This is a genomic window from Thiohalobacter sp. (assembly GCF_027000115.1).
Taxonomy (GTDB): Bacteria; Pseudomonadota; Gammaproteobacteria; order Thiohalobacterales; family Thiohalobacteraceae; genus JALTON01.
This window is the reverse complement of the sequence record NZ_JALTON010000013.1, coordinates 1-56,702: the sequence shown is the minus strand read 5'-3', so window position 1 is coordinate 56,702 and position 56,702 is coordinate 1. Positions and strand designations below refer to the sequence as shown.

Annotated in this window: 53 protein-coding genes (1 of these 53 running past the window's edge); 32 read left to right on the top strand and 21 right to left on the bottom strand. The window is 66.4% G+C overall.

Going from position 1 to position 56,702, the window contains the following annotated elements:
* On the bottom strand, window positions 1–1,139 hold the 5' portion of the coding sequence (gene oadA, locus MVF76_RS01635) for a sodium-extruding oxaloacetate decarboxylase subunit alpha (RefSeq protein ID WP_297527013.1). 685 nt of this gene lie to the left of the window's left edge; 1,139 of the gene's 1,824 nt are visible here — the first part of the coding sequence; its start codon is at window positions 1,137–1,139; its stop codon lies beyond the left edge, outside the window.
* A 24-nt stretch (window positions 1,140–1,163) separates the two neighbouring features.
* Window positions 1,164–2,582, bottom strand: coding sequence for an acetyl-CoA carboxylase biotin carboxylase subunit (locus MVF76_RS01630; RefSeq protein ID WP_297527012.1), 1,419 nt, complete (start codon window positions 2,580–2,582; stop codon window positions 1,164–1,166).
* A gap of 190 nt (window positions 2,583–2,772) precedes the next feature.
* On the opposite strand from MVF76_RS01630, the gene MVF76_RS01625 reads away from it, so the two are divergent.
* The 19 genes from MVF76_RS01625 (at window position 2,773) to MVF76_RS01535 (ending at window position 20,608) form a co-directional block, all read left to right on the top strand.
* Entirely contained in the window at window positions 2,773–3,303 is a 531-nt protein-coding gene (locus tag MVF76_RS01625; protein ID WP_297527010.1) for a YceD family protein, read from the top strand.
* Window positions 3,304–3,309: 6 nt separating this feature from the next.
* The gene (gene rpmF / locus MVF76_RS01620; protein ID WP_297527008.1) at window positions 3,310–3,489 is read left to right on the top strand and encodes a 50S ribosomal protein L32; all 180 of its coding nucleotides are present in this window, start codon (window positions 3,310–3,312) and stop codon (window positions 3,487–3,489) included.
* Window positions 3,490–3,599: 110 nt separating this feature from the next.
* On the top strand, window positions 3,600–4,637 hold the full coding sequence (plsX, locus tag MVF76_RS01615; protein ID WP_297527006.1) for a phosphate acyltransferase PlsX: 1,038 nt from the start codon (window positions 3,600–3,602) through the stop codon (window positions 4,635–4,637).
* Window positions 4,634–5,602, top strand: coding sequence for a beta-ketoacyl-ACP synthase III (locus MVF76_RS01610; protein WP_297527004.1), 969 nt, complete (start codon window positions 4,634–4,636; stop codon window positions 5,600–5,602). The genes plsX and MVF76_RS01610 overlap by 4 nt, the downstream gene beginning before the upstream one ends.
* A 183-nt stretch (window positions 5,603–5,785) precedes the next feature.
* On the top strand, window positions 5,786–6,718 hold the full coding sequence (fabD, locus tag MVF76_RS01605; RefSeq protein ID WP_297527002.1) for an ACP S-malonyltransferase: 933 nt from the start codon (window positions 5,786–5,788) through the stop codon (window positions 6,716–6,718).
* Between the two features lie 34 nt (window positions 6,719–6,752).
* On the top strand, window positions 6,753–7,496 hold the full coding sequence (gene fabG, locus MVF76_RS01600) for a 3-oxoacyl-ACP reductase FabG (RefSeq protein ID WP_297527000.1): 744 nt from the start codon (window positions 6,753–6,755) through the stop codon (window positions 7,494–7,496).
* A gap of 184 nt (window positions 7,497–7,680) precedes the next feature.
* The gene (gene acpP / locus MVF76_RS01595; protein ID WP_297526998.1) at window positions 7,681–7,917 is read left to right on the top strand and encodes an acyl carrier protein; all 237 of its coding nucleotides are present in this window, start codon (window positions 7,681–7,683) and stop codon (window positions 7,915–7,917) included.
* A gap of 89 nt (window positions 7,918–8,006) precedes the next feature.
* Window positions 8,007–9,248 carry a beta-ketoacyl-ACP synthase II gene (gene fabF, locus MVF76_RS01590; protein ID WP_297526996.1) on the top strand — a complete coding sequence of 414 codons (1,242 nt, stop codon included), beginning with the start codon at window positions 8,007–8,009 and terminating at the stop codon, window positions 9,246–9,248.
* A 23-nt stretch (window positions 9,249–9,271) separates the two neighbouring features.
* A complete protein-coding gene (locus MVF76_RS01585; protein WP_297526994.1) occupies window positions 9,272–10,609 on the top strand; it encodes an aminodeoxychorismate synthase component I in 1,338 nt (445 codons plus the stop codon).
* 4 nt (window positions 10,610–10,613) lie between these two features.
* Complete coding sequence (gene pabC, locus MVF76_RS01580) at window positions 10,614–11,462, top strand: aminodeoxychorismate lyase (RefSeq protein WP_297526992.1); 849 nt, start codon at window positions 10,614–10,616, stop codon at window positions 11,460–11,462.
* Window positions 11,432–12,466 (top strand): endolytic transglycosylase MltG, encoded by a 1,035-nt coding sequence (mltG, locus tag MVF76_RS01575; RefSeq protein ID WP_317622913.1) that lies wholly within the window; start codon window positions 11,432–11,434, stop codon window positions 12,464–12,466. The genes pabC and mltG overlap by 31 nt, the downstream gene beginning before the upstream one ends.
* Window positions 12,467–12,473: 7 nt before the next feature.
* Window positions 12,474–14,006, top strand: a complete 1,533-nt coding sequence (locus MVF76_RS01570) for a gamma-glutamyltransferase (RefSeq protein ID WP_297526990.1) — start codon at window positions 12,474–12,476, stop codon at window positions 14,004–14,006.
* A 1-nt stretch (window position 14,007) separates the two neighbouring features.
* Window positions 14,008–14,559, top strand: a complete 552-nt coding sequence (locus tag MVF76_RS01565; protein ID WP_297526989.1) for a pseudouridine synthase — start codon at window positions 14,008–14,010, stop codon at window positions 14,557–14,559.
* Between the two features lie 144 nt (window positions 14,560–14,703).
* Complete coding sequence (locus MVF76_RS01560; RefSeq protein WP_297526987.1) at window positions 14,704–16,806, top strand: TonB-dependent receptor; 2,103 nt, start codon at window positions 14,704–14,706, stop codon at window positions 16,804–16,806.
* 195 nt (window positions 16,807–17,001) lie between these two features.
* The gene (tmk, locus tag MVF76_RS01555; protein WP_297526986.1) at window positions 17,002–17,637 is read left to right on the top strand and encodes a dTMP kinase; all 636 of its coding nucleotides are present in this window, start codon (window positions 17,002–17,004) and stop codon (window positions 17,635–17,637) included.
* An 18-nt stretch (window positions 17,638–17,655) separates the two neighbouring features.
* A complete protein-coding gene (locus MVF76_RS01550) occupies window positions 17,656–18,633 on the top strand; it encodes a DNA polymerase III subunit delta' (protein WP_297526984.1) in 978 nt (325 codons plus the stop codon).
* 28 nt (window positions 18,634–18,661) lie between these two features.
* Window positions 18,662–19,006 carry a PilZ domain-containing protein gene (locus tag MVF76_RS01545; RefSeq protein WP_297526982.1) on the top strand — a complete coding sequence of 115 codons (345 nt, stop codon included), beginning with the start codon at window positions 18,662–18,664 and terminating at the stop codon, window positions 19,004–19,006.
* A gap of 94 nt (window positions 19,007–19,100) precedes the next feature.
* Entirely contained in the window at window positions 19,101–19,871 is a 771-nt protein-coding gene (locus MVF76_RS01540) for a TatD family hydrolase (RefSeq protein ID WP_297526980.1), read from the top strand.
* Between the two features lie 392 nt (window positions 19,872–20,263).
* Entirely contained in the window at window positions 20,264–20,608 is a 345-nt protein-coding gene (locus MVF76_RS01535) for a PilZ domain-containing protein (RefSeq protein ID WP_297526977.1), read from the top strand.
* Between the two features lies 1 nt (window position 20,609).
* On the opposite strand, the gene MVF76_RS01530 is transcribed toward MVF76_RS01535, so the two are convergent.
* The 7 genes from MVF76_RS01530 to MVF76_RS01500 form a co-directional block, all read right to left on the bottom strand.
* A complete protein-coding gene (locus tag MVF76_RS01530; protein WP_297526976.1) occupies window positions 20,610–20,936 on the bottom strand; it encodes a hypothetical protein in 327 nt (108 codons plus the stop codon).
* Between the two features lie 362 nt (window positions 20,937–21,298).
* Window positions 21,299–23,104 (bottom strand): AMP-dependent synthetase/ligase, encoded by a 1,806-nt coding sequence (locus MVF76_RS01525; protein WP_297526974.1) that lies wholly within the window; start codon window positions 23,102–23,104, stop codon window positions 21,299–21,301.
* Between the two features lie 34 nt (window positions 23,105–23,138).
* Window positions 23,139–25,181, bottom strand: coding sequence for a 3-hydroxyacyl-CoA dehydrogenase NAD-binding domain-containing protein (locus MVF76_RS01520; RefSeq protein ID WP_297526972.1), 2,043 nt, complete (start codon window positions 25,179–25,181; stop codon window positions 23,139–23,141).
* Window positions 25,178–26,497, bottom strand: coding sequence for an acetyl-CoA C-acetyltransferase (locus MVF76_RS01515; protein WP_297526970.1), 1,320 nt, complete (start codon window positions 26,495–26,497; stop codon window positions 25,178–25,180). The genes MVF76_RS01520 and MVF76_RS01515 overlap by 4 nt, the downstream gene beginning before the upstream one ends.
* Window positions 26,494–28,923 carry an acyl-CoA dehydrogenase gene (locus tag MVF76_RS01510; protein ID WP_297526968.1) on the bottom strand — a complete coding sequence of 810 codons (2,430 nt, stop codon included), beginning with the start codon at window positions 28,921–28,923 and terminating at the stop codon, window positions 26,494–26,496. The genes MVF76_RS01515 and MVF76_RS01510 overlap by 4 nt, the downstream gene beginning before the upstream one ends.
* Window positions 28,924–29,245: 322 nt before the next feature.
* Window positions 29,246–30,145, bottom strand: a complete 900-nt coding sequence (locus tag MVF76_RS01505; protein WP_297526966.1) for a YiiX/YebB-like N1pC/P60 family cysteine hydrolase — start codon at window positions 30,143–30,145, stop codon at window positions 29,246–29,248.
* A gap of 123 nt (window positions 30,146–30,268) precedes the next feature.
* Window positions 30,269–31,414, bottom strand: coding sequence for an aminotransferase class V-fold PLP-dependent enzyme (locus MVF76_RS01500; protein WP_297526964.1), 1,146 nt, complete (start codon window positions 31,412–31,414; stop codon window positions 30,269–30,271).
* Here MVF76_RS01500 and MVF76_RS01495 point away from each other — a divergent pair.
* From MVF76_RS01495 to MVF76_RS01485, 3 genes are all read left to right on the top strand, one after another.
* On the top strand, window positions 31,381–31,671 hold the full coding sequence (locus MVF76_RS01495) for a diguanylate cyclase domain-containing protein (protein WP_411293533.1): 291 nt from the start codon (window positions 31,381–31,383) through the stop codon (window positions 31,669–31,671). The two genes, MVF76_RS01500 and MVF76_RS01495, sit on opposite strands and share 34 nt — an antisense overlap.
* A 419-nt stretch (window positions 31,672–32,090) precedes the next feature.
* Window positions 32,091–32,825, top strand: a complete 735-nt coding sequence (locus MVF76_RS01490; protein WP_297526962.1) for a protein kinase domain-containing protein — start codon at window positions 32,091–32,093, stop codon at window positions 32,823–32,825.
* A 78-nt stretch (window positions 32,826–32,903) separates the two neighbouring features.
* Window positions 32,904–33,674 carry a PP2C family protein-serine/threonine phosphatase gene (locus MVF76_RS01485; RefSeq protein ID WP_297526960.1) on the top strand — a complete coding sequence of 257 codons (771 nt, stop codon included), beginning with the start codon at window positions 32,904–32,906 and terminating at the stop codon, window positions 33,672–33,674.
* A gap of 278 nt (window positions 33,675–33,952) precedes the next feature.
* On the opposite strand, the gene MVF76_RS01480 is transcribed toward MVF76_RS01485, so the two are convergent.
* Complete coding sequence (locus tag MVF76_RS01480) at window positions 33,953–34,225, bottom strand: hypothetical protein (RefSeq protein WP_297526957.1); 273 nt, start codon at window positions 34,223–34,225, stop codon at window positions 33,953–33,955.
* Window positions 34,226–34,485: 260 nt separating this feature from the next.
* Window positions 34,486–35,391, bottom strand: coding sequence for a hypothetical protein (locus tag MVF76_RS01475; protein WP_297526955.1), 906 nt, complete (start codon window positions 35,389–35,391; stop codon window positions 34,486–34,488).
* Between the two features lie 97 nt (window positions 35,392–35,488).
* Between MVF76_RS01475 and MVF76_RS01470 the strand changes: the two genes are divergently transcribed.
* Window positions 35,489–36,580 (top strand): VIT1/CCC1 transporter family protein, encoded by a 1,092-nt coding sequence (locus MVF76_RS01470; protein WP_297526953.1) that lies wholly within the window; start codon window positions 35,489–35,491, stop codon window positions 36,578–36,580.
* Between the two features lie 127 nt (window positions 36,581–36,707).
* On the opposite strand, the gene sat is transcribed toward MVF76_RS01470, so the two are convergent.
* The 4 genes from sat to MVF76_RS01455 all read right to left on the bottom strand — a co-directional run bounded on the left by sat (window position 36,708) and on the right by MVF76_RS01455 (window position 40,733).
* Entirely contained in the window at window positions 36,708–37,907 is a 1,200-nt protein-coding gene (gene sat / locus MVF76_RS01465; RefSeq protein ID WP_297526951.1) for a sulfate adenylyltransferase, read from the bottom strand.
* 244 nt (window positions 37,908–38,151) lie between these two features.
* Entirely contained in the window at window positions 38,152–39,090 is a 939-nt protein-coding gene (locus MVF76_RS01460) for a response regulator (protein ID WP_297526949.1), read from the bottom strand.
* On the bottom strand, window positions 39,063–39,647 hold the full coding sequence (locus tag MVF76_RS13020) for an Hpt domain-containing protein (RefSeq protein ID WP_411293532.1): 585 nt from the start codon (window positions 39,645–39,647) through the stop codon (window positions 39,063–39,065). Before MVF76_RS13020 ends, MVF76_RS01460 begins: the two co-directional genes overlap by 28 nt.
* A gap of 228 nt (window positions 39,648–39,875) precedes the next feature.
* Complete coding sequence (locus MVF76_RS01455; protein WP_297526947.1) at window positions 39,876–40,733, bottom strand: class I SAM-dependent methyltransferase; 858 nt, start codon at window positions 40,731–40,733, stop codon at window positions 39,876–39,878.
* 85 nt (window positions 40,734–40,818) lie between these two features.
* On the opposite strand from MVF76_RS01455, the gene MVF76_RS01450 reads away from it, so the two are divergent.
* Entirely contained in the window at window positions 40,819–42,063 is a 1,245-nt protein-coding gene (locus MVF76_RS01450; RefSeq protein ID WP_297526945.1) for an MgtC/SapB family protein, read from the top strand.
* 6 nt (window positions 42,064–42,069) lie between these two features.
* Here MVF76_RS01450 and MVF76_RS01445 read toward each other — a convergent pair whose 3' ends face one another.
* A complete protein-coding gene (locus MVF76_RS01445) occupies window positions 42,070–42,936 on the bottom strand; it encodes an OmpA family protein (RefSeq protein WP_297526943.1) in 867 nt (288 codons plus the stop codon).
* Between the two features lie 125 nt (window positions 42,937–43,061).
* Here MVF76_RS01445 and MVF76_RS01440 point away from each other — a divergent pair, with 125 nt between their 5' ends.
* The 3 genes from MVF76_RS01440 to MVF76_RS01430 all read left to right on the top strand — a co-directional run bounded on the left by MVF76_RS01440 (window position 43,062) and on the right by MVF76_RS01430 (window position 45,720).
* Window positions 43,062–43,346 (top strand): hypothetical protein, encoded by a 285-nt coding sequence (locus MVF76_RS01440; RefSeq protein WP_297526941.1) that lies wholly within the window; start codon window positions 43,062–43,064, stop codon window positions 43,344–43,346.
* 16 nt (window positions 43,347–43,362) lie between these two features.
* Complete coding sequence (locus MVF76_RS01435) at window positions 43,363–44,400, top strand: agmatine deiminase family protein (RefSeq protein WP_297526939.1); 1,038 nt, start codon at window positions 43,363–43,365, stop codon at window positions 44,398–44,400.
* A 429-nt stretch (window positions 44,401–44,829) separates the two neighbouring features.
* Complete coding sequence (locus MVF76_RS01430) at window positions 44,830–45,720, top strand: carbon-nitrogen hydrolase (RefSeq protein WP_297526937.1); 891 nt, start codon at window positions 44,830–44,832, stop codon at window positions 45,718–45,720.
* 76 nt (window positions 45,721–45,796) lie between these two features.
* On the opposite strand, the gene bioA is transcribed toward MVF76_RS01430, so the two are convergent.
* Entirely contained in the window at window positions 45,797–47,125 is a 1,329-nt protein-coding gene (gene bioA, locus MVF76_RS01425) for an adenosylmethionine--8-amino-7-oxononanoate transaminase (RefSeq protein ID WP_297526935.1), read from the bottom strand.
* An 88-nt stretch (window positions 47,126–47,213) separates the two neighbouring features.
* On the opposite strand from bioA, the gene MVF76_RS01420 reads away from it, so the two are divergent.
* From MVF76_RS01420 to MVF76_RS01410, 3 genes are read left to right on the top strand one after another with little or no spacing between them, the layout of a single operon-like run.
* A complete protein-coding gene (locus MVF76_RS01420) occupies window positions 47,214–48,317 on the top strand; it encodes a 3-deoxy-7-phosphoheptulonate synthase (protein ID WP_297526933.1) in 1,104 nt (367 codons plus the stop codon).
* Between the two features lie 40 nt (window positions 48,318–48,357).
* Entirely contained in the window at window positions 48,358–48,549 is a 192-nt protein-coding gene (locus MVF76_RS01415) for a hypothetical protein (protein WP_297526931.1), read from the top strand.
* A 44-nt stretch (window positions 48,550–48,593) separates the two neighbouring features.
* The gene (locus MVF76_RS01410; protein WP_317622912.1) at window positions 48,594–49,259 is read left to right on the top strand and encodes a rhodanese-like domain-containing protein; all 666 of its coding nucleotides are present in this window, start codon (window positions 48,594–48,596) and stop codon (window positions 49,257–49,259) included.
* 164 nt (window positions 49,260–49,423) lie between these two features.
* Here the strand turns inward: MVF76_RS01410 and MVF76_RS01405 are convergent, their stop codons facing one another.
* Together MVF76_RS01405 and MVF76_RS01400 are read right to left on the bottom strand one after the other, a co-directional pair.
* Window positions 49,424–50,770 (bottom strand): sigma-54 interaction domain-containing protein, encoded by a 1,347-nt coding sequence (locus MVF76_RS01405; RefSeq protein WP_297526929.1) that lies wholly within the window; start codon window positions 50,768–50,770, stop codon window positions 49,424–49,426.
* A 66-nt stretch (window positions 50,771–50,836) separates the two neighbouring features.
* Window positions 50,837–52,111, bottom strand: coding sequence for an NAD(P)/FAD-dependent oxidoreductase (locus MVF76_RS01400; RefSeq protein ID WP_297526927.1), 1,275 nt, complete (start codon window positions 52,109–52,111; stop codon window positions 50,837–50,839).
* Window positions 52,112–52,355: 244 nt separating this feature from the next.
* Between MVF76_RS01400 and MVF76_RS01395 the strand changes: the two genes are divergently transcribed.
* Entirely contained in the window at window positions 52,356–52,865 is a 510-nt protein-coding gene (locus MVF76_RS01395; protein WP_297526925.1) for a DsrE family protein, read from the top strand.
* A 9-nt stretch (window positions 52,866–52,874) separates the two neighbouring features.
* Here MVF76_RS01395 and MVF76_RS01390 read toward each other — a convergent pair whose 3' ends face one another.
* Both MVF76_RS01390 and MVF76_RS01385 read right to left on the bottom strand, forming a co-directional pair.
* On the bottom strand, window positions 52,875–55,166 hold the full coding sequence (locus MVF76_RS01390) for an efflux RND transporter permease subunit (RefSeq protein ID WP_297526923.1): 2,292 nt from the start codon (window positions 55,164–55,166) through the stop codon (window positions 52,875–52,877).
* 13 nt (window positions 55,167–55,179) lie between these two features.
* Entirely contained in the window at window positions 55,180–55,830 is a 651-nt protein-coding gene (locus MVF76_RS01385) for a TetR/AcrR family transcriptional regulator (protein WP_297526921.1), read from the bottom strand.
* A 247-nt stretch (window positions 55,831–56,077) separates the two neighbouring features.
* Here MVF76_RS01385 and MVF76_RS01380 point away from each other — a divergent pair, with 247 nt between their 5' ends.
* A complete protein-coding gene (locus tag MVF76_RS01380; RefSeq protein ID WP_297526919.1) occupies window positions 56,078–56,518 on the top strand; it encodes a hypothetical protein in 441 nt (146 codons plus the stop codon).
* The last annotated feature ends 184 nt before the right edge of the window (window positions 56,519–56,702 follow it).

Here is a 56,702-nt window from a genome sequence, read left to right as displayed (position 1 = left end):
ACCTCGCCCGGCGCCCGGCCATAGCGGCCCTGGAGGTAGAGCTTCACCTCGTTGGTGATGGTCTGGTAGCGCTGGCCGGTGAGCACGTTCATCACCGCCTGGGTGCCGACGATCTGCGAGGTGGGCGTGACCAGCGGCGGGTAGCCCAGGTCCTCGCGCACGCGCGGAATCTCCTCCAGTACCTCGTTCATGCGCCCCAGCTCCCCCTGCTCGCGGAGCTGGTTGTAGAGGTTGGAGATCATGCCGCCCGGTACCTGGTAGATCTGCACCCGGGTGTCGAGGCCGGTGAACTCGCTCTCGAACGGGCGATACTTGCGGCGCACCTCGCGGAAATAGAAACCGATCTCCTGCAGCCGGTGGAGGTCCAGGCCGGTGTCGTATTCGGTGCCGGCAAGGGCCGCGACCATGCTTTCGGTGGGCGGGTGGCTGGCACCGCCGGCAAAGGCCGAGATGGCGGTGTCGATGTGCCGGCAGCCGTTTTCGATGGCCTTCAGGTGGCACATCTCGGCCACGCCGGCGGTGGCGTGCATGTGCAGATGTACGGGAATGGAGACGGATCCGGTCAGGCGCGCGAACAGTTCTCCGGTGACCATCGGCGTCAGCAGGCCGGCCATGTCCTTGACTGCAATGCTGTCGCAGCCCATATCCTCCAGCTCGCGGGCCATGGCTGCGAACTGCTCGATGCCGTGCACCGGGCTGGTGGTGTAGCAGAGGGTGCCCTGGGCATGCTTGCCGGTCTGGCGGACGGCGCGGATGGCGGTCTCCAGGTTGCGGGTGTCGTTGAGGGCGTCGAAGATGCGGAACACGTCGATGCCGTCCGCTGCTGCGCGTTCGACGAAGGCCTCGACCACGTCATCGGAGTAGTGGCGGTAGCCGAGCAGGTTCTGCCCCCGCAGCAGCATCTGCAGGCGGGTGTTGGGCAGGGCCTCGCGCAGGGCGCGCAGCCGTTCCCAGGGATCTTCCTTCAGGAACCGGATGCAGGCGTCGAAGGTCGCGCCGCCCCAGACTTCCAGCGACCAGTAGCCGACCCGGTCCAGCTTGTCGCAGATCGGCAGCATGTCCTCGGTGCGCATGCGGGTGGCGATCAGCGACTGGTGGCCATCGCGCAGCACGACATCGGTGATATGGACCTGGCTCATGTCGGTCTCCGGTGAGGCATGGTGTCAGAAGCCGCAATGGGCCGCGATCGCAGCGGCCATCACGGCAGCCAGTTCGCGGGTGGGGCGGCTGGTGGTGTATTCGGTGAGTTCGGGATGATCCTCGACGAAGCCGGTATCGAAACGGCCGGCGCGGAAGTCGGGGGTCTTGAGGATCTCCAGATAGTAGGGAATCGTGGTCTTCACCCCGTACACGCCGATGTCGATCAGCGCACGGTTGGCGCGCTGGATCAGTTCCTCCCAGGTCAGGGCCCAGACCGTGAGCTTGGCGCACATGGAGTCGTAGTAGGGCGGAATGACGTAGCCGGTATAGATGGCGGCGTCGGTACGCACCCCGGGGCCGCCGGGAGCGAAGTAGCGGGTGATGCGTCCGAAGCTGGGCAGGAAATCGTTCTTCGGATCCTCGGCGTTGATGCGGAATTCCATGGCATAGCCGCGACGTTCGATGTCGGACTGGGCGAAGCGCAGCGGTTCGCCGGCGGCAATGCGGATCTGTTCCTGCACGACGTCCACGCCGGTGATGACCTCGGTGACCGGGTGTTCCACCTGCAGCCGGGTGTTCATTTCCATGAAGTAGAACTCGTCGTCGGGCGTCATCAGGAATTCCACCGTGCCCGCATTCTCGTAGCCGACTGCGCGGGCGGCCTTGACCGCGTAGTCGCCGATGAGTGCACGCTGGGCATCGTCGAGCTGCGGGGAAGGCGCGATCTCGACCAGTTTCTGGTGACGGCGCTGGATGGAGCAGTCGCGCTCGAACAGGTGGATGACATTGCCGTGGCTGTCACCGAGGATCTGCACCTCGATGTGGCGCGGCCGGTCGATGCACTTTTCGATGAAGACGTCGGCGCTGCCGAAGGCCTTGGTGGCCTCGGAAATGACGCGATCGTAGTTGCGCCGCAGTTCCTCGGGGGTGCCGCAACGGCGGATGCCGCGGCCGCCACCGCCGGAGGTGGCCTTGAGCATGACCGGGTAGCCGATCTCGTCGGCCAGCGCCAGCGCCTCGTCCAGATTGCGAAGATTGCCCTCGCTGCCGGGAACGACGGGCACACCGGCGGCCTGCATGGCGCGGCGGGCCTCGGTCTTGTCGCCCATGCGCCGGATGACCTCCGGGGAGGGACCGATGAAACGGATGCCGCGCCGCTGGCAGATCTCGGCCAGTTCGGGATTCTCGGAGAGGAAGCCGTAGCCGGGATGCAGGGCATCGCAGCCGGTGGCCAGCGCCAGGTTGACGATACGGTGGGCGTTCAGGTAGCCGGCCACGGAGTCCGGACCGATACCGTAGGCTTCGTCGGCCTTGCGGACATGCAGGGCATGACGGTCGGCGTCGGTGAAAATAGCCACGGAGCGGATGCCCATTTCGCGGCAGGCCCGCACGATGCGTACCGCGATCTCGCCGCGGTTGGCAATAAGGATCTTTCTTATCAACGGATTATCCCCGGCCTCGGTGGTGCGGGCAGGCTGCCGGCGGGTGGTGCGGGACGGCCCCCGAGCCTCGCCTGACTGTTTACGGAATAGCTTCCGGCTTGTCAACCGGATCAGGCACCTGCACAAGCCCCCGCGAAATCCCAATTCCTGTTTTGACACAAAAGGTTGGGCGGGATATGATGCGCCGCTTATGCAGCACCGATTGCCGGATCGCGTCGATCCCCACGCGCTGGCGCGCGGGGAACGGACGCTGGCCGGGGCCGTGCCGGTCGCGGCCCTGGAGCGCCTGCGGCCATTGCTGGCCGCGCGCGAGGGCGAACTGGACGTCGAGCTCCACTTTGGCCAGGACGACAGTGGTCGGGCGCTGGTGACCGGCCATGTCACCGGTGCCGTCACGCTGACCTGCGAGCGTTGTCTGGGTGAGCTGCAACAGACGCTGGATCTGCGTCTCCGGCTCGGGCTGGTGGACAGCGAGGCCCGGGTGGCCGAGGTGCCGGCAGAGTCGGAACCGCTGGTGGTGGCGCAGGGCGACCGTATCGCGCCGGCGGATCTGGTCGAGGACGAGATCCTGCTGTCGCTGCCCATGTTTCCCATGCATGCCGAGCCCTGCTCGGCGCTGGGCGAGGGCCGGCAGGCACCGGGTGCGGAAGAACAGGATCGGCAGCGCGAAAATCCCTTCGCGGTGCTGGCGCAGTTGAAGAGCAATCAGGAACAGGAGTGATCTGTCATGGCAGTTCAGCAGAACCGGAAGACCCCGTCGAAGCGCGGCATGCGGCGCTCGCACGACGCCCTCAAGTCGCGCGCGCTGTCCATCGAGCCGACCACGGGCGAGACGCACCTGCGTCACCACATCAGCCCTGACGGCTATTACCGCGGTCGCAAGGTCGTCAGCCGCGACGAGGACTGACGGCGACAACCGTGGTACGCGGCGCGCGGCACCCGCAGCGGGGTCGCGCGCCGCGTCCGTTTTGGCGCCACGACGGCGCTGACCTGACGTGATGGAGACGGCGCTCGACAATGGCTGATCGCGTAGTCATCTCAGTCGATGCCATGGGTGGCGATCTGGGGCTCCAGGCCACGGTGCCCGGCGCCCTGCGCGCGCTCGACGCCCGGCCGGAACTGGACCTGGTACTGGTCGGCGATGAAACGTTGGTCCGAGAGGCAATCGAACGATCGGGCGGCCTGGTACACCTGGAGGCGGGACGACTGCGTGTGCAGCACGCATCCCAGGTCGTCGCAATGGACGATCTGCCCTCGCGCGCGCTGCGCATGAAGAAGGATTCCTCGATGCGCGTGGCCATCAACCTGGTCAAGCAGGGCGAGGCGCAGGCCTGCGTGAGTGCCGGCAATACCGGCGCGCTCATGGCCACTGCGCGCTATGTGCTCAAGACCCTGCCGGGCATCGACCGCCCGGCCATTCTCACCGCCATCCCCTCCATAAAGGGCCATACCCGGGTGCTGGACCTCGGTGCCAATGTCGACAGCAGTGCCGAGCATCTGTTCCAGTTCGCGGTCATGGGCTCGGTACTGGCCTCCGCGGTCGACGGCCTCCAAGCGCCGCGCGTCGGCCTGCTCAACATTGGCGAGGAAGAAATCAAGGGCAACGATCAGGTCAAGGAGGCCAATCGCCTGCTCGCCGCCAGCTCGCTCAACTATATCGGTTATGTCGAGGGCGACGATGTCTTCAGTGGCGAGGTCGACGTGGTGGTCTGCGACGGTTTCGTCGGCAATGTCTCGCTCAAGACCATGGAGGGAGTGGCGAAGATGATCGCGCATTTCATGAAGGAAGAGTTCACCCGCAATCCCCTGACCCGGCTGGCCGGGCTGATCGCGCTACCGGTGTTGCGCGCCTTCCGGCGCCGGGTCGATCCGCGGCGCTACAATGGCGCCAGCCTGCTGGGGCTGCGGGGGATCGTGATCAAGAGTCATGGCGGCGCCGATGGCCTGGCCCTGGCCAATGCCATCGATGTCGCCATTGATGAAGTCCACCTGGCGGTTCCACAAAGGATAGATCATCAGCTGGAAGCGCTGCTCACTGAAAGGCAGGCCGTGTGACTTATTCGCGTATCACGGGAACGGGTGGCTATCTGCCCGAAAAGGTCCTTACCAATCACGACCTCGAACAGATGGTCGATACCAGCGACGAGTGGATCCGGAGCCGCACCGGCATCGAGAAGCGCCACATTGCCGCCGACGACCAGACCACCTGCGATCTGGCCGAGATCGCAGCGCGACGGGCAATGGAAGCCGCCGGCAAGGGTCCGGCAGACATCGACCTCATCATCGTCGCCACCACCACGCCCGACCGTATCTTTCCCAGCACCGCCTGTCTGGTGCAGCAGCGGCTGGACATCCATGGCTGCGCGGCCTTCGACGTGCAGGCCGTGTGCACCGGTTTCGTGTACGCGCTCGGTGTGGCCGACAAGTTCATTCGCTCGGGTTCCACGCGTTGCGCACTGGTGATCGGCGCTGAAACGCTGTCACGCATCGTCGACTGGACCGACCGCAGCACTTGCGTATTGTTCGGCGACGGGGCCGGCGCGGTGATCCTCGAGGCGAGCGAGGAACCGGGTATCCTGTCCACCCACCTGCATGCCGATGGCAGCTACGAGAATCTGCTCACCGTGCCGGCCGGGGTTTCATCCGGCTACGACCGGCTGCGTGGTGGCGAGGCCTACATCGAGATGAAGGGCAACGAGGTGTTCAAGATGGCCGTGAACACCCTCGGTCGCATCGTCGACGAGACGCTGGCGGCGAATCGTCTGAAGCAGTCAGACATCGACTGGCTGGTGCCGCATCAGGCCAATATCCGCATCATCAACGCAACTGCCAAAAAGCTCAAGATGCCGACCGAGCGGGTGGTCATCACTGTCGATCAGCAGGGCAATACCTCGGCTGCCTCGGTGCCGCTGGCGCTGGATACCGCAGTGCGCGATGGCCGTATCCAGCGTGGGGAAACGGTGCTGATGGAGGCCTTCGGGGGTGGCTTTACCTGGGGTTCGGTGTTGATGAAGTTTTGAGCATGAGGCGTGAGGCGTGAGATGCGAGATGGAGAGAGGGTGGTGCTGGATAGCGGCAGAGGAACCCGGAACACGCCTGGTGCCATGAATGTGGTTCTGCGCCTCACCCGGGAAGGGTAGGTTGGGCAAAGCAAAGCGTGCCCAACAATCGTGCTTGCGACAACCGGCATTCGAGAGAAAACGATGAGCAAGATGGCAACAGTCTTCCCTGGACAGGGTTCACAGAGTGTGGGCATGCTGGCGGCCTTGGCCGAGGCCTGGCCGCAGGTGCAGGAGACCTTCGCCGAGGCCAGCGAGGTGCTCGGCGAGGACCTGTGGGCACTGGTGCAGCAGGGTCCGGCCGAGGCGCTGAACCGCACCGACCGTACGCAGCCGGCGATGCTGGCGGCGGGGGTGGCTGTGTGGCGGGTGTGGCAGGCGGCCGGCGGTCCGATGCCGGTGGCGATGGCCGGTCACAGCCTGGGCGAGTACAGCGCACTGGTCGCGGCCGACACCCTGCCGTTTGCCGATGCGGTAAAGGTCGTCGAGGCGCGGGCTCGCGCCATGCAGGAAGCGGTCCCCGAAGGCACGGGCGCCATGGCCGCCATCCTGGGCCTGGACGACGATCAGGTACGCGCCCTGTGCGAGGCCGAGGCGCAGGGACAGGTGCTGGAGCCGGTGAACTTCAACTCGCCCGGCCAGGTGGTCATCGCGGGCCATGCCGAGGCAGTGGCGCGCGCGACCGCGGCGGCGAAGGCTGCCGGGGCAAGGCGCGCACTGGTATTGCCGGTCAGCGTACCTTCGCACTGTACGCTGATGGCGCCGGCGGCCGAACGCCTGGCCGAGGTGCTGGCGGGCGTGAAGATCATCAAGCCCCGAATCCCGGTGCTGCACAACGTGGATGTCGCCACCCACGACGACCCGGACGGCATCCGCGAGGCGCTGAGGCTGCAGCTACACAGCCCGGTGCGCTGGGTGGAGACCATCCGCGCGCTGGCCGCCGGCGGCGCGAGCACGGTGATCGAACTGGGGCCGGGCAAGGTGCTCACCGGCCTCAACAAGCGCATCGACCGGCAGTTGCAGGCATTGGCGGTGGAGGATCCCGATTCCCTGGCCGCTGCGCTGCAGGCCGACTGAACTCACTGCATCGATCCAGCGGGAGAGCGAAGCCATGTCACTGGACAACGAAATTGCACTGGTCACCGGCGCCAGCCGCGGCATCGGCCGCGCGATTGCGCTGGAGCTGGGCGCCCGCGGGGCGACCGTGATCGGCACCGCCACCACCGAGGCCGGCGCCCAGGCCATCGATGCCGCCCTTGCCGAGGCCGGGGTCAAGGGGGCGGGCAAGGTTCTGAACGTAACGGACCCCGACAGCATCGACGCACTCACGAAGGCGATCGCCGGGGAATTCGGTGCGCCGAGTATCCTCGTCAACAACGCCGGCATCACCCGCGACAACCTGCTCATGCGCATGAAGGACGAGGAGTGGGACGCGGTTATCGACACCAACCTGAATTCGGTGTTCCGCCTGAGCAAGGCCTGCCTGCGCGCCATGATGAAGGCACGCCACGGACGCATCATCAATATCGCCTCGGTGGTCGGTGCCACCGGCAATCCGGGCCAGACCAACTATGCGGCCGCAAAGGCGGGCATGATCGGTTTCGCCAAGTCGCTGGCCCGCGAGGTCGGATCCCGCGGGATCACGGTCAACACGGTCGCGCCCGGTTTCATCGACACCGACATGACCCGTGCGCTGTCCGAGGAACAGCGTGCCGCGCTGCTGGACAACATTCCGCTCGGCCGCTTGGGTGCGGCCGAGGACATCGCGCGCGCCGTGGCCTTCCTGGCTTCGCCGGACGCGGCCTACATCACCGGCGAGACGCTGCACGTCAACGGTGGCATGCACATGGCCTGAACGGCCGCATGTGAACGGTTCGAGGTTATCGGGTTATCAGGTTGAAATGAAGGAAGATATTCAGCCGTGACGGCTATGGGAAGGCAGCCGCAATGGATGCGTCCCGCGACTGGCACGGCGCCAGCCTTTTCAATACAATACCGCCGCGGCTCCTGCGGCCGGAATCTTGGAGGATTTTTTTGTCATGAGTAATGTCGAAGAACGCGTCAAGAAGATCGTTGTCGAACAGCTCGGCGTGAAGGAAGACGAAGTCACCAACCAGGCCTCTTTCGTGGACGATCTCGGCGCCGATTCCCTGGATACCGTGGAACTGGTCATGGCCCTCGAGGAAGAATTCGAGTGCGAGATTCCGGACGAAGAGGCCGAAAAGATCACCACCGTCCAGCAGGCGATCGACTACATCAACGCAAACCTGGGCTGACAGGCCCGGGCAGCGGGAAAGACCCACGCCGCAACCACGTCAGTGGTCGCGGCATTTTCTTTGCCTGAAGCAGCAGAAGGGATACCGGCTTGTCCAAACGACGCGTCGTCATCACCGGCATGGGGATCGTCTCGCCCGTCGGTCTGAACCTCAAGGAAGCCTGGGACAACATTCTCGCGGGGCACAGCGGTATCCGGCCCATCGACCGCTTCGATGTCTCGGAGTTCAGCGTGCGTTTTGGCGGCACCATTGAAGGCTTCGACGTGACCGAGTACATGTCGAGCAAGGATGCCCGAAAGATGGATCCCTTCATCCATTACGGCATCGCCGCCGGCAAGCAGGCCATCGCCGATTCCGGCTTCGAGGTGACCGAGGCCAATGCCGGGCGCATCGGCGTGGCCATCGGCTCCGGGATCGGTGGCCTGCACACCATCGAGGAGAACCATGCCAACCTGTTGGCCAGGGGGCCGCGCAAGATCTCGCCCTTCTTCGTGCCTTCGTCGATCATCAACATGATCTCGGGCAACCTTTCCATCATGGAGGGGTTCAAGGGCCCGAACATCGCCATCGTCACTGCCTGCACCACGGGCACCCACAACATTGGCCAGGCTGCGCGCTTCATCGCTTATGGCGATGCCGACATCATGGTGGCCGGTGGCGCGGAAATGGCCAGTACGCCCCTGGGTCTGGGCGGCTTCGCGGCAGCGCGAGCACTGTCCACCCGCAACGACGATCCGCAGGGCGCCAGCCGTCCCTTCGACAAGGAGCGTGACGGCTTCGTGCTCGGAGACGGTGCCGGCGTTGTGGTGCTGGAGGAATACGAGCACGCAAAGGCCCGTGGTGCCAACATCTATGCCGAGGTGCTCGGCTACGGCATGAGCGGTGACGCCCATCACATGACCCAGCCCGCGGAGGGCGGGGAGGGCGCGTACCGCTGCATGCTGAACGCGCTTCACGACGCCGGCCTGAATCCCGAGGACGTGGACTACATCAATGCCCACGGCACCTCCACCCCGGCCGGGGACAAGGCCGAGACGGAGGCTGTGAAGGCAGCCTTCGGCGAGCATGCCCATCGGCTGGCGATGAGTTCCACCAAGTCCATGACCGGCCATCTGCTCGGCGCGGCCGGCGGCATCGAGGCCGTGTTCAGCGCGCTGGCCATCCGTGATCAGGTGGCGCCGCCGACCATCAACTACCGGACGCCGGACCCGGACTGCGATCTCGACTATGTACCCAACGAGGCGCGGCCGATGAAGATCGACGTGGCCCTGTCGAACTCCTTCGGCTTCGGCGGCACCAACGGCACCCTGGTACTGCGCCGTCCGGAGTGATCCGGCGGGGCGCCGCTGTCGGCATGGCGCATTCCCCACAGCCACTGATCGAACCCATTGCCGAGCTGGACCCCGCACGGGTCCAGGCGGCCTTTCCCGGCCGCTATCCGCATCTGCTCGACAGTGCCTCCGGCGGCCCCCAGGGGCGTTTCGATATCCTGATGGCTTGCCCCGAGGGTCGCATCGAGCAGCGCGCCGGCGACCGCAGCGACTTTCTCGCCCGACTCGATGCCGCCTGGCAGGGCGAGCGTCTGCCGGGATCGGACAGTGGGCTGCCCTTCCTCGGCGGCTGGTTCCTGTTCCTGGGGTACGAGCTGGCGGCCGAGATCGAACCGGTGCTCGACATCCCCATGCCGGCAGCCGGCGAGCTGGTCGCCTTCGCCGAGCGCTGCCCCGCGGCGCTGATACGGGACCGCGCGCAAGGACGCTGCTGGCTGGTGGCCGAGCCCGGTCGGTCCGACTGCCTGGAGGCCCTGCGTGCCGACGTCGAGGCGGCTCGTGGGCTCGAACCTCCGTGCGAACTGCCCGAGGTGCGGCTGGCAGAAGAACCGCCCGAGCGCTATCTCGAGGCCGTGGCACGCGCACTCGACTACATCCGCGACGGTGACATCTTCCAGGCCAACCTGTCGCGGCTGTGGGAGGGAGCCTGTCCGCGCGAGGCGGCGATTGCGCTGTACCGGTCCCTGCGCCGGCACAATCCCGGCCCCTTCAACGGCCTCAGCCTGCATCCCGAGCGGGCCGTCGTCAGTTCCTCGCCGGAGCGGCTGGTGCGGGTGCGTCAGGGAGAGATCAGCACCCGGCCGATTGCCGGCACCCGCCCGCGCGGCGCGGATTCCGCTGGCGATGCCCGGCTGTCTCGCGAGCTGCTGGCGCATCCCAAGGAGCGCGCCGAGCACGTCATGCTCATCGACCTGGAACGCAACGATTTGGGGCGGGTGAGCGAGTACGGCAGCGTGGCGGTCGACGAGTTGATGGTGCTGGAGCACTATGCCCATGTGCATCACATCGTCTCCAACGTGCGCGGCCGACTGCGACCGGAGGTCACGCCGGGCGGGGTGATCCGCGCCCTGTTTCCCGGCGGTACCATTACCGGCTGTCCCAAGGTGCGCTGCATGCAGATCATCGGCGAACTGGAGGGCGTGCCTCGCCGGGCCTATACCGGTTCAATGGGTTATCTCAACCGCGACGGCAGCCTGGACCTGAACATCCTGATTCGTACCCTGGAGCTGGCCGACGGACGGCTGACACTGCGCGCCGGTGCCGGCATCGTTGCCGACTCCCTGCCCGAGCGGGAACTGGAAGAGACCCGTGCCAAGGCGCGGGGTTTATTGCTCGCGCTGGGTATGAACGAGGCACAATGAAAATATGAGCGAGCGGGTGCAGACATGGATAGACGGCCGGCCCGCCGATTCCCTGCCGCTGCCGGATCGCGGCCTCGACTATGGCGATGGCCTGTTCGAGACCTGTGCCGTGGTCGACGGGCGGGTGGAACTGCTGGAGGCCCATCTGGACCGACTGGCTCGGGGCTGCGAGCGACTGGGGCTGCCCATGCCCGAGCGTGCCCTGCTGGCAGCCGAGATGCGCGCACTGGCGAGCGGGTGGGCGACCGCGGTGCTCAGGCTGCAGTTGACCCGGGGCACCGGCGGCCGCGGGTACGCGCCGCCTGAGGCCGTTCGCGTGCGTCGTCTGCTGACCCTCAGCCCCTGGCCCGAGGGACTGCTGCGGTTCGATGGTCAGGGTGCACGACTGCGCACCTGTACGCTGCGGCTGGGTCATCAGCCGCTGCTGGCCGGCATCAAGCATCTCAACCGGCTGGAACAGGTGCTGGCGGCGCGCGAGGTTCAGGCAATGGGCTGCGACGAGGGCCTGCTGCTGGATACGGAGGGTCATGTCATCGAGGGCACACGCAGTAACCTGTTCCTGATCGGGGACGACGGCACGCTGGTCACGCCCGAGCTGTCGCGGTGCGGCGTCGCGGGCGTCATGCGCGGGGCGCTCATGGGATGCTGTGCCGCGGCAGGCATTCCCTGTACAGTGCGCCCGGTGACCATCGAGGCACTTCAGGGTGCTGCCGGCCTGCTGCTCACCAACAGCCTGATCGGGCTGCGCCCGGTCGCGGAACTGGATGGGCGGCCGTTGCCCGTTTCCCCGCTGGCCGATCGGTTGCGTGAACGGCTGCATGCATGGCTGGTCGGAACGGAGAAGCGGCCGTGATCCGGCGCCCGCTCCTGATCGGACTCGCCTTGCTGCTCGTGGCCGTGGCCGCCGGCGCGCTGTGGCTGAAGCTGGACTATGACCGTTTCCTGGAGACACCGCTCGCGGTCGATTCGCCCCTGGTGTTCGAGATCGCGCGCGGCGATTCCCTGCAGGGTGTTGCCCGAGGACTGGCGGCGGAAGGTCTGCTCGAACGGCCAGGGTATCTGGTCTGGCTGGGTCGCGAATCGGGCCTCGCGGGTCGCATCCAGCCCGGCGAGTACCGCATCGAACCGGGCGTCCGGCCAGCGCAACTGCTCGAGCGCTTTACCCGCGGGGCCGTCATCCAGTATCCGGTGACCATCGTCGAGGGCTGGACCGTGCCCCAGTTGCGGGCCTATCTGCGCGGCCTGGAGTTTCTGCAGCATACCCTGGACGGTGTGCCCGATGCCGATCTGCTGGCGACCCTGGATCTGCCGCCGGGCCACCCCGAGGGCCGCTTCCTGCCCGATACCTACCACTTCCCCCGCGGCACGCCGGATCGCGCCGTGCTGCGACGTGCCTATCAGGCCATGGCCGACTACCTGGCGAAAGTCTGGGAGCGCCGTGATCCGGATCTGCCATTGAAGACGCCTTACGACGCCCTGATTCTTGCCTCCATTGTCGAAAAGGAAACAGGACTGGCCAGCGAACGGCCGCAGATTGCCGGGGTATTCATCCGTCGCTTGCAGCGAGGCATGCGGTTGCAGACGGACCCGACGGTGATCTACGGCATGGGCGCGGACTTCGACGGCAACATCCGCCGCCGGGACCTGCGCCGGGACACGCCCTACAACACCTACACCCGCAAGGGGCTCCCGCCCACGCCCATCGCCTTGCCGGGGCGTGCGGCCATCGAAGCCGTGCTGCATCCGGCGCCGGGCGATGCCCTCTATTTCGTCGCCCGCGGCGACGGTTCCCACCAGTTCTCGGCGACCCTGGCCGAGCACAACCGCGCGGTGCGCAAGTACCAGCTTGGTCGCTGATGTGACGGTGAGCGGAGTCAATGGGCGCAGGGCGGGCGCGGTCGCGGCCGGTCATCCGGCCACGGCCGAGGCCGCCGCAGAGATCCTGGCCGAAGGGGGCAATGCCTTCGACGCCGTGGTGGCCGGGCTGCTGGCGGCCTGCGCCGCCGAGCCCGTGCTGACCTCGCTGGGCGGCGGCGGCTTCCTGCTGGCGCAGCCGGCATCCGGCCCGGCCCGACTGTTCGACTTCTTCGCCCAGACCCCGCGCCGGCGGCGGGCGCGGGGCGCGCTGGATTTTCACCCCATCGAGGCCGATTTCGGCACCGCCCGCCAGGAGTTCCACATCGGCCTGGGCTCTGCAGCCGTGCCCGGCGTGGTGCGCGGCCTGTTCGAGATCCGGCGCAGCCAGTGCCGGTTGCCGATGCGGCGGCTGGTCGAGCCGGCCTGCACGCTGGCGCGCGAGGGCGTACGCATCAATGCCATGCAGGCCCATGCCTTCGGCATCGTGGCGCCCATCTACCGGGCCACGCCCGAGGCGCGCGCCGTCTTCTGCGATGCCGACGGGGAGGTGCCGGGCGAGGGCGCGCTGCTGCGGCAACCCCTGCTGGCCGAGGTATTGGAATTCCTGGCCAGCGAGGGCGACCGCGCCTTCTACGAGGGTGACATCGCCGAGCTGATCGCGCGGCTGTGCGCGGAGCATGGGCTGCTGGATCGCGAGGCGCTGGCGAGTTACCGGGTCATACTGCGGGAACCCCTGGCGGTGGACTATCGCGGCTGGCGCCTGCTCACCAATCCGCCGCCGGCCAGCGGTGGCCTGCTGGTGGCGCTGGGACTGCGGCTGGCGGAGGCGGTGACCACGGACGGCGCTCCCGACCTGGAAACCCTGGTCGAGGTCATGGCAGAAACGGAAACCTGCCGACGCGAGGGCCTGGCGACGTCTTCGGGCCTGCCCGCGCTGGACGATGTCTTGATCGCGCGCCATGCCCGCGACATCGAGGGCCGGCTGGCCGCACGTCGTGGCACCACCCATCTCAGCGTCATGGATGGCGATGGCAACTGTGCGGGACTCACGGCCAGCAACGGCGAGGGCTGCGGCCACCTGATTCCGGATACCGGCATCATGCTCAACAACATGCTGGGCGAGGCCGACCTCAATCCGCGCGGTTTCCATCAGTGGATGCCCGATACCCGGCTCACTTCCATGATGGCGCCGGGCCTGCTGGTGGCGCCGGAGGGGGAGCGGGTGGTGCTCGGCTCCGGTGGCTCCAATCGCATCCGCACCGCGCTGCTGCAGGTGATCAGCCGGCTGATTGACCAGGGCCTGCCGCTGGAAGCCGCCGTGCTGCATCCGCGGGTGCATCCCGAGGGCGGGCACCTGGACATCGAGGGCGGCTTCGCGCCCGAGGAGGTCGAGCGACTGCTTCGGCACTGGCCGGACCACCGGCTGTGGCCGGGCAGCAGCCTGTTTTTCGGGGGCGTGCACGCCGTGGCACAGCGCGGGCAGGGCTTCGAGGCCGCGGCCGATCCGCGCCGCGAGGGCGCGGTCCGGATCGTCGGCTGAGATGCTGGTGCTGTTCAACAAGCCCTACCGGGTGCTGTCCCAGTTCAGTCCCTCCGGTGACAAGCAGACGCTGGCGGACTACATCGACATCCCCGGCGTGTATCCGGCGGGGCGGCTGGACTACGACAGCGAGGGCCTGCTGCTGCTCACCGATGACGGCGCCCTGCAGCATCGCATCGCCCATCCCCGCTTCAAGGCGTGGAAGACCTACTGGGCACAGGTGGAAGGCATTCCGGACGAGAGCGCGCTGGCGGCACTGGCCCGTGGTGTCCAGCTCAGGGACGGTCGCACCCGGCCGGCGCGGGCACGGCTCATGGCTCCACCGGATATATGGCCGCGCGATCCGCCCATTCGCGAGCGCAAGGCGATTCCCACCGCCTGGATCGAGCTGGCCCTGCGCGAGGGGCGCAACCGTCAGGTGCGCAGGATGACCGCGGCGGTCGGCCATCCCACCCTGCGCCTGATCCGTTACGCCGTGGGCGACTGGACCCTCGATGGGCTGGCGCCGGGCGAGTATCGCATCGTCGAAACGCCCGCACGCAAGCGGCGCTGAACTGTGGCATTTGCCGCAGCGGCTGTGGCGACTGCCACGGCCGTTCGCCCAGCGGGCCGCGCAAGTTCCTGATCCGCTTGCACGCACACTCCGGCATGCATCTTGCTCTTCCGCAGGCAGGCTTGTTCACGGAGATCCTGTTCAATGCGTGCTTGTTCCCCTCGCGTGCCGGGGCTCGGCCTCGGCGCGTCCCTGTTGCTGGGCGCCTTCTGCGCCCAGGCCGAACCCGCCGCTTCACCGGCGACCCCCGACACCCTCTACATCGAGATACTGAAGCCCCTGCCGACGGCACCGGTGGAGGTCCATCGGATACGACGCAGCGAACCGGCATTGCCCGAGTCGGCGCCGGACGCCGCCGCGCTGCTGAGGTCGTTGCCGGGTGCGGACGTGAACCGCAACGGGCCTCTGACCGGCATTGCCCAGTACCGCGGCCTGTTCGGTGACCGTGTGGCGGTGCGTATCGACGGCATGCCGATCGCCTCGGGTGGTCCCAATGCCATGGATCCGCCACTGGGCCTGGTGCCGCAGGGGCAAGTGCAGTCCATCACCCTGTACCGGGGCATCGCCCCGGTGAGCATGGCGGCCGAATCGCTCGGCGGCCTGCTGGCCGCACGCTCCATCGACAGCCATTTCATCGATGCCGAGGCGGCGACAAGTAGCGGCCTGGTCCGCGCAGATGCAGACAGCGCAGCCAACGGTCGTGCCCTCAACCTGTTCACCGCGCTGGCCAATCGCAGCCAGCGGGTGCATGTGGGGCTGACCCGCGAGCGCGGCAAGGATCTGGTAACTCCGCTCGGCCGGCTGCGCAGCACGCAGTACGATCGCGACCAGTTGCGCCTCGGCTATGGCTGGCGAGGGGAAGGCATGGAACTGTCGCTCGATGGACGCCGCAACGAGACCGGTCCCACCGGCACGCCGGCCCTGCCGATGGACATTGTGTACGCGGATACCAACAGTGGTCGTGGCGAGATCAAACTCGACACGGCCAGCGGTCGGGTGCGCGCGGAAGTGCACGGCAACCGGGTCTGGCATCGCATGAACAACTACAGCCTCCGCCCGCCGCTGAACCCGGCCACGCTGCGGGTTGCGGATGCCGAGTCCAGTGGCCACGGCGGTTCGCTGGCCTGGCAACCGCATGGCAGCCGATGGCGGTTCGGGCTGGATGCCGACCGCGAGATCCATGACGCGGTGATCAGGGATCCTGCCAATCCTTCCTTCCGTGTCGACAATTTTCATGATGTCCGCCTGACGCGCCTCGGCCTGTACGCCGAGCGCGACGCGCAGGCCGCCGGGGCGCACTGGAATCTCGGCGTGCGCCTGACGCGCAGCCGTACCGACGCCGGCGAGGTGCGCCATTCCATGGCCATGATGAACGCGAACATCATGACCCTGCAGACCCGCTTCAACAGTGCCGATCGCAGCCGGTCGGACCTTCTGTTCGATCTGGTGCTGGGCGTGGACCGGCCCTTGCGGCCGGGCGCGACCCTGATCGTGGCGCTGGGGCACAAGATGCGCACGCCGTCCTATCAGGAGCGCTACCTGTGGCTGCCGCTGCAATCCACCGGCGGGCTGGCCGACGGCAACAACTATGTGGGGGATCCGGCGCTGGACCCGGAGCGGTCCTGGCAGCTGGAACTGGGCATCGAGCTGGAAGGGCGGGGCTGGCACTTCTCGCCGCGGCTCTTCTACCGCCGGATCGACGACTACATCCAGGCCGTGCCTGTCACCGATCCCGTCGTGATCGCCGTCAGCAGCCTGGGCGGGGACAGCACACCGCTGGCCTTTGCCAATGTCGAGGCACGGCTCTACGGCCTGGATGCCCTGGGTGGCTGGCAGTTGGCGCCCGCCTGGCGGCTGGAGGGCGACTTTACCTGGGTGCGCGGCGATCGCCGCGACATCGACGATGCCCTCTACCGCGTCAGCCCGCTGCGCCTAGGCCTGCGTCTGCTGCACCGTCGGGGTGCCTGGCAATTCCGTATCGGTGCCCGCGCCCATGCCCGCCAGGACCGGGTGTCGCGCACCCTCGGCGAGCTGCCCACGCCCGGTCATGTCACCCTGGGCGCCGGGGTGCGCTACCGGCTGGGGCAGGGTGGCGAACTCGACCTGGCGCTGGAGAACCTCACCGATCGGCTCTACTACGATCATCTCGGCGGCTACAACCGGGTGACGGGCAGCGCGGTGCCGCTCGGCTCGCGCCTGCCCGGTGCCGGTCGCAACCTGCAGCTGAAGCTGTCCTGGCGCTGGTAGGTGACATGATCCCTGGCAGGTAACGCAGAGATCGCGGAGGCACAGAGTTTACCGAGACATGAATGCCCGCAAGGAGCCCGGTGTCCTCTGCGCCTCGGCGCCTTCCGTGTCCCCGGCGCATCTGCCAAAAAATGTCCATCGACGCGCACCGCTTTTGTATCCGGGCTAGAATGGCCCCCCTGACGAGGGGGGCTTGTGCGCGGACGATTCATCACCATCGAGGGCGGGGAAGGGGTCGGCAAGACCACCAATCTGGATCTGGTGGAGCGCCTCATCCGGGAGGCGGGCAAGGACCTGGTGCGCACCCGCGAGCCGGGCGGGACGCCGCTCGCCGAGCGCATCCGCGAGCTGCTGCTGGACACGGCGCACGCCGGCATGGCCGACGACTGCGAGCTGCTGCTGGTGTTCGCGGCGCGGGCCGAGCACCTGGCGCGGGTCATCCGCCCGGCGCTCGATGCCGGCCAGTGGGTGCTGTGCGACCGTTTCACCGATGCCACCTATGCCTATCAGGGCTACGGTCGCGGCCTGTCGCTGGACCGGATCGCCGAGCTGGAACGCATGGTTCAGGGCGATTTGCGCCCCGATCTCACCCTGCTGCTGGACGTGCCGGTGGAAACCGGCCTCGCCCGGGCCAGTGCCCGCGGTGAGCTGGACCGCTTCGAGCAGGAGCAGCAGGCCTTTTTCGAGCGGGTGCGCGAAGGCTACCTGGCCCGCGCTGCGGCGGAACCCGATCGTTTCCGCGTCATCGACGCCAGTCAGCCGCTGGAGGTCGTGCAGGCGCGCATCCGCGAGCAGGTGCAGGCCTTCATTCTAGAGACAGAAATAGCTTGAGTTATATAATATAACCTAATGGAAAATAATATACTTCCATGGCATGAATCCGTCTGGTCTCAGCTGTGCCAAAGCGCGGGCCAGGGGCGCTTCCCCCACGCGCTGCTGCTCGGCGGGTCCGCGGGCATCGGCAAGCAGGCGCTGGCCGACCGGCTGGCGGCCTGGCTGCTGTGCGAACGGCCGGGCGGGGCGGGCGCCTGCGGCCAGTGCGCCGCCTGCCAATGGCGGGCGGCGGGCAGTCACCCGGATTTCCGGCAGGTGGCCCCGCCGGAGGGCAAGCAGCAGATCCTGGTCGACCAGATCCGTGAACTGTCCGCGGGGCTGGCGCTCAAGGCCCATGGCGAGGGTCGCAAGGTCGCCGTCATTGCCCCGGCCGAGGCCATGAACCCGGCCGCGGCCAACAGCCTGCTCAAGACCCTGGAGGAACCGACCGATAACACGGTATTGATCCTGGTCAGCCACCGCCCGGGGCGGCTGATGGCGACCATCCGCAGCCGCTGTCAGCAGTTGCGGCTGCCGCCGCCCGACCCCGCGCTGGCCCGCGACTGGCTGGCCGCGCAGGGTGTCGCCGAGCCGGGGCTCGCGCTGGCACTCGCCGGCGGCGCGCCGCTGCGGGCACTCGCCCTGGTCGAGTCCGGAGAGCTGGCGCAGCGCGCGGCCTGGGCCGGCGAGTTCGAGTCGCTGATGCGGGGCCGGGCCAGCCCGGTGGAACTGGCCGGAAACTGGCACCAGGTCGAGGGCCTGGCGCCGCTGGACTGGCTGGCAAGCTGGACCGGCGATATGATCCGCCTGGCAACGGGCGCGGCCGACGGCCTGCGCAACGCCGATCTGGCCGACCGCCTCGCCGCGCTGGCGCAGGGCATTGAAGGCGGCCGGCTGTTCGCACTGCTGGATCTCACCCAGCGGGCGCGGCGGCTGCGGGAAACCTCGGTGAATACCCAGCTGCTGCTGGAGGAACTGCTTCACGAATGGTCGCGCACCGCGCGCGGCCGCTGACCCAAGGCAAGGCAACGGAGAAGGGGCCATGAAGGCAGGCAGGCAAGGCATACTTTCGCTGACCATCAAGGACAAGGGCGCGCTCTACGCGGCCTACATGCCCTTCGTGAAGAACGGTGGCCTGTTCGTGCCGACGAACAAGAACTACCAGCTCGGTGACGAGGTGTTCATGCTGCTCACGCTCATGGACGAGGGCGAGAAGATTCCCGTCGCCGGCCGCATCGTCTGGATCACCCCCAAGGGCGCCCAGGGCTCACGTGCCGCGGGCATCGGCGTCCAGTTCGGCGATCAGGACGACGGCACCGCCCGCAATAGGATCGAGACCTATCTCGCCGGCGCCCTGCAGGCGGAGCGCCCGACGCATACCATGTAAGCTTTCGCATTCGTGCAGCCATCTCCCGCACGGCTGCCTTGCCTCCGCGCATCCCCTTGCGTAGGCTGGGCCGCCCCTGTCGGAAGAGATCGCCATGCTCATCGATTCCCACTGTCATCTGGACCGGCTGGAAGGCGTGCCAGACGCCTTGCCGGATTACCTGAGCCGTGCCGCGGATGCAGGGGTGGACCATCTGCTGTGCGTGTCCATCAACCTGGAAGCCTGGCCGGACATGCGGGCACTGATCGAGCCGCATCCCCGGGTGTCCTGCTCGGTGGGCGTGCACCCCTGCGAGGACGAGACCGCCGAGTGCAGCGAGGCGGCGCTGATCGAACGCGCGGCCGATCCGCGCGTGGTGGCCATCGGCGAAACCGGCCTGGACTACTACTATGGCAAGAGCGAGACGGAACGCGCGCGTCAGCGCGAGCGCTTTGCCCTGCATGTCGCGGCGGCGCGCACCACTGGCAAGCCGCTGATCGTGCATACCCGCGATGCCCGCGAGGACACCATCGGCCTGTTGCGCAAGACCGGGGCCGATGCGGTGGGCGGCGTGTTGCACTGCTTTACCGAGAGCTGGGACATGGCGCGCCAGGCGCTGGACCTCGGCTTTTACATCTCCTTCTCGGGCATAGTCACCTTCCGCAATGCCGACAGCCTGAGAGACGTCGCCCGCCGGGTGCCGGAGGATCTCATCCTGGTGGAGACCGACGCCCCCTATCTGGCACCGGTCCCGCATCGCGGCAAGCCCAACGAGCCCGCCTGGGTCGCCGACGTGGCCCGCTGTGTCGCGGAGGTGAGGGGCGTGCCCTTCGAGGCCCTGGCGGAGCAGACCAGCGCAAACTACCGGGCACTTTTCCAGCGGTAGGATGGGCAAAGCGAAGCGTGCCCATCGAACCGGGTGCGTGCGAACGCGGAGGCCACAGAGGCACGGAGAATGCCCAAGCACTTGTTGCCTTGCACCCCATGAACTCGGTGTCTCTGTGTCGTCGGTGTTCCGGCTCCGCGGCCAGACCCTGACGGCCACGCCCCGCCAGGCCTCAAGAACCACGCCAGCCGGCCGCTGGAATCCGTGAACCGGTTCACGGAAACCGGTTGCGGCGGGCGCCCCGTCCGGAAAATGGAACCCTTCCGGCCCCGCCTTCGAAAGATCTTCATCCAGGAACATCGACCCGGGACGGTCCAGAGCGGAGCCCCTGCGGGCCCCGTTGGCCCCGGCCGCATCTGCGGGCGGACAGCGACGACATCAAGGTGGAGCCCATGGAGCGACGCAGATATCCCCGCGCCGAGGTGACGCTCGAGGTCGACATCGAGACCGGCGCGCACCGCGGCCCGGCACTGATCCTGGACATCAGCCGCGAAGGCGTGTTCCTGGCCAGCCCGCTGTTGCGTTCGCCTGCCGTGCCCGAGTCGGTGCGGCTCCATTTCGAGATCTGGACCGGGCAGCAGCTGCTGACCCGCCAGGTCGAGGCGCGTCTGGTGCGGGAGGGCAGCGGGGGCGTGGCCTATGCCTTCGATTCCGGCGATCCGCTCCTGCAGGCGGCCGTTTCCGAACTGCTGCACTATCGCGCGCTGCAGCAACAGCGGGCGGTCGACGCCGCCTGATTTAGTCCCCGGGCGTGCGGCCTGCCTGCAGGCGCTCGCGCAGCGCCTCCCAGCGGGTCCGCAATGCCTCCAGTTTCGGTTTCAGGTCCTCCCGGTGCGCCTCGCGGGCCGCGGCCTCCTCGCGCTCGCAGGCCCGGTAGGCGCGGAAGTCCTCTGCACCACGGATACAGCGATCGGCTGCCTCCAGAATGGCGACGCGGGCACGGTGACTTTCCATCTCGATGGCGCGCCGCGCCTCGAACAGGGCGCGGACCTCATCGCGCAGTTCGCCGCCCGCGGCCGGGCCGGCAAGGATGAGCAGGAAAAGGATAGGAAACAAGATCCGCATGGCGGCCTCCTCGTGCTTGTGCATTTACTGAAGACAACGCGGGAGACCGGGTTCGGTTGACGCCAGCGGCGAAGCGGGGGCGGACGGGTAACGGTGAGACGTCCACCACCTCCGGCAGCAGCCTTGGCCGTTGCCGGTCCTGGCCCACATATTGCGCCAGGAGCTGCAAATCCGCCAAGGCCGCAGCAGGAAGCGGGCGGACACAAATCATACTCCGGGCCATGGAAGAAACCCGGTTCATTGCTCGTCGACACAACAGGTTGCCTGCCGCCCGCTTCCGCCCCGATGCAATATGCGGGTTAGATGGCGACGTGGGTGACGGTGGCCTCGGTGACCTTACTGGCATTCGTCACCGCCTGCCATCAGTGGCCCTCGTAGAGCCGTTCGATCTCGTCGGCGAAGCGCTCCGTCATGCGATTGCGGCGCAGCTTGAGGGTAGGGGTGATCAGGCCGTCCTCGATGGTCCAGGGATCGAGCTGGCAGCTCACCGCCCGCACCTGGGCGTAGCCCGGGAACTCGCGCAGGCGCTCGGCGATGCGGCCGAGCACGAACTCGCACCAGTCGGGGTGGTGCAGGCTTTCCGGCTGGTCGGGGTCGAGGCCGAGACGGGCGGCCTCGCGCCGCCACTGCTCGGGGTTGAGCACCACCAGCGCGGCCAGATAGGGACGGCCGTCGCCGATGACCATGGCCTGCTCGAAGAGGGGATCGAGGCTGATGGCCATCTCCATGTCCGCAGGCGGCACCTTCTCGCCATTGGCCAGGACGATGATTTCCTTCAGCCGGCCGGTGATGAAGATGTGTCCCTTGTCGTCGATGCGTGCCTGGTCGCCGGTATGCAGCCAGCCCTCGTCGTCGATCATCTGCGCAGTGGCCTCGGGGTTGTCCCAGTAGCCCAGCATCACGCTGGGGCTGCGAGTGAGCAGTTCCTGACCCTCGCCGATGTGTACCTCGACCCCGTCCAGCGCGCGGCCCACGCTCTCGGGCACATTGTCTTCGAGGCGGTTGGCCGCGATGACCGGGCTGGTCTCGGTCAGTCCGTAGCCCTGGATCAGCGGCAGCCCGAGACCGATGAACAGCCGGGCCACGGTGGGCGGCAGGGCGGCGCCGCCGGCCACGGCCACGCGCATGCGCCCGCCGAGTTTCTGCATGACCTTGCGCGCCACCAGCCGTTCCAGCAGCGGCCACTGCCACTGCCCGGCGATGGGCGTGCCGCGGCCCTGCGCCACCTCGAAGCGGTTCCAGCCCAGTTCCACGGCGCGCTCGAACAGGCGGCGGGCGAAGGGCGACTTCTCCTCCAGACCGGCCTGGATCTTGTTGTAGACGCGCTCGAAGATGCGGGGCACCGAAATGAGCACTGTCGGTCGTACCGCAAGCAGGTCCTCGGCCAGTTCCGGAATGGAGCGGTTGTAGGCCACGGCCGCGCCGCACATCATGGGCAGGTAGTAACCGACGGTGCGCTCGAAGGTGTGCGACAGGGGCAGGAAGGACAGGAACAGGTCGTCGGGATACACGGCCACGGCCTTCTGGGCGGCGTGGGCGTTCCAGAGGATGTTGTGATGGCTGAGCATCACGCCCTTGGGGCGGCCGGTGGTGCCCGAGGTATAGACGATGGTGGCCAGCGTGTTCGGGTCGATGTCCTCGACACGGAAGCCTTCGGCAGCTTCCGGCAGCCAGTCGTCCACGCATGTCACCCGGTCGTCATTCGGCGCAGCGATGCGCTCAAGGGTCACGATGCGCGCCAGGAAGCCGAGCTGGTCGCGGACTTCGGACAGGGCACGCCAGTGTTCATCGCCGGCGATCAGCAGCAGCCGGGCGCCACAGTTGGCGAGGATGTAGGCGACATTGTCCGGCCGGTCGTCGGTGTACAGCGGCACCACCACCAGTCCCAGGCCATGGGCGGCCTCGTCGAACAGCACCCATTCCGGGCAATTGCGCAGCATCACCGCGACGCGGTCGCCGCGATTGAGGCCGCTGGCCTTGAGCGCTGCCTGCCAGCGCGCCGCCTGTTCGCCGGTCTCGCGCCAGTTGCGGGAGACCCATTTGTCGGAGGCCGGATCGAAGCGCCGGTAGGCCTCGGCGTCCGGGGTGCGGCGGATGCGCTCGCTCAGCAGGCCGGCGAGGGTGCCGGCGGTGTGGGGCGCAATCACATGTTCGGTGACTCGGGGCATTCCGTTTCTCGCTCTTGTTGTGGAATGGTGCGGGTCAGTCCTTGCCGGCTTGCGCCAGTTGGTCCCAGCCCGGATCGGCAGTAAAGCGCGAGCCGTGGCGGGCGGTCAAATCGTGCAGCCGGATCTTCAGGTCCTTGACGCCCTCGCTGCGGATATAATGCACCGGCCCGCCGCGGAAGGGTGCAAAACCGGTGCCGAAGATCATGCCGGCATCGGCCAGTTCCTCGTCTGCCACCACCTGTTCACGCAGACAGGCCACGGTCTCGTTGAGCATGCGCAGGATGAGGCGGTCGGTGAGGTCGGCCGGCGGCTGGTAGCCCGAGGGTGCCTTGGGCTTGATGGGCCTGCCCTTGCGCCAGCGGTAGAAGCCCTGGCCGCTCTTGCGGCCCAGCCGGCCGGCATCGACCAGCTCCTGCAATCGTGCCGGCAGCGCCTGGTCGAAGGCCTTGCCGAGGATCTCGGCGACGTGTAGGCAGATGTCCAGGCCCACGGTGTCGGCCAGTTCGATGGGTCCCATGGGCATGCCAAAGTCCAGCGCGGCACGATCGACGAGGCTGCCGGGCACGCCTTCCTCGACCAGCTCGACCGCTTCCAGCAGGTAGGGCATGAGGATGCGGTTGACCAGAAAGCCGGGCCGGCTCGCCACCGGCAGCGGCAGGCGGTCGATGCGGCGGGTAAAGGCCATGGCGCGGTCGATCACCTCGTCGGCGCTGTCCTGGCCGCGCACGATCTCGACCAGCTGCATCTTCGCCACCGGATTGAAGAAGTGCAGGCCGACCAGTCGTTCCGGTCGTTCCAGTGCGGGGGCCAGCGCCTCCAGCGGAATGCTCGAGGTATTGGTGGCGATGAAGGCCTTGGGCTTCAGCCGCGGCTCCAGGTCCCGGTACAGCGCCCGTTTGGCATCGGCGTCCTCGAAGATGGCCTCGATCACCAGATCGGCATGGCCGGCATGGCGGCCGGTGGGATCGGGAATCAGGCGGTCGAAGGCCGCAGTCACGGCACGCGGGTCGCGCAGGCGCTCGCAGAACAGCCTGTGCGCGCGACCGACGGCCGGGGCGATGCGTTCGGGCGTCTGGTCCTGCAGGGTGACCCGCAGCCCGCGCAGGGCGCACCAGGCGGCGATGTCGCCGCCCATGACGCCGGCGCCCACCACGTGTACATGGGCCGGCGAAAAGTCGACCTGCTTCGCCAGGCCCTTGAGGTGTTCCTGCAGGAAGAACACCCGGACCAGGTTCTGCGCGGTGTCGCCGACGATCAGCCGCGCCACCGACTCGGCCTCGGCCTCCAGCATGCGCGCCGGGTCGTCGGCATGGTCGCGCCAGAGATCGATCAGCGCATGCGGTGCCGGGTAGTGTTCGGGACGCGCCTTGCGGGCCGTCCTCGCATGCAGCACCTTCGCCAGCAGCGGTCGCACCAGCGGCTGGTTGGACAGGCGCGCCTTCCAGTCCGGGCGATGCGACCGGCCGCCCTCGAGCGCGAGTCGGCGGGCGGCGCGCCGGAGGTGGCGTTCCGGTACCGCGTGGTCCACCAGCCCCAGCTTGCGGGCCTGGCGCGCGCGCAGGGCACGGCCGGTGAGCATCAGCTCCAGCGCCGGCAGGCCGCCGAGCAGACGCACCGAGCGCAGGGTGCCGCCGAAGCCGGGGTGGATGCCCAGCCGGACCTCGGGCAGTCCCAGCCGGGTGGCATCGTCGTCACGGGCCACGCGGTGGTCGCAAGCCAGCGCCAGCTCCATGCCCCCGCCCAGGCAGAAGCCGTGGATCATGGCGACCGTGCGCCAGGGCACGGCCTCGAGGCGATCGGCCGCGCGCTGGCCCAGGCGGATGAAGTCCAGCGCCAGATCGCGGTCGCGGATGCCGCGGAAGCCGCGGATGTCGGCCCCGGCGATGAAGCCGCCGGGCTTGGCCGAATACAGCACCAGCCCGCGCGGGGCATCTGCGGCTAGATGATCCAGCACCGCGATCAGCTCGGTGAGCACGGCCTCGTCCAGCACGTTGGTGCTGCTGCCGGCGCGGTCGGCGGCCAGCCAGGCGATGCCGTCGTCGTCGCGTTCCAGTTTCCAGTGCTGCCAGTCGCTCATGCCGTCGCGCCCTCGTTCTCGACCAGTATGGCGCCGCCCTGGCCGCCGCCGATGCACAGGCTGGCGATGCCGCGGCGGGCACCGTTGCGCCTGAGCACATGGAGCAGGTGCAGCACGATGCGTGCGCCGCTGGCACCGACCGGATGGCCGAGACTGATGCCACCGCCGTCGACGTTCAGGCGTTCGCGATCGATCGGCCCGAAGGCAGTATCACGTCCCAGTTCCGCGCGGCAATAGTCGTCATCGGTCCAGGCCGCGAGGCAGGCGAGCACCTGCGCGGCGAAGGCCTCGTTGATCTCCCAGTAGTCGATGTCGCCGCTGTCCAGCCCGTGGCGCTGCATCAACGGGGCCATGGCATGCACCGGGCCCAGACCCATCTGCGCTGGATCCAAACCGGCCCAGCTCGAATCCACCAGCCGCCCCAGCACCGGCAGGTCGTATTGCGCCACCGCCGCTTCCGAGGCCAGGATCAGCCAGGCCGCGCCATCGGTGATCTGGGCGCTGTTGCCGGCGGTGACCAGGCCGAAGGGCCGGTCGAACACCGGGCGCAGTTTCGCCAGCGACTCCATGGAGGTGTCGCGGCGCAGGCCGTCGTCGGCGAGATGGACCTTGCCATGGCGATCATAGACGGGTTCGATCTCGACCAGATGACCGGCGTCCTGTGCCGCGGCCAGGCGGCGATGGCTTTCGAGCGCGAAGCGGTCCATGGCCTCGCGGTCGATGCCGAAGCGATGGGCGAGGATCTCCGCGGTCTGACCCATGGACAGGCCGACCACGGGGTCGGTCAGGCCGCGCAGCAGGCCGATGACCGGGGCCAGATGCTTCGGCCGCAGGCGAGCGAGCTGGCGCAGCCGCGCCTGCCAGTTGCGTGCGTTGTTCCAGCCCGCCAGCCAGGCGACCATGGCGGTGCCCAGCAATACCGGTGCGTGGCTCATGGCCTCGATGCCGCCGGCCAGGACCAGGTCCGAGCGCCCCGAGGCGATGTTGCGCGCCGCCGTATCCAGTGCCTGCATGCCCGAGGCACAGTTGCGCTGCACGGTGAAGGCGGGGACGCGTTCGCCGCAGCCCAGCCGCAGCGCCACCACGCGCGCGATGTTGGCCTCGTCGGGGCCGGGCATCACGCAGCCGGCGACCACCTCGTCGAAGGCCTCGGGGGGGAAGGGCTGGCGCAGGCACAGGCCGCGCGCGGCCTGCACCGCCAGGTCGGCCGCGGTGAAGGGGCCGGGTTCGCCGCGCGCCTTGAGAAAGGGCGAACGCGCGCCATCCACCACATGAACCGGCCGGCCGTTCAGGCCGGGATCGGCAACGGTGCTCATGCCTGTCTCCTTTTCAGGGCCTCGGGGGGAAATTCGTCGACCTGGATGACCTCGCGGCGTGCGGCCACCGCGGCTTCCACCGCGGCGCGCTCGTCGGCGTCGATGACGCCGGCCTCGAGCGCTGCGTCCAGCAGCTGCTCGGGATCGCCTTTCGGCAGCTCGCCCTTGCGCATGGCGCGGCGCATCCGCGCCAGTACGGGTGCCGCGTCGCGGGCCTTGCGCAGGGCGTCCTCGAGCCGGCCCAGCGGTTGGTCGAGACCGTCGGGCACGTAGAGCCCTTCGGTGAGGCGGTCGCGCGCGGGGCCGGGCGCCAGCAGCAGGTCGGCGACCTGGCGCTCGAGCCGGTCGTCGGGACCGGGATGCGTGCCCCAGGGCAGCAGCCACAGGCGCAGCAGCCAGCCGGCGGGGCGCAACGGCAGGTTGCGGCAGAACTCGTGCAGCGCCTGCTGGGAGCGGGCGACGCAATCGTCCATGACCCAGCGCATCAGCGGACGGTCCTCCTCGGGACAGCCGTGTTCGGCATGCCAGCGTATCGCGGCGCCGGCCAGATAAAGATAGCTCAGTACATCGCCGAGGCGCGCCGACAGCCGCTCGCGGCGCTTGAGGCTCCCGCCGAGGGTCAGCATGGCGACCTCGGAGGCCCAGGCCAGCGCGGCGCTCAGCCGGGTCAGGCGCTGGAGCTGGCGGCGACAGCCGCAGGGGTTGGGCACCCGGGCCAGCCAGCCATCGGTCAGGCCATGGAACAGCGAGCGCACGGCATTGGACAGGGCCAGCGACACGTGGCCGAAGAAGGCTGCATCGAAGCGTTCCAGTGCTCGTGTGGCGTCGGGGTCGGCGGCGGCCTCCATCTCGGCATGGACATAGGGATGGCAGCGCACCGCGCCCTGGCCGAAGATGATCAGGTTGCGGGTGAGGATGTTGGCGCCCTCCACCGTGATGCTGATGGGCAGGGCCTGGTAGACGCGGCCGATGAAGTTGCGCGGTCCCAGGCAGATGCCGCTGCCACCCTGGATGTCCATGGCGTGGTTGATCAACACCCGCATGCGTTCGGTCATGTGGTACTTGACGATCGCCGAGGCCACCGAGGGCTTCTCGCCCTGATCGAGCATGCTGCAGGTGAGCGCGCGGGCACCTTGCATCAGGTAGGTGTTCCCGGCGATGGCGGCCAGCGCCGCGCCGACGCCGTCGAAGCGGCCGATGGGCAGCTTGAACTGCTTGCGTACCGCGGCGTAGGCGCCGGTGGCGCGCGAGGCCAGCATGCCGGCGCCCGTGCTCAGCGCCGGCAGCGAGATGGCGCGGCCGTCGGCGAGGCATTCCATGAGCATGCGCCAGCCCTGGCCCGCGCGCTCGGGGCCGCCAATGATCCAGTCCAGCGGAATGAACACGTCGTGGCCGCGATTGGGGCCGTTGTGGAAGGCAATGTTGAGCGGGAAGTGGCGGTTGCCGATGTCGATGCCGGGGGTGTCGGTGGGAATCAGCGCCAGGGTGATGCCCAGGTCTTCCTGTTCCCCGAGCAGGTGCTCGGGGTCGTAGAGGTGGAAGGCCAGCCCGAGCACGGTGGCGACCGGCCCCAGGGTGATGTAGCGCTTCTCCCAGTTGAGGCGGATGCCGACCACTTCCTCGCCCTGCCACTGGCCACGGCAGACCTCGCCGCGGTCCGGCAGCGAGGCGGCATCGGAGCCGGCTTCGGGCCCGGTGAGGGCGAAGCAGGGGATTTCCTCGCCGCGCGCCAGCCGGGGCAGATAATGTGCCTTCTGCGCATCGGTGCCGTAGTGCAGCAGCAGCTTGGCCGGTCCCAGCGAGTTCGGCACCATGACCGTAACCGCGGCGGTGATGCTGCGGCCGGCGATGCGCGCCACCACCCGGCTGTGCGCCTCGGCGCTGAACGCCAGCCCGCCGTACTCGCGGGGGATGATCATGCCGAAGAAACCGTTGCGCTTGATGAAGTCCCAGACCTCGGGGGGCAGGTCAAAGTCCTCATGGGTCACCCGCCAGTCGTCGACCATGGCGCAGAGTTCATTGACAGGTCCTTCGAGGAAGGCCCGCTCCTCTGGCGTGAGCCGGCTGAGCGGACGATCGAACAGCTGTTGCCAGTCGGGTCGGCCGCTGAACAGCTCCCGCTCCCAGCCCACGGTGCCAGCCTCCAGCGCCTCGCGCTCGGTGTCGGACATGGGCGGCAGGGTATTGCGGAAGGCGGTCAGCAGCGGGCGGCTCAGCCACTGCCGGCGCAGGTCGGGGCGAAGGACCAGCACCGCCAGCACGGCGACCGGCAGCAGGGCGGCGATGGCAGCCGGCGCACCGGGACCGGTGGGGAGCCACAGCAGCCAGAGCACTGTCAGCGTGCCCACCCACAGCCGGCCGGAGGCACGCAACGCGGCCAGCAACCCCAGGGTCAGGAGCAGGATGCCGATCTCGAAGAGGGTCATGCGCGCCTCCTTTTATTAACCCGGCAACCAAATATGTCGTGTTCAGCCGGGCTGTGCCGGTCCACAACAAGGCGTCGGCGCGCCGCTGTAGCACCCCTACAGCAAGCGACGACAACGCAGACTGTGGGCCGGTACAGCCCGGCCTTTCCCTTGATCTTGAACCTGTCAGGGATGCAGAGAAAGCCCCTGCACTGCGTTGTGGCTCTTGCCAAGGGCAGGGCCATTGCCTGTGAGCCACGCCTTGTTCACCGCCTTTCTCTGCATCCTGAACACGATATATTTGGTTGCCGGGTTAATAGGTGGGCGCCGCGTTTCGACTGCGCTACTGCGCGGCGTCCTTCGGTTGCAGGTCGACCGGATCGCGGGCGTCGTCGAGGGCCGCGGCCCTGTTTTCCCGTGATACCGGCACGAAACAGTCACCCTGGTCGTTGCATACTTGGCCTTCCTCGTCCCAGGGCAGTGATCGATAGAGGGCACGATCCTCCAGGCCCACATAGGGATATTTGATGATCTCGAAGTAGGGGGAGTAGTCGAAGTCGCGAGGGGTGTAAAGCCGGGCATTGCGCTTGTACAGGCGCAACCGGCCGTCCTCGGCGCGCTGGACCACGGGCAGCACGGGAAAGTGCACATGGTCGAAGGCGGCCGCGATCATCGATGAGCAGACGGTGCGGGTGGGAATGCCGGCATTGTGCTCAAACAGACTGGATCGCCAGCGCCTGGGCAGCAGGCCATAGGGGAACAGGAAGCGCGCGAGGTCCAGCAGTTGACGGATGTCATAGTCGCAGCCGAGATGATTGACCGCATGCGCAATCACCGCCTGGGCATCGGAACGCGAAAGCCCCGCCGGCCGGCAGATGCGCAGGTGATCCTTTTCGTACTTGTCCAGCGGGTTGACGATGGTGCCCTCTCCGAGCAGGGCCTCGATCACCAGTTGATCGTTGGGATCGCCGTCGTAGAGATAGGAGACGTGCTCGCGCACGGTCGGATCATCGATGTCGGCCAGCCGGCCGATGTAGAGCGCGGAATGGGTCCAGGGGCTCTGGGTGATGTTCTTGATCACCTCGCTGACCCGGGAACGGCCCTCGACCAGCAGCACGTCGGCGGGACGGATCTCGTAGCGCAGGCGCTCGAAATCGCACAGCGGCGTGCGGTCGTGCGGCTGCTCGGCCGTCAGCCACCGACTCAGTGCCTGTCCCAGCCACGCCTTGAATCCGAACCGCATCGTGCCTCCGTGGGTGTCGTCCCATCAATTGAGACCCCGTCACCGGCCACGGGTTTCCTGACAGCTTTATCGGCCGCGCGGGCCCCGGACTTAGCTTCGGGACCAAAGCTATCTGAAAAAACGTCAATTTTGTGAAGCCGGCCCTTCTTCCAGCAGTGCCAGCACCCGTTCGATCTGTGCCATGGGGGTATGGAAATGGGGCGACAGCCGCACCCCGCCGCCACGCAGCGCGCACTGGACCCCGGCGGCCTGCAGACGCTCGAACAGGGCCTCCGGCGTCTCCCGCAGCGGTGCGAAGGTGACGATGCCGGCGCGGCGTTCCCGCGAGGCCGGACTGAGCAGGCGGAAGCGGTCGTCGTCGGCGAGGGCGGCCACCAGCCGGTCCGTCCGTTCCGCGATCCGCGCCGCGACCCGGTCCAGGCCAATCTCCAGCAGCAGTCCCAGGGCGGCGTCGAGGGCGTGCACGCCGAGCATGTTGGGGCTGCCACACTCGAAGCGCCGGGCACTGGCGGCGGGCGCCCAGTCGCGCCGGTCGAACTCGCCCGGATGGGCCACCATGTGCCAGCCGTACTCGTGCAGCTTCAGCCGGTCCAGCAGGGCCTCGCGGCAGAAGAACAGCCCCAGCCCCTCCGGGGCGAGCAGCCACTTGTGACCGTCGGCGACAACGAAATCCGCCCGCGCGGCCACCGCATCGAAGGGCAGGGCGCCCAGCCACTGGATGGCATCGATACAGAACAGGATGTCGTGCTCGCGGCAGTAGGCGCCCAGCCGGTCGAGATCGAGGCGCAGGCCGCTGGCGTACTGCACCGCGCTCACCGACATCAACCGGGTGGCCGGTCCGCAGGCGGCCATCAGCGCGGCCTCGGGCTGTGCGAAGTCGAGCGCCACCTCGCGGACCACCACGCCCTGCGGGGCCAGCGATTCCCAGACGATGCGGTTGGAGGGGAACTCGCCGGCCGGGATCACGACCTCGTCGCCCGGCTGCCAGTCCAGCCCGTGGGCGACGAAGGACAGGCCCTCGGAGGTGTTCTTGACCAGGGCGATGCCGTCCGTGCCCTCGACGCCCAGCAGGCGCGCGGCGCGTTCGCGCAGCCGCTGCTCGGTGGCCAGCCAACGCGGATAGTGCCGCGACCCCGCGTGCGCATTCTCCCGCGCGAAGCGGCACACGGCCTCCTGCACCGGGACAGGCCAGGGCGCGACGGCGGCGTGGTTGAGATAGATGATCTCCGGTTCCACTGCAAAAAGATCCTGCAACGCGTCGTTTTTCATGGGCTTCCCCCGATTTTTTCCCGAGCCTGCCACAAACCCGGCGATTTCGCCTCAAGTTTCGCCGATTTTGCCGCCGCGAGTCGGTGGAACATGCAGTGCGCCATCTCGGCCTCGACCAGTTCAAGGTGGTCAATGACACCTGCGGTCGCAACGCGGGTGACGAACTGCTCAAGCAGCTTACCGCGAAGCTGCGCGGCACCCTCCGGCCAGATGACGTGCTGGCGCGTCTGGGCGGGGGGTCTGGCGAGCGCGGCTGAGCTGTCTCTGCCCTTGCCGAAATTCGATGACGCGAAGCCATGCTCTGGGTGATATGCACTGATTTTCCGTCATGCCTCGCAAACTTCATCCGTTGCGGTATGCTCTGAAGCGCCGGTCCTGGCGCGATTTCCTGCAAAAAATATCCTGCGCTCCGGAATCTGAGGTCGCAGAGAACCCGGCCCGCTTCCGAGCCCGGCTCTTCGATCCACGGGGGCTACCGAGATGCGAGGCCGAGCGAAAATCCGCCAGGGCCGCAGCAGGAAGCGGGCAGGCGCAAATCGCGCTCCGGGCCATGGCCACGAAATCCGGTTCATTGCCCGCCAGGACAACAGGTTGCCTGCCGCCCGCTTCCGCCCTGGTGCAATATGCGGGTTAATAACGCAAGCGTTTTGATCGTCACGGTCGAGGGTGAAAATCGATGGCGGGGGCACGTGGCAAGCGTATCACGGCATTCGATCTGGAGCCCGGCAGCACGCTGCTCGGCAAGTACCGGGTGCTGGAACGGCTGGGGGCTGGCTGGGAGGGCGAGGTCTACCTGGTGCTCGAGCTTGGCACCCGCATCGAGCGCACGCTGAAGCTTTTCTTTCCCCAACGCAATCCGCGCGACAGTGCTCTCAGGCGCTATGCCCGCAAGCTGCACAAGCTGAGGCACTGCCCGATCGTCATCCAGTACTACACGCGCGAGCGACTGGAACTCGATGGTCGCATGATCTCGGCCCTGGTCTCGGAATATGTGGAAGGGGAGTTGCTGGATGCCTTCGTTGCCCGCCAGCCCGGCCAGCGCTTGCAACCCTTCCAGGCCCTGCACCTGCTGTACCATCTTGCGCTTGGCCTCGAGTGCGTGCACGCCGCCGGCGAATACCACGGTGATCTGCACGCCGACAACATCATCGTCGAACGCCACGGGCTGGGCTTCGAACTCAAGCTCATCGACATGTTCGCCTGGAGCCGTTCCAACGCCGAGGGCATACGCAATGATGTACTGGACCTGATCCGCATCTTCTACGATGCCCTGGGCGGACAACGCCACTATGCGCGCCAGCCGCCCGAGATCAAGGCCATCTGCTGCGGCCTCAAGCGCAGCCTGATCCTTCGCAAGTACCGCACTGCCGGGCAGCTGCGGCTGTACCTGGAAAACCTGCGCTGGTCCTGATCCAAGAAGACAAATCAGTTCAGAAATCAAATGGAGTCAATTGAAAAAACGATAGTATTTGCCGATCAGGAGGCTCTGATGGAGGGGCCGTTGCGGTTCGCCGGCGGCTGTGTCGCGCTGGCTACCCGCAAGTCGCCCGCCAGGGAAGGCCCGAACGAGGACGCGCTGGCCGCGGTGCCGCTGGGGTCACGGGACGGTGTGCTGATACTGGCCGATGGCGTCGGCGGCTGTCCGGCCGGCCGGGACGCCTCGCGCCTGGCCGTCACCACGATCGCGCAAGCCGTTGCCGGGTTGGATTCCCAGGCGCCCGAGCAGGTGCGGGCCGCGGTGCTGGGCGGCATCGAGGCGGCCAACGAGGTGGTGCTGGGGCTGGGCAGCGGGGCCGCGACCACGCTCGCCGTGGTGCAGATCGCCGATGGCGTGGCACAGAGCTTCCATGTGGGCGATTCGCCCATCCTGGTCACCGGACAACGGGGACGCATCCGCCAGTACGTGATGGCCCATTCGCCGACCGGCTACGCGGCGGCATCCGGGGTCGTGATCGAGGAGGATGATCCCGCATGGTATGCCGAGAACCGGCACCTGGTATCGAACATCGTCGGCAGCCGGGACATGCACATGGAGATCGGGCCACGCATTCGCCTGCAAGCACGCGACACGGTGCTGATCGCCAGCGACGGGCTCACCGACAATCTGCCCATCGAACAGGTCGTCGAGCGGGTGCGCAAGGGCCCGATCGAGCGCGCCCTGTGCGGACTGATGGAAGAAACCGCCGCCGTGATGGCGGGCGACAGCGGGCATCCGGATGATCTGACGGTCATCCTGTACCGCCCGACCTGCCTCGGATAGTGCGTATAATGTATATTATGTTAAATATGAGGCAGGGGAGCCCCGGGTGATCGAGGCCTGACTGCCTCGCCTTTCCGCGGATCCGGGGGCGTTATTGACCACCGCAGTTGATGGGCACGTCGCTACGCGACTTTGCCCATCCTACCGGAACGCCTCTCGCAGCCTCTCGTAGGATGGGTAAAGCGAAGCGTGCCCATCAAAAGCATCAGTCATTCCAACTGCAGTTGCCGCAGGATGGACAAAGGCCCGAAAGGCCGCGCCCATCACACAACCACCACTCAATCGTCGAACGGATCAACCGACACGAACAACTGCAGCAAGGGCGCATAGGTCAACACCGCCCCCTGCACGATGCCCAGCGCATCGAAGGCCTCTGCCACTGCCTCCTGGCGGCCCCTGTCCTGGGGATTCTCCTTCAAGGCTTCCAGCGCGGCCACCAGCGGCCCGATCTCCGCACCCTGCACGTGCTGTTTCAGCATCTGCAGCGCCGAATCGACGTCTTCGGTCGTGATGGACTGCAGCCGGGAGTTGTCGGGGAGTCTGGAGGTCACTTTTCGCTGCTCTGCATGTTCGTCATCTGTGGTCGCCTTGTGACGGGCCGTTGAATCGGCCCGCTTGTCGCCGGACCGGCGAAGCATCATAAGCCAGCGGCTGGCCCAGGCCCAGGGATCCCTGCCACTGGCAGCCTTCGGGCGGCCGCCCTGCCTCAATTCGCGCACCCTATGCGCTCCTCCTTTCGTGCCATTATCCATGACGGTTCAAGGAAGCAATCTCCTTTACGCCGATATCCTCGGCAATTTCCCCTGACGGCTCAAGCGTTGCCCTCCCGCAGCGCGCTCAGCGGCGACAGGCTGATGAGTGCCCGCACCAGGGGTTGGCCCTGCTGGTCGAGGACGAGGCAGCCATGGGTCTGCTGGCGCACGGCCTGGGCGCCGAGGCCGCGGCCGGCGGCCTGTTGCCGGGGCGGACCGACCAGCAGGCTGACGCGGTCGTTGCTCTTGAGCCGCGCCATGCCACGCTGGTCGATGCTGATGCGGTGCTGGGTGTAGACCATGGGCTCACGCTCGAAGTCGTGCCCTTCGCTGCGGGCGCGTTCCAGCAGGGCGCAGGAGATGAGCGCGGCGGGAAAGCTGTCGGGGAAGCGCACGCGATCCTCGAGTTCGTCGATGAAGCGGGTCTGTTCCACCCGTGACCCGCAGAGGAAGTTCTTGGCGTTGCCGGTGTTCATGTACTTGTGCTTCAGAAACCAGCCGCTGTTTCCGAACCAGGAGCGGTCGGGCTGGCGCGCGAGCGCATCGGGCGCGATGGCCGGCGCGCCCTCCGGCACATGGCGGGCCTCGGGTTCCTGCTGAATCTGGCCCCGCAGTATCAGGCCGGAGGGACCACGCACCAGCAGCCTGCAGCTTCGCCGGTCGGCCTCGATGCGCGGACGGCCGGCTTCGATGCGGGCGCTTTCTCCCGGGCGCAGTGCACTGGCGAACTGGTACTGGCCGTTGACGAAGGCCGGGCCGTCGTCGGTGATGATGCCCTGCCCCCGCAGCCAGCCCTCGGCCAGACACACGAGCTGGAATCCCAGTACGATGGGACCACAGAAGGGATTGCCGGCGAGGCGTTGCCAACGCAGCGGATCATGAAACAGGTTGAAGTCGTCGGTGGCGTTGCGGGCCGCGTCGATGTGGATTTGTTCGAAACGGAAGGGCTCTGAATCCGTGGTCATGGAGGCATCCTTTGCCGGGCGGGCCGTGCGCTTGAATCGCGGGCTACTGCCATCATACCCCAGCGCAGGCAGGTGCATGGCAAACAGGGGAAGAAAAATGAACCGGGAACAGGAACTGATGCGACTGCAGCGCTTCTACCAGAGCGAGATGGGCGACCATCTCACCTACAGCGGCCTCGCCGCGCGGGTGCGTGACCCGGCACTGCGCGCGCTGCTGGAGCGCACCGCCGCCACCGAGCGGCGTCATGCGGACTTCTGGGCGGAGCGCATCCAGGCCCTGGGCGGCGCCCTACCCGCGGTTCGGCCACCGCGCTTGCGGCTGGCGGTGGTGGCGGTGCTGTTGTGGTTTCTGCCCCCGCGGCTGGTGATCGGCACGCTGGAACTGGGCGAGACGGGTGCGGCGCAGGATTACTTTGCGGTATGGCAGGAACCGGATCTGCACGAGGCCGTGCGCCAGCGCCTGCACGACATCATCCTCGACGAACTGGAGCACGAGGCCAGTTTCCGCCGCGAGGCCGAGGGTGCGGGGCTGGCCAACGTGCGCGACTTCATCCTGGGCATGAACGACGGGCTGGTGGAAATCCTGGGCGCGGTCACGGGCCTGTCGGCGGCCTATCCGGGCAATCCGCTGCTGGTGGGCGTCAGCGGCCTGATCGTGGGCATCGCGGGGGCGCTGTCCATGGGCATCGGCGCCTTCATTTCGGTGCGGTCGCAGCGGCAGGTGAACGAGGCCAACCGGCGGCAGATGGAGATCCTGTTTGCGGTGGCGCCGGAGCGGGCCCGCGATCGCTTCCGGGAGCGGCTGGCGGAGACGGGACTGCCCGCCGAGGTCGGCGAGGAACTGGCCGGTCGTCTGGGCGCGGATACGGAAACCATCGGCCGCCTGCTGATCGAGCCGGTGACGGAGAACGAATGGCGCTCGGCCTTCTTCACCGGGCTGGCCTATCTGCTCGGGGTGATCTTTCCGGTGCTGCCCTACTTCCTGGCCGAGCAGTCGCTGGTGGCGCTGGCGGGTTCTGTGCTGCTGGCCGGCACGGCGCTGGCGACGGTGGGCGGGCTGGTGTCGGCCCTGTCGGGCATCCCGCCGCGGACCAAGATCCTGGAGATGACGCTGTCGGGTTTTGCCGCGGCGGGGCTGGCCTATCTGTTCGGGCGGCTGATGCAGGTCTGGTTCGGGGTCGAGATCTGATCTGTGTGGGAGCGGGCGTCTCGTTGAGGCGATGGGCAAAGCAAAGCGCGCCCATCAGGTTTTCGCGGGCCGGAAAAAACGCCGGGCGTTGCGCCCGGCGTCGGTAGAGCAGAGAAAGCGGCCGGGATCAGCCGGCTTCCTTGTTCAGGCTCTGGTAGTAGTCCATGAGGATCTTGGCCACTTCCGGACGCGAGAACTCCGGCGGCGGCGCGATGCCCTGCCCCAGCATCTCACGGACCTTGGTGCCGGACAACAGCACGAAGTCTTCCTTGGTGTGATCCGGCGCGTCGCGCATCATCACCACCTTATTCAGCTTCTTCGAATAAGCGGTATGGTCGGCGCGGAAGATCTCGATCTGCAAGGCGCCCTTCGGCACGTCGGTGTCGAAGATGGTCTGGGCGTCGAAGGCGCCGTAGTAGTCGCCCACGCCGGCATGGTCGCGACCGATGATGAAGTGGGTCGCACCCATGTTCTGGCGGAAGTAGGCATGCAGCACGGCCTCGCGCGGGCCGGCATAGAGCATGTCGAAGCCGTAGCCGGTGATCATCACGGTGTTGGGCGGGAAGTAGAGTTCCACCATCTTGCGGATGGCGGCGTCGCGCACCGGGGCGGGGATGTCGCCGGGCTTGAGCTTGCCCAGCAGCATGTGGATCACCAGGCCGTCGGCGCCGACCGCGTCCATGGCCATGCGGCAGAGTTCCTCGTGCGCGCGGTGCATGGGGTTGCGGGTCTGGAAGGCGACGACCTTGTTCCAGCCACGCTCCTTGATCTCGTTGCGGATTTCGACTGCGGTGCGGAAGGTGTCCGGGAAGTCGGTGATGAAGTAGCTGAAGTTCAGCACCCTGATCGGGCCGGAGACGGCAAAGCGGCCCTGGCTGTTGAAGGCCGCGACGCCGGGGTGCTCGGGATCGGTGGTGCGATAGACCTTTTCGGTCATCAGCTGCATCTGTGCGTCGCTGACTTCCTCGATGGCCTCCACGTCCTGTACGGCGATGATCGGGTTACCCTCGACGTTGGGGTCGCGCAGCGCAATGCGCTTCGCGCCCTCGATGGCGGAGACGTCCGGCAGCAGGTTGAGCACGGGCACCGGGAAAAACAGGCCATCGGTTGTCTTCATGGTCTCGGCGACACTGACGGCATCGGCGACGTTCATGTAGCCGGGCAGCGGCGAGAAGTAGCCGCCGCCGAGCATGACGGCGTTGCCGGCGGTCGCGGAGCTGACCACCACCGAGGGCAGGGATTCTGCCTCGTGCATCAGGGCATCGTGTTCTTCCGGGTCATAGACGAACAGCGGCTTGAGTTCGTCGGAGCCGACGGGATTGATCATGGGGCTTCTCTCCTGTGGTGCCTGTTGTCGGAATTCGTCGGCGCGCCATGCGCCTCCGGCAGGACTTCCGGGCGTGGCTGGTGGCGCCGCGCGGGGCTACCGGAAATTCCCGGCATCATACCATGGAAGATTTTTTCGCGATCATGCCCCGAATCAAGGCGTACCCGGCAAAACCCCTTGAATTACAGAGAGGTGCAGTCACGCCTTATCGGGATATCAAGTATTTTTGGGGCTGTGGGCCGGTTCAGGGCAGGTGAGCGAGGATCTTGTTGGTCATGGAGGCGCGCTCTCCGGGCTTGAGGATGAAGTCCGCGGCCCCGGCCTTGAGGCTGGCCTGGATGACCGCCTTCCCGCTGTGGCCGGTGAGCATGATGACCGGGATGTTGCGCAGCATGGGGTGGGCCTTCATGCGTCGTGTGGTCTCGGCACCGTTCATCACTGGCATCTCGAAGTCCATCAGTACCAGAGCGGGTCGCTCGCGCGCCATCAGCGTCAGCGCCTGCTGGCCGTTGGGCGACAGCGTGACCCGGAACCCGGCTTCCTCCAGGAAGTCCTTGACGATCTCGCCATAGGTGGGGTCGTCGACGACGACGAGGATGTGTGCACCCTTGCCCTTGTCGGCAGCGGGTGCCTGGCGCTTGGCCGGTTCCGCTGCAGGCTTTGCCGGGGCCGCAGGTGCGGCACTGGCGCGGCGTGACCGGCCGCCCACGTGCTCCTCGTACTTGCGGGCGAACACCTCGGCCATTTCGTTGAGAGCGGCGTGTATGCTGGCACGGCTACGCTCCACGGCGGGCTTGACGCGGGTTTCGGTGAAGTTACGCAGGCGGGTGTCGAGTTTTCTCTCGTCGACCACCTTCACGGTGTCCGCCATTTCGGGCCTCTTCATCTCGGCGGCCAGGCCGGCGATCTCGTCGGCGAGGGTGTCGCCCAGCTCGGTCTGCGAACGCTCCACCACCTTCTTGGTGCCCTCGGTGCGGTTGCGGGCCTCGTCCAGGGCATCCGCGGCGCGGGCGGCTTCGGCCCTGGCCTCCTGTTCCGTTGCCCGGCGTTGCACGGCAAGATGGACGGACAGGCGGATGTGATGGATGTCCTGCAGCGGCGTGGCCGCGGCGTAGTCGTCGAAGATGTCGCGGATGCAGTAGTCGAAGGCGTTCTTTATGTCGTCCTCGGCAACCAGCACCATAGAGGTTGACCTGCATGGCCACGGCATCCTGCAGCGAGGCAAGCCCGTACACCACCACCGCCACATCCTCGCTGTCGAGGATGCGCGCGGCCTCGGCCTCGTCGGCGGTGCGGCGCAGGTCCGAAACGTCCTCCTTCAGCGCGGCCTCGACCGCATCGGCTTCGTGCGAGCCGTCGGTGACCAGAACGACTGTTGTCTCCATTACTTCCCCCTTTTCTGCAACGTGAAGATGTCAGCCTGTCCAAAAAAAGATAGTGCAGCGCCTGCCCGCTGTCAGGCCCCCGGGCATCGTGCGCGAGCCGCTGCAGGGCCTGCTCGGCGCGGTCGATTTCGGTGAACAGGTTTGCCAGCATCCGCTCGAGCGCGCTGGCGTCGCCTTCCCGGCAGAGCCGCTCGCCCTCGGCGCAGGCATTGCCGAGCGTCATGGTGCCCACCGAGCGAGCCGAGGACTTGTGCTTGTGCAGCAGGCTGCGCAGCATTTCGCGATCGTCCCGGGTCAGTGCGCGTTGCAGCTCCTGCCGGAACAGGCCGAGCTGAGCGAGGAAGCCGGCGAGCACGCGGGGTGTCACCGATCAGGCGGGCGTCCAGCAGTTGACAGCGCCCCCTCGCAGGGGCGGGCCGAACCAGTCAATGAGTTCATCTCGAGAAAATGTTCATATCCAGTTGAACAAAGGACTTAATGTCAGGCTGTTCTGGTGGCAGCGAACAGAAGGGGACGCTATTGCCCCACGACAAATTCAGGGAAAGGCCGTTTCCGTGCCGGCGGGACACCGGCGCCTGGCGGGCTATTTCTCGGCAGAGATGAAGGCGATCCAGCCGGGATCGGCGTCGCCGCGGGTGGCGGGCTGGAAGTTGCCGTCGGGCTCGCCGTCCTCGTCCTCGCCCTGCCAGTACACGGTGGTGCGGGCGAAGCCGGCCTCCTTGAGTATCTCCTGCAGTTCGGGCAGGGTCCACAGCCGCCAGTGGTATTCGAAGGCCCGCTCCATGCGCGAGCCGTCGGGGAAGCGAAAGTGTATATAGCAGGTCATCTCGCCGGTGATGGGGTCGTAGCTGTGCTGATCCCAGACGTAGGTGAAGCCCTTGTGCTTGGTGACCTCTTCCAGCTCCTGGTAGGCCTCGTAGCCGCCGAAGACATCGATGATGAACACTCCCTCTTCGGCCAGATCCTCGCGTACCTTGGCAAAGTAGCTGCGCAGGGTATCCCGGTCCATGAAGATCTGGTAACTGAAATTCATTGCAATGATCAGGTCCGGTGCTTCGGTCTGTACCTCCATGACATTGGCCTGGACCAGTTCGAGGCGCTGCTGCTGTGCCTCGTCGAGCTTCGCGACATTGTGCTGCCGGCCCCACTCCAGAACTTCGGCATCCAGATCGACGCCGATGGCGCGGTTGTCCGGCCGCTGGCGGACCCACTCACAGCTCATGGCGGCCGTACCGCAGAAGTCTTCGCGCAGCAGGCGGGCCTTGCGCCCCCGCAGGCGCTGGTAGGTTTCGTCGACGAACTCGAACTCGAAGGCGACGTCCTGGACCGAGCGCTCGTAGAGTTCATGGCGGTCGGCCTGCTCGGCCAGGGGTGGACCCTTGGGCCGACTGCCGCGCTTCTTTGTGTGCGGTTTGCGAGACTTTTTCTTTCGGGAAGACATGGCGCGCCTTTATGCCACAGTGCCTGCTGGCTGGCAAATGGCCGTGATGAGGGATGACAGGGCCTGGAGGTGATACAGTGAAACCATGCATACGCTGATCGATCTGATGGTTGCGCTGGCTCTGGGCCTGCTGGTCGGTGTCGAGCGAGGCTGGCAGTCGCGTGGCGCGGGTGAAGGAACGCGACTGGCGGGCATCCGAACCTTCGGCCTGATCGCCTTGCTTGGCGCGCTGTGGGCCGAACTGGCCGAAGTGCTGGGGGATCTTCTGCTGGGGCTGGCCTTCGCGGCCTTTGCGGCGTTGCTGATCGTGGCTCATCTGCGACGGCTGGAGCGGAGCCAGGACCAGGGCATTACCACGGTGATCGCCGCGCTCATCACCTTTGCCCTGGGCGCGCTGGTAATGCGGGATCAGGCCGTTCTGGCCGCCGCCGCAGCCGTGCTGACCACCTTCGTGCTCAGTCTAAAGCCGGTACTGCATGCCTGGCTGCAGCGCCTGGAGGCGGCCGAGCTGCAGGCGGCGCTCAAGCTGCTGCTCATATCGGTGGTGATGTTGCCGGTGCTGCCGAACCGGGGTTTCGGTCCCTGGCAGGTGCTCAACCCCTACGAACTCTGGTGGCTGGTGGTGCTGATTGCCGGCATCTCCTTTGCCGGCTATGTGGGCATCAAGCTGTTCGGTACCGGGCGCGGCATCCTGCTCACCGGACTGCTGGGCGGGCTGACCTCCTCCACCGCCACCACCCTGCACCTGGCGCGTCTGAGCCGTGAGCGGCTGCCGGCCATGCTGCTCGCCGCGGGCATCCTGGTCGCGATTGCCACCATGTTTCCGCGCATGCTGCTGCTGGTTGCGGTGGTGAACGCGGAATTGTTGCGATCGCTGCTTGCGCCCTTCGCGGCCATGACCTTGACGGCACTGGCCGCCGCCGCGCTGGCCTGGTCACGGCGTGGCGCCGGCACAGTGGACGAGGCCCCGCTGACCAACCCTTTCCAGTTACTGCCGGCGATCAAGTTCGGACTTTTTCTCGCCGCAGTCATGCTGTTGACCGCGGGCCTGCAGAAGGCGCTGGGCGAGCGCGGAGTGCTGGTAGCGGCGGCCGTGAGCGGTCTCGCGGACGTGGATGCCATTACCCTGTCCATTGCCCGGCTGGCGCAAGGCAGCGAAGTGTCGACCGTGGTGGCCGCCCAGGGCATCGCCCTGGCTGCCATGGTCAATACGCTGGTGAAGGCGGTACTGGTGCTGGTCGCGGGCGACAGCCGCATCGCCGTGCGTTTCCTGCCCTTCGTGGTGCTGGTGGTGGGTGTCGGCGGACTGGTGCTGTGGCTCGATGCCTGAATTCGCCTACTCGGTGAACCAGATGGTTGCGCGGCGGTTCTCGGCCAGTGCCTGAGGGTCCTTGCCGGGATTGGCCGGCCAGCGTTCGCCGTAGGAACGCACCTCGATCCTGGAATAGGGGATGCCGCGAGACACCAGATAACGGCGGATCTCCTCGGCCCGCTTGCGCGCCAGCACCTCGTTGTAGGGTTCGGTGCCGCGTTCGTCGGCATGGCCGCCGACGACGATCCGGCCGACATCGCCGCGCTTGCGGTACTGGGCGACGATGCGGTCGAGCTGACGCCGGGTCAGGCGGTGCAGCCGGTAGCTGTCGGTGCGGAAGGGAATGAAATATTCGGCAAGCGGGTCGAAGTCGAGCTGGATCAGGCCCGCCACGCAGTCCTGGAAGGCAGGCAGCACCTCGCGGAAGCGAACCGGGGATACGACCACGGTAACCTCGTCACGGGCATCTGCCCAGTCGCGGTAGTGGAACTCGGTGAACATGCCCTGTTCCAGTTCCATGAGCAGGCGGCGTGCCAGGGTGCGGCCGGCATGGATGGGCTGCACGCTGCGGTCGATGCGCAAGGTACCCAGTTCCCGAGGCATGGCGTCGTGTTTCCAGGGCGGCGGCACGGCCGCCACCCTGGCCACGTCATGGCGGTCCGGCGACAGCGCCACCCCGAGGGTGAATTCCAGAGGGCGCCCCGAGCGCTGGTGGAAGCGCACCCGGCCCAGGCGCGGGATATCGTGCACCAGCCCGCATTCGCCCGTGCCGCGCTCGACCTGCCAGCGGGCCTCCTCCAGGGTGGCGGCATAGCGCTGGGTCATGGCGGCAGCGGGCACGGTGGCCAGCAGGGACAGCAGGACCAGCAGTGTGGAACAACGCCTTTCCATGGCCGATATGTCGGCGGCCGGTCCGGGAACTTGACCCCTGTCACGGAAGCCGCCGGGCGCGTTTCCCCTGTCCTGAAGGGGTGTTATAGTGCCGGAAAAGCCCGCCAGACCAGGGAGGATCATCGATGCGACTGCCGACCAAACCCGTTCTCGCCCTGCTGTGCCTGCTGCCGTTGGCCGGCATCCAGGCCGAGGTGCTGGTGATCGATGCCGTCCAGCAGGCGGCCGGTGTCGAACGGCCCCGGGCCGGCATGTCCATGGATCAGGTTCGGGCCCGCTTCGGCGAGCCGCAGACGGTCATGCCGGCGGTGGGCGACCCGCCCATCACTCGCTGGGTCTATCCCGGGTTCACGGTCTATTTCGAGTACGACAAGGTGATCCACGCGGTGGTGAACCGTCCCGCTCGCTGACGTCGGAACCCTGCCCGTGCGCCACGTCCGCCTGCCCGCGGAGTGGGAACCCCAGGGTGGCGTGCTGCTCACCTGGCCCCATGGCCGGGGGGATTTCGCAGATGCCCTGCCCGAAGTCGAACCCGTCTTCGTCGACATCGCCCGGCGCGTCGCCGAGCGCGAGCGGGTGTTGATCAGCTGCTTCGATGCCGGTCATCGTGCCCATGTCGCCGACCTGCTGCTGGCGGCCGCCGTCGATCTGGAAAGGGTATCCCTGTTCAACGTGCCCTCCAACGACGTGTGGGTGCGCGATCACGGCCCCATCACCGTCTTGCGCGATGGTCACCCCCGCTTGCTCGACTTCGTTTTCAATGGCTGGGGTGGCAAGTACCCGGCCGAGCTGGACGACGCCGTGCCCGCCCGTCTCTACCAACAGGGTGCCTTCGGCGAGGTGGAGATGGTGCGCGTGCCGCTGGTGCTGGAGGGCGGCAGCATCGAGAGCGACGGGGCCGGCACCCTGCTGACCACACGGAGTTGCCTGTTGCACCCCGGACGCAATCCCGGACTCGATGCCGGAGGGCTGGAACAGCGCCTGCGCGAGTGGCTGGGTGCCGAGCGTGTATTATGGCTGGCGCATGGCCGGCTCGCGGGCGACGATACCGACGGTCACATCGACACCCTGGCGCGCTTCTGTGATGCGCAGACCATAGCCCATGTCGTCTGCGAGGATGCCGACGATCCCCACTTTGAGCCGCTTGCACGGATGCGGGCCGAACTTGCCGAATTGCGCACGGCAGACGGGCAGCCCTATCGCCTGGTGCCGCTTCCCCTCCCTGCGCCCATCCGCGATGCCGATGGCCGACGCCTGCCGGCGACATACGCCAACTTTTTGATCATCAACGGTGCGGTGCTGGTACCGGTCTATGACGACCCGACAGATCGGGTGGCACTGGAGCGGCTCGCCGACTGCTTCCCCGACCGCAAGCTGGTCGCCGTTCCCTGCCGGCCATTGATCGCCCAGAACGGCAGCCTGCACTGCGCCACCATGCAGCTTCCGGTTGGCGTGCCGGCCTGATTCCGTTCGTCGGTCTTCGTGGACTATCTGATGGGCACGCTTCGCTTTGCCCATCCTTGTATCTGCTGTCTCTCTCGATATCCTGTTTGGCCGACAGTTCCGGTAGGATGGGTAAAGGCGGACAGCGCCGTGCCCATCAGTCGCGAATCAGCGGCCAGAGACGCGAGCCACGCCCCGGAACTGGGTGGCCCGAGGCGGGCCCGGATGCATGACACGCTCGGTGCCTCTGTGTATCTGCGGCCTCTGCGTCATTCTTGCGGACCGGGTGATGGGCACGCTTCGCTTTGCCCATCCTACTCCGCTGTGCATCATGCAGTTTGGTAGGACGGGCAAGGGCGCGCAGCGCCGCGCCCATCAGTTCCCCTGCCCGCTCTTCCCGCCGCGGTCATGCCGCAGGTAGAATGCCCCGCATATCCCGGGAGGATTCCCATGTCCCGCAAGCTCAAGGTCGCCCTGGTCCAGGAACGGGCGGATGCCGATCCGCTGGTCAATCTGGACCGCATGCTCGCGCGCGTCGCCGAGGCCGCGGCGGCCGGCGCCGAGCTGGTATTGCTTCAGGAGTTGCACAATACGCGCTACTTCTGCCAGACCGAGGACACTGCCCATTGCGATCTGGCCGAACCCGTTCCCGGTCCGAGCAGCGAACGCCTCGCCGAGGCTGCGAAGACCCACGGCTGCGTCGTGGTGGCCTCGCTGTTCGAGCGGCGCGCAGCGGGGCTCTATCACAACACGGCGGTGGTGCTGGACAGCGACGGCCGGATCGCCGGCCGCTATCGCAAGATGCACATTCCGGACGATCCCGGCTACTACGAGAAGTTCTACTTCACGCCCGGAGACACGGGCTTCGAGCCCATCGACACCCGCGTCGGCCGGCTCGGCGTGCTGGTGTGCTGGGACCAGTGGTATCCGGAAGCAGCGCGGCTGATGGCGCTCGCCGGCGCCGAGCTGCTGCTCTACCCCACCGCCATCGGCTGGGATCCCGACGACGATACCGAGGAACAGGCGCGCCAGCGTCAGGCCTGGCAGCTGGTACAGCGCGGGCATGCCGTGGCCAACGGGCTGCCGCTGCTGGCTTGCAACCGGGTCGGCTTCGAGCCCGATCCCTCGGGCCAGACCGCCGGAGCACGGTTCTGGGGTTCCAGTTTCATTGCCGGTCCGCAGGGGGAACTGCTGGCCGAGGCCGGCAGTGAGGCACCGGAGCTGCTGCTGGCCGAGATCGACCTCGATCGCAGCGAGCAGGTGCGGCGCATATGGCCCTTTCTGCGCGATCGGCGCATCGATGCCTACGGGGATCTGCTCAAGCGCTTTCGTGACCAGTGAGCAGGCGGGTGACTGCCGTTCAAGAGCGCCACGGAATCCACTGCATCCACGGAAAGAGCCCATCGATGGATTTCAGTCAGCCTTCCCACTCCCCCGCCAGGGCAGCGACCTCCACCATGGCCCGGGTCAGCTGCGCGAGGGCATCGGAGGGCATGATGTAGGGTGGCATGACATAGATGAGGTTGCGGAAGGGCCGCACCCAGACGCCCCGTTCGACGAAGGCTGCCGGCGCGCGCTGCATGTCCACGGGCCGATCCAGTTCCACCACGCCGATGGCACCCAGCACGCGTACGTCGCGCACATGGGGCAGCTCCGCACAGGGCGCCAGGCCGTGGCGCAGTCCGGCCTCGATCTCCGCGACCCGTGCCTGCCAGGGGCTCTCCAGCAGCAACTCGACGCTGGCCTGGGCCACGCTCACCGCCAGCGGGTTGGCCATGAAGGTGGGGCCGTGCATGAACACGCCGGGATCAGCGTCGCTGATGCCGTGGGCGACCCGCGCGTTGGTCAGGGTGGCGGCGAGGGTCATGTAGCCGCCGGTCAGGGCCTTCCCAAGGCACAGAATGTCGGGCACCACGCCGGCATGCTCCATCGCGAACAGCTCGCCGGTGCGGCCGAATCCGGTGGCGACCTCGTCGAAGATCAGCAGCACCTCATGCTGCTCGCACAGGGTGGCCAGCTCGCGCAGAAAGCGGGGACAGTAGAAACGCATCCCACCGGCGCCCTGGACGATGGGTTCGAGGATGACGGCGGCGACCTCGTGACCGCGATGCGCGAGCAGTTCACGGATCTCGGCGATGTCGGCGTCGGACCAGTCGTCGTCCACGCGGCAGGTCGGCGCACGGGTGAAGTGCTGTTTCGGCAGGATGCCGGTGAACAGCTGGTGCATGCCGCCCTGCGGATCGCAGACCGACATGGCCGCAAAGGTGTCACCATGGTAGCCGCTGCGAATGGTCAGCAGCCGGCTGCGCTCCGGCCGGCCCTGGGCGAACCAGTACTGGATGGCCATCTTGATAGCCACCTCGACCGCTACCGAGCCGGAATCGGCGAAGAACACGTGTTGCAGCGGCTCCGGTGTGATGTCGATCAGGGTGGCTGCCAGCCTGGCGGCGGGACGATGGGTCAGGCCACCGAACATGACATGGGCCATGTCCTCGAGCTGGCGGCGTGCCGCGGCGTTCAGTACGGGATGGCTGTAGCCGTGGATGACCGACCACCAGCTGGCCATGCCGTCGATCAGCCGCCTGCCATCCTCCAGTTCGATGTGGATGCCCTCGGTACGGCGTACGGGATACGTCGTGACCGGCCGGGTCATCGAGCTGTAGGGATGCCATATGTGGGCGCGCTCGAAGGCCAGCCAGTCGTGCTCCAGAGCGCGCGTCGCGGCACCCGGATAGGCTATAGTCATGCTGAAGGCCCCGGGATGGACAACAAGGGGTGCCCAGTATAACCAAGCGGCCCCGGGATGGGGCCATGATGGACACAAGGAAACGGACATGATTCTGATCCTGGAACCCAATACCGATCTCGAAGGCGAAGGCCATCGCCGGCTCATGCAATATCTGGAATCGCTGCCCAACGTGCAGACCCGGGTGCACCAGGTGAAGGGTGCCGAGCAGGTACTTACGGAGGTTTACCTGATCGGCGATACCAAGTCGCTCTCGGTCGAAGACATGGCCGCGTTGCCCACGGTGGAGCGTGTGGTCCGGGTGTCGGAGGAGTACCGCGTCATCGGCCGGCACGATACCGACCAGCCTTCTCTGAGTTTCACCTGCAACGGCGTGACCTTCAGCCAGGATCATCTGCACGTGTTCGCGGGGTTGTGCGCGGTCGACACGCCGGAACACGTCGAGCAAATGATGCGGGCATTGCAGGCCGAGGGCCAGGTCTGCACCCGCATGGGTGCCTACAAGCCCCGTACCAGTCCCTATGCCTTCCAGGGCCACGGCCGGGACTGCCTGCCCTGGGTATTCGAGCTGGCCGGCAAGTACGGCATCCGCGTGATTGCCATGGAGGTCACCCACGAGGCCCATGTCGACGAGATCCGCGAGGCACTCGAACGTACCGGGCATCCCACCGCGGTGATGCTGCAGATCGGCACCCGCAACACCCAGAATTTCGAGCTGCTGAAGGCCGTGGGCCGCCAGCGCGATATGCCGGTGCTGCTCAAGCGGGGCTTCGGCATCACCCTGGAGGAATCGCTTAACGCCGCCGAGTATCTGGCCAGCGAGGGCAATCATCAGGTGATCTTCGGCCTGCGGGGGGTCAAGACCCACATGGGCGACCCGCACCGCAACCTGGTGGATTTTGCCCATGTGCCGGTGGTGCGACGGTTGACGCGCGTTCCCGTTTGCGTCGACCCCTCGCACTCGGTCGGCGGCCGCTTCCGCAGCTCCGACGGCATCCTCGATGTCGCCCATGCGACCATTCAGGGCGTCGTTGCCGGCGCCAACATGGTACTGGTCGATTTCCATCCCCACCCCGAGACCGCCCTGGTTGACGGCCCCCAGGCGCTGCTCCTCGACGAGCTGGCACCTTTCCTGCAAGACGTCTCCCTGGCGCGGGAGACCTATCTCAAGCGACTCGAGCTCTGGGGCTGAGCCCGCGCCGAATCCGCAACGACGGAGGAGGCAAATCGACATGCGCTGGATGGCCATCTGGCTGATCCTGCTCTGCGCCCCTGCGGCTGCAGCCCAGGATCCCCCCGACGCAGCACCTGCTGCAGACACCTCCGACGAGTCCGCCGAAGCAGCGGACGAGTCGGAAACCGAACCCGACAACAAGCCCGACAAGGGCGAGCAGACCGACGACGAGGAGCCCGAGTGCGATTGAGCCCGGCCCCCTCGTAATCCACTGACAGAGAGGAGCAACGAGACATGAACATGTTCATGAAGACGACCCGGACCCTGGTGCTTTCCATCGCCCTGGCAGCAAGCGGCAACCTGCTGGCCGGTGATGGCATCAAGGTGAAGATCACGCCGGACCTGGCCAAGGTTACCGTTACCCATGATGGGAAAAAGATCGACATCATGCGTAACCAGAATCAGAAAAACACGGTAAATCCGGCATTTGCCAAGACTTCCCGCAAGTGCCCGCCCTTCTGCATTCAGCCCATCAGGCTGGCGCCGGGGGTGGAGACCATCGGTGAGGTGGAAATGCTCGATTACCTTGCACGGAAGGAAGCCGGAGACGATTCCATCCTGGTCATCGATTCGCGGACACCCGACTGGGTGGAGCGCGGGACCATCCCGGGCTCGGTGAATATCCCCTGGACGCAGCTCAACCCGGCCAGGTCGGACCCCTTCACCATCGCGGATATTCTGGAAAAGCGTTTCGGTGCCCGCACCCAGGAGGGTCTGTGGGACTACAGCAACGCGAAAACGCTGGTGATGTTCTGCAACGGCATGTGGTGCGGACAGTCGCCGAACAACATCAAGGCCCTGCTCAAGTACGGCTATCCCGCCCACAAGATCAAGTGGTACCGGGGCGGCATGCAGGACTGGGAAATCCTGGGTCTGACCACGGTCAAGGCCGCCAAGTAATCCTCCTCCCCCTCGACCCTCTTGGGCGGCTTCGGCCGCCCTTTTTTGTCCTGATGTCATGACATGACATCAGTCAATGACAGTCTGTGTCAGCGCCAGCCCATGAAAAAGGGTGCCTAACCCGTATATGGCACCCTTGTTGTGCCAGAGGAACTGGCACCTGGTCAGGACTCGGTCTGCACTTCCTTCAGACGCCTGATATAGCGGTACAGGGTCCGCTCGCTGACCCCCAGGCGTTCCGCAGCCCGGGCGCGATGGCCGCCTGCTTCGCGCAGGGCCTGCATGACGGCTTCATCGGTCAGCCGTCCGGTGCGCCGGGACAACAGGCGCACCGGGCTGCCGGCTTCGCTGAGCGTGTGGGCATCGGCCTGTGGCGCGCGCCGTTCCTCGAATACGAGGTGGTCCGGCCGGATGATATCGTCCGCGGCCAGAATGGCCGCCCGTTCCACGATGTTGCGCAGTTCCCGAACATTGCCGGGATAGTCGTAGTCCAGCAGGCGCTCGATGACTTCTGCAGAGAGCGGAACATGCCGATCCGCGTTTTCCAGCCGGGCAAGAAAATGTTCGGCCAGTCGCGGGATGTCGTCCTTGCGCTCGCGCAGCGAGGGCACCCGCACCGGGAAGGCCGAAAGCCGGTAGTAGAGATCCTGGCGGAACCGCCCTTCAGCGACCATGGCTGCGAGATCGCGGTTGGTGGCGGCGACTATACGCACGTCGACATCGATATAGTCGGTGCCGCCGAGCCGCCGGACCTGCCCCGTCTCCAGCGCACGCAACAGCTTGGTCTGAAGGGGCAGCGGCAATTCGCCAATTTCGTCGATGAACAGGGTGCCGCCGTTGGCAGCCTCGAACAGCCCCTTCTTGCGCTGGGCAGCGCCGGTGAAGGCACCCTTCTCGTAGCCGAACAGCTCGGATTCGATCAGGTTGTCGCCCAGTGCGCCGCAATCAACGACAACAAAGGGATGCCGGCTTCGAGTCGAGTAATGATGGATGTAATTGGCAACCTGCTCCTTGCCGACGCCGCTCTCGCCCAGCAGCAGGACAGTGGTCTGGGTCGGCGCCACCCGCTGCAGGAGACTGGTCATGCGCAGCAGGGGCCGTGAACGGCCGATCAGCAGGGCCTCGCTGTCCTCGTCCGGAGACGCGATGCGAAAAATGGTTTCACCGATGTAGCGTACCTCGCCATCCGGCCCCAGCAGGGGGGTGGCGTGAAGCTGGACATATTCCTCGTGGCCCTCGGCATCGAAGTGGACATGCATGACCTGGGTCGGCCGCTTGTGGTGAATGATTTCATCGAGCGGGCAGTGTTCGCCGTTCTGACTGCAGGGCACATCCGAGTGATGCGATACCTCGTGACAACGCCGACCGACGATCCCGTCATCCGCAACGCCGTACTGCTCGCGGTAGGCCTTGTTGCAGGCCACGATGCGGTAGTCCCGGCCGATTACCACGAAGGGATCGGGCAGGATGTCGATGATCTGCTCGCAACTCGGCTTGGTATCGTCCGTCACGTCAACCTCCGCGATGCCTGCCTGCCCAATCTGGAACCAGTATAGAGGAAGGGCGACCGGCTTTCTTCACTTGAGCTTCATGATACCCATGGCCTTCAGCAGGTATTTTTCGTAGATGGGGTCGCTGGAACCCTTTTTCATTTTGGAAATGAAATACTTTTCGAAAGCAACCTTGGCCAGGTGTACCCACTTGCCCTTTTTCATCCAGGCCGTGTTGCGCGGCGGGATCTGCGGCATGGCCACAAAGGCGACGCCGGTGTCGCCCATGTCGGCAAGGCAGATGGCATTCCAGGTGGCCCGATGTTCGGGCTCGTAGCCCCGAATGGCATTCTGGATGTTGCGAGCGACGGCCGTAACCATGGATTCGATCATGTAACCCGTTTTGGGTGTGCCGGTGGGTACGGGGGTCGCCTCCACCGGCGGGATGGCGATACAGACGCCGACGCCGTAGATGTTGTGCCAGTGCGGATTGCGCTGGAATTCGTCAACCTTGACGAAGCCGCGGGGATTGACCAGGTTCTCGCCGACCGCAGCCACCGCATCCACTCCCTTGAAGGCAGGCAGCATCATCGAATAGGCAAAGGGCAGTTCATGTTCCTTGACCGGTTCGCCTTCGGCATTGTGTTCGGTGACGAACATCCTGCCGGCTTCCACCCGGCTGACCCTGGCATTGGTGATCCACTTGATGTCGTGCTGGCGCAGTTCCGACTCCAGCATGCCCTTCGAGTCGCCGACCCCGCCCAGGCCAAGGTGACCGATGTAGGGCTCCGAGGTCACGAAGGTCATGGGGGCCTGACTGCGGATCTTCCGCCGACGCAGGTCGGTGTCCATGATGAAGGCGAATTCATAGGCCGGTCCGAAGCAGGACGCGCCCTGTACGGCGCCGACCACGATCGGGCCGGGATTCTCGACAAACCCCCGCCAGGCACCATAGGCCTGCTCGGCATGGTCGATGGTGCAGACCGACTGGGTGTGACCGTTGACAGGTCCCAGGCCCTCGACCTCGTCGAAGGCGAGCTGCGGGCCGGTGGCAATGACCAGATAGTCGTAGTCGATGATCCGGCCATCGTCGAGCACCACCCGATTGTCGTCCGGCTCGATGGCCTTGACGGCCGTCGGAATGAAGTCGATGCCCTTCTTCTTCAGGTAGGGCTCGATCGGAAAACAGGTTTCCTCGCGCGTGCGCCAGCCCACTGCTACCCAGGGGTTGGAGGGTACGAAGCTGAAGGTGTCGCTGCGATTGAGAACGGTGATGCGGTGCTCGGGGCCCAGGGCCTCGTGAATTTCGTACGCCGCCGGCATGCCGCCGGTACTGGCCCCGATGATGACGACATGTGCCATGGTCTTGCTCCTCCTGTCGTTGCTGCCGGCGGCAGTCCGCACCTGTCAGAGCAGGATGCATGCCATGACCCGCTCAAAGAGTGTGGAAATGCGGCCGAGCGCGCTCTCCGGCCATATCCGGTCCGGTAACCAACGGAATGGAAAAGACAATTTCTGGGAGGCAAGAAAGTGGCAAGAGGTCTAGACTTGGGGTGTGGAGTTGTTTCGGAGACACGGGGAGAAGGGCAGAGACATGACACACTGGATGACAGGACTGACATTGTCTGCATTACTGGCAGTCCTCGGCATGCCCGGCACGGCGCAGGCCGAGGCCCGTTTCGAGCAGACACCCTATGGCGCCCAGAAGGTGGTATTCGACTTCTATCTCGACGACCCCGAGAAGATCAATGCCGCGCTGTTCTGGATCCGTTCCCTGATGAATCCGCTCACAGAGTCGCCCTATGACCAGGCGCCCGAGTTTCTGGACCTGAAGGTGGTGATCCATGGCACCGAGATCGTCACCGTGGCCAGGAAAAACGAGGCCCGCTACAAGGACGCGGTGGAGCGCATGCGCTACTACGCCCAGCTGGGGGTCGAGTTCCGGGTGTGCGGCCTTGCGGCCGAGGACTACGGCTATAGCCGTGACGACTTCCAGGACTTCGTCATCATGGTGCCCTCGGCCATCACCGAGCTGGCACACTGGCAGTTGCAGGGTTTTGCCCTGATTACGCCGCAGGTGATGACGCGTCACAAATCCATCGAGGAGATCCGCTGATACGAAGGTTCAGCTATGGCGCGCGCGGTCAACCCGCATCAGCAGCGTCGGCAGCAGCAGGAAGTCGGCTGCCAGTGCGAGCAGGATGGTCAGCGAGGTCAGCAGGCCCATGCCCGAGTTGAGCTCGAAGGACGACCGCGAAAGCACGAAGAAGCCGGCCGCCAGAACGAAGGAAGTCACCCACAGGGCCATGCCGACCGTATGGAAGGCATAGCGCACGGCGTCGACGGCGTCGATGCCCTGCTCCCGACGCGCGCGAAGATACTTGCTCAGGAAGTGCACCGTATCGTCGACCACGATGCCCAGCGTCATGCCGGTGACCACCGACAGCGCCAGCCCTACCCTGCCCACGAACAGCCCCCACAGACCAAACGCCAGCGCTGCCGGAACCAGGTTGGGAATCAGGCTGACCAGGCCGATCTTGAGCGAACGCAGGGCCAGAATCAGGATGCCTGATATGAGCACCAGCGCAAAGGTTGTGCCCAGCAGCATGCTGTGAATGTTGCGGCGGCCGATGTGCGCAAACATGATCGCGGGACTGGCGCCGTCAGTGCGCAGATCGGGGGCCTCGCGCGCAAACCAATCCTGCACCCGCTGTTCCAGTCCCAGAAGCTGGTTGGTGGACAGATTCTGCAGGGTCACCGTGAGCTGGGTCGCCGACTTGTCGATGTTCACCTGATTGTTCAGGTCCAGCCCGTAGGGCAGCGACATCTCGTACAGCAACAGGTATTGCGCGGCGAGTTCCCGGTCGTCCGGCAACCGGTACCAGGCCGGATCGTCCCCATGCAAGTTGCGATTCAGCCGCTTCATGATGTCGGAAAAGGTATTGACGTGGATCACCTCCGGCTGGCCGCGCAGCCATTGCGCGAAGCGATCCAGTTTCCGCAGATAGTCGGGGCGACTGATACCCCCCGTTTCCCCGGCCGGCAGTGAATAGTGGATGGTGTAGATTCCGGTCAGGTTGGCGGTGGCAAAGTCCGATGCGCGCCGGAAATCGATGGTCTCGTCAAAATATTTCACGAATTCATCGTTCAGCTCGTTGCGCGGGATGAAGGAGATGATTATCAGGGTGGCGATACCCATGCCCCACAGCAGGGGCTTCTGTTGCCGCACCACGAACTCCGCAAAACGATCCATGAAATGCACATGGCCCTCGGGATGAATGCGCACCCGCACCGGCAACAGCAGCATCAGCGCCGGCAGCACCGTGACCGAATACACGAAGGCCGCAAGTACCCCCATGGCGACGATGTTGCCCAGGTCCCGGAAGGGGGGAGCGTCAGAAAAGTTCATGCTGAGAAAGCCGATCGCAGTGGTCAGGGTGGTGAGGAAGATCGGCTGAAGGTTGATGCGCAGGCTCTCGACCATGGCGGCCCGCTTGTCAACACCCTTGCGCATCTGGTGCAGGAAATTCACCAGCACATGCACACCATTGGCCACCGCCAGGGTGGTGATGATGGTGGGCGCAGTGGCCGAGGGCGGCGTCAATGCAATGCCCAGCCAGCCGGTAAGGCCCATGGCCGTAATGATGGACAGCACGATGACCACGAAGGTGGCAAGGGTGGCGGTAAGCGAGCGCAACAGCAGCATCAGGGTGACGAAGATGACCCCGAACATGATCGGCACCAGGGTCTGCATGTCGTTGCGCGTCTCTTCCGAGAAGGCATTGTTCATCAGGATCATGCCGGTCAGCTCGACCCGCAGGTCCGGGTACCGCTCCAGAAGCCGCTCCCGCAACATGCGCGCATGGGCCACCACCTCGGGTACTTCGGCCTCCTGGTCGACACCCGGCAGCTGGATGGTGACATTGACGCCGGTGGCATGGGCGCTCGGCGAAATCAGGCGATTGACCAGCAGCGGTTCCGAGAGCGCGATCGCGCGTACCCGCGCCAGATCCTCATCCGTGAGGTGCTCTGCGCCATCAACCAGGTCTTCCACCACCAGTTCATCCTCGCCCTCGGCGTAGGTGTTCTGGAAGTTGGTGACCGAATCCACCCGGATCGAATAAGGGATCTGCCAGGACTGCTCGGTAAGCCACTCGACGGCCGCCAGCGTGTCGCGCGTGAACACCTCGCCACCATGCGGCGCTATCACGAACAGCACGTTGTCGTTCTTGGTGTAGGTGTTCTGAATGGCCTCGAAGGCCTGGAGCTGGGGGTTGTCCTCGCTGAAGAACACCCGGTAGTCGGTGGTGAAGTGGAGCCGGACGGCACCGGTGGCGATGGCCAGCGCCAGGCCGGTGAACAGCAGCAGCACCATGATGCGCCAGCGGACGATCCCTTCCGCGAAACGAAGATTCATCTAAGGTTCCTTGTCAGTCCTGTTTGCGCAGCGTCTGGATATAATCGATCAATCCCTGATTGCAGCGCTTGAGCTGCAGGCCGCTCTGGGCGTTCTTGGCCATGCCGACACAGCCTGACAGCGATGCGAGAATGAAGGTGGCCGCCTGGTCGGTATCCACATCCTCACGCAGGCGACCCTGACGCCGCGCCGCTTCCAGAGCCGCGACGATACCATCGTGCCAGGCCCGATAGACCCGGTCGATGCGTTCGCGGAAACCCTCGTCCAGCGGCGACATTTCCTGTGCCAGATTGTTCAGCGGGCAGCCGAGGGTGATGAGCTGTTCCCCGACCAGGTCGCAGACGTGCTGGATGGTATCGACGAGTTTCGCCAGCGGATCCTCGGCGCTGCGCAGGGGCGCCAGCCACAGCGACTCGATGAACCCATGGATGACCTCCTCGACCACGGCGTATCCCAGCGCCCGCTTGTTGGGGAAGTGGTGATAGAGGGCGCCCTTGGTGAGATCGGTGGCACGCAGGATGTTGTCGAGACGGGTGCCCTGGAATCCGTTGCGATAGATTTCGTTGAACGCCGCCTCCAGGATGGCGCGCCGGGTCAGATCGGGCTTGCGTTCACCGCGCGGGCGGCCCGGTGGATGCAAGGGTGCGAACAGCGGCTCATTCATGGCTGACTGGGTTCCTTGTGCGACTGCAACTGCGGGGATTTGCCGACCATGATACGCCGGAAACCCGAGGCCGTTCAGGGGACCATTCGGGCAGCCGCGAATGGCTTCCGCCGGAAATCAGCACTAAAACAGTAACATATGAATATTTACTAATATACTTGACTTTGCAGGGGGATTGCCGCTAAGTTTACATACCAACCAGTATGTTTTCATCCCCTGCTGCCACTTGCCCGGAGCCCTGGATGTCATGACCGCCACTGCCACGGAACACGCGCCCGCCCACCCAGAATCCGGCTGGCTTTCCGGCCCCGGCGAGTCCTGGGTGCGATACCTGGGGCGCCCGCTGCGCCTGCACGTCACGCGCGCCGCCTGGCGCGCCATGGAGCGGCTGGAGACGCCACTGGAGGTGGAAATGGAACTCTACTTCAGTTGTCTGGTGCGAAAGCAGGTGCGCTTTCATCCGGGCGGGCGGCCTGTAGCGGCCGGACGCCAGTTCGAGCCCCTGTTGCTGAGCGAGCACCTGTCACTCTCCTTCCGGCCAGTGGTCACCGAGCACTGCAGCGTAGCGGATGCCGGCGACGCCCCGCCGCTGACCGACCTGCCGGCGGTGCGCGGCGCGGCGCTGGTGCCGCGCTGGCTGAAACTCGATTTCCGTTCCGGAGCCTGGGTGGGCGAGTTCGGCTACTGAGCCCCCCGATCCGATCTCCCGCTGAACCTGACACATGAGGAGCCTGCCATGAGCGAACCGAACGAACAGATGGACCAGTGGCTGAACCAGAAGCTGGACGAACTGCTGCCTTCGAAGCTGGAGGCGATCGAGGAGTCGCAGATTCCGGCGATGTCGATCATTGCGACCAAGGGCACGCTGGACT

What these genes read in the sequence shown, in the direction of transcription:
- MVF76_RS01625 (WP_297527010.1), top strand. Translation starts at nt 2,773, where the DNA reads ATGCAGCACCGATTGCCGGATCGCGTCGATCCCCACGCGCTGGCGCGC.
- rpmF (WP_297527008.1), top strand. Translation starts at nt 3,310, where the DNA reads ATGGCAGTTCAGCAGAACCGGAAGACCCCGTCGAAGCGCGGCATGCGG.
- plsX (WP_297527006.1), top strand. Translation starts at nt 3,600, where the DNA reads ATGGCTGATCGCGTAGTCATCTCAGTCGATGCCATGGGTGGCGATCTG.
- fabD (WP_297527002.1), top strand. Translation starts at nt 5,786, where the DNA reads ATGAGCAAGATGGCAACAGTCTTCCCTGGACAGGGTTCACAGAGTGTG.
- fabG (WP_297527000.1), top strand. Translation starts at nt 6,753, where the DNA reads ATGTCACTGGACAACGAAATTGCACTGGTCACCGGCGCCAGCCGCGGC.
- acpP (WP_297526998.1), top strand. Translation starts at nt 7,681, where the DNA reads ATGAGTAATGTCGAAGAACGCGTCAAGAAGATCGTTGTCGAACAGCTC.
- MVF76_RS01585 (WP_297526994.1), top strand. Translation starts at nt 9,272, where the DNA reads ATGGCGCATTCCCCACAGCCACTGATCGAACCCATTGCCGAGCTGGAC.
- pabC (WP_297526992.1), top strand. Translation starts at nt 10,614, where the DNA reads ATGAGCGAGCGGGTGCAGACATGGATAGACGGCCGGCCCGCCGATTCC.
- mltG (WP_317622913.1), top strand. Translation starts at nt 11,432, where the DNA reads ATGGCTGGTCGGAACGGAGAAGCGGCCGTGATCCGGCGCCCGCTCCTG.
- MVF76_RS01565 (WP_297526989.1), top strand. Translation starts at nt 14,008, where the DNA reads ATGCTGGTGCTGTTCAACAAGCCCTACCGGGTGCTGTCCCAGTTCAGT.
- MVF76_RS01560 (WP_297526987.1), top strand. Translation starts at nt 14,704, where the DNA reads ATGCGTGCTTGTTCCCCTCGCGTGCCGGGGCTCGGCCTCGGCGCGTCC.
- MVF76_RS01550 (WP_297526984.1), top strand. Translation starts at nt 17,656, where the DNA reads ATGGAAAATAATATACTTCCATGGCATGAATCCGTCTGGTCTCAGCTG.
- MVF76_RS01545 (WP_297526982.1), top strand. Translation starts at nt 18,662, where the DNA reads ATGAAGGCAGGCAGGCAAGGCATACTTTCGCTGACCATCAAGGACAAG.
- MVF76_RS01540 (WP_297526980.1), top strand. Translation starts at nt 19,101, where the DNA reads ATGCTCATCGATTCCCACTGTCATCTGGACCGGCTGGAAGGCGTGCCA.
- MVF76_RS01535 (WP_297526977.1), top strand. Translation starts at nt 20,264, where the DNA reads ATGGAGCGACGCAGATATCCCCGCGCCGAGGTGACGCTCGAGGTCGAC.
- MVF76_RS01530 (WP_297526976.1), bottom strand. Translation starts at nt 20,936, where the DNA reads ATGCGGATCTTGTTTCCTATCCTTTTCCTGCTCATCCTTGCCGGCCCG.
- MVF76_RS01525 (WP_297526974.1), bottom strand. Translation starts at nt 23,104, where the DNA reads ATGCCCCGAGTCACCGAACATGTGATTGCGCCCCACACCGCCGGCACC.
- MVF76_RS01520 (WP_297526972.1), bottom strand. Translation starts at nt 25,181, where the DNA reads ATGAGCGACTGGCAGCACTGGAAACTGGAACGCGACGACGACGGCATC.
- MVF76_RS01515 (WP_297526970.1), bottom strand. Translation starts at nt 26,497, where the DNA reads ATGAGCACCGTTGCCGATCCCGGCCTGAACGGCCGGCCGGTTCATGTG.
- MVF76_RS01510 (WP_297526968.1), bottom strand. Translation starts at nt 28,923, where the DNA reads ATGACCCTCTTCGAGATCGGCATCCTGCTCCTGACCCTGGGGTTGCTG.
- MVF76_RS01505 (WP_297526966.1), bottom strand. Translation starts at nt 30,145, where the DNA reads ATGCGGTTCGGATTCAAGGCGTGGCTGGGACAGGCACTGAGTCGGTGG.
- MVF76_RS01500 (WP_297526964.1), bottom strand. Translation starts at nt 31,414, where the DNA reads ATGAAAAACGACGCGTTGCAGGATCTTTTTGCAGTGGAACCGGAGATC.
- MVF76_RS01490 (WP_297526962.1), top strand. Translation starts at nt 32,091, where the DNA reads ATGGCGGGGGCACGTGGCAAGCGTATCACGGCATTCGATCTGGAGCCC.
- MVF76_RS01485 (WP_297526960.1), top strand. Translation starts at nt 32,904, where the DNA reads ATGGAGGGGCCGTTGCGGTTCGCCGGCGGCTGTGTCGCGCTGGCTACC.
- MVF76_RS01475 (WP_297526955.1), bottom strand. Translation starts at nt 35,391, where the DNA reads ATGACCACGGATTCAGAGCCCTTCCGTTTCGAACAAATCCACATCGAC.
- MVF76_RS01470 (WP_297526953.1), top strand. Translation starts at nt 35,489, where the DNA reads ATGAACCGGGAACAGGAACTGATGCGACTGCAGCGCTTCTACCAGAGC.
- sat (WP_297526951.1), bottom strand. Translation starts at nt 37,907, where the DNA reads ATGATCAATCCCGTCGGCTCCGACGAACTCAAGCCGCTGTTCGTCTAT.
- MVF76_RS01460 (WP_297526949.1), bottom strand. Translation starts at nt 39,090, where the DNA reads ATGGTGCTGGTTGCCGAGGACGACATAAAGAACGCCTTCGACTACTGC.
- MVF76_RS01455 (WP_297526947.1), bottom strand. Translation starts at nt 40,733, where the DNA reads ATGTCTTCCCGAAAGAAAAAGTCTCGCAAACCGCACACAAAGAAGCGC.
- MVF76_RS01450 (WP_297526945.1), top strand. Translation starts at nt 40,819, where the DNA reads ATGCATACGCTGATCGATCTGATGGTTGCGCTGGCTCTGGGCCTGCTG.
- MVF76_RS01445 (WP_297526943.1), bottom strand. Translation starts at nt 42,936, where the DNA reads ATGGAAAGGCGTTGTTCCACACTGCTGGTCCTGCTGTCCCTGCTGGCC.
- MVF76_RS01440 (WP_297526941.1), top strand. Translation starts at nt 43,062, where the DNA reads ATGCGACTGCCGACCAAACCCGTTCTCGCCCTGCTGTGCCTGCTGCCG.
- MVF76_RS01430 (WP_297526937.1), top strand. Translation starts at nt 44,830, where the DNA reads ATGTCCCGCAAGCTCAAGGTCGCCCTGGTCCAGGAACGGGCGGATGCC.
- bioA (WP_297526935.1), bottom strand. Translation starts at nt 47,125, where the DNA reads ATGACTATAGCCTATCCGGGTGCCGCGACGCGCGCTCTGGAGCACGAC.
- MVF76_RS01420 (WP_297526933.1), top strand. Translation starts at nt 47,214, where the DNA reads ATGATTCTGATCCTGGAACCCAATACCGATCTCGAAGGCGAAGGCCAT.
- MVF76_RS01415 (WP_297526931.1), top strand. Translation starts at nt 48,358, where the DNA reads ATGCGCTGGATGGCCATCTGGCTGATCCTGCTCTGCGCCCCTGCGGCT.
- MVF76_RS01410 (WP_317622912.1), top strand. Translation starts at nt 48,594, where the DNA reads ATGAACATGTTCATGAAGACGACCCGGACCCTGGTGCTTTCCATCGCC.
- MVF76_RS01400 (WP_297526927.1), bottom strand. Translation starts at nt 52,111, where the DNA reads ATGGCACATGTCGTCATCATCGGGGCCAGTACCGGCGGCATGCCGGCG.
- MVF76_RS01395 (WP_297526925.1), top strand. Translation starts at nt 52,356, where the DNA reads ATGACAGGACTGACATTGTCTGCATTACTGGCAGTCCTCGGCATGCCC.
- MVF76_RS01390 (WP_297526923.1), bottom strand. Translation starts at nt 55,166, where the DNA reads ATGAATCTTCGTTTCGCGGAAGGGATCGTCCGCTGGCGCATCATGGTG.
- MVF76_RS01385 (WP_297526921.1), bottom strand. Translation starts at nt 55,830, where the DNA reads ATGAATGAGCCGCTGTTCGCACCCTTGCATCCACCGGGCCGCCCGCGC.
- MVF76_RS01380 (WP_297526919.1), top strand. Translation starts at nt 56,078, where the DNA reads ATGACCGCCACTGCCACGGAACACGCGCCCGCCCACCCAGAATCCGGC.